This window comes from Ruegeria sp. AU67 (assembly GCF_900312795.1).
In the GTDB taxonomy this organism is placed as follows: domain Bacteria; phylum Pseudomonadota; class Alphaproteobacteria; order Rhodobacterales; family Rhodobacteraceae; genus Ruegeria; species Ruegeria atlantica.
The window spans coordinates 115344-169194 of record NZ_OMPH01000040.1 but is presented as its reverse complement, the minus strand read 5'-3'; the positions used below and the strand labels follow the sequence as shown (position 1 = coordinate 169194).

Genomic DNA, 53851 nt, shown 5'->3' with positions numbered 1-53851 from the left:
GGGTTGCTGGCGGCGCAGTGGATGATCGAGGGTGAGCCGCAATACGACATGTTCGCCTGGGATCTCGCCCGGTTTGGCGACTGGGCGGACAAGAAATTCACCAAGGCGCGGGTCGAGGACCAGTATACTCACCGGTTCGCCATCCACTTCCCCAACGAAGAACGCAGCGCTGGCCGCCCGGCTCGCGTGCGCCCGGCGTATGAGATACAAAAGAACATGGGCTGCGTCTTTGGTCTGAACTGCGGCTGGGAACACCCGCTCTGGTTTGCGGATCAACCTGGCACCACCGAAACAAACGGTTTCACGCGCCAGAACTGGTGGGAACCGGTTGGGCAAGAGGTCAAGATGCTGCGCGAAAACGTTGGCGTGATCGACATCTCGAACTTTGCCAATTACGTCGTTAAGGGCCCGGGCGCTTATGAGTGGCTGGACAAGCTGGTGGCCAACCGGGTGCCGACCGTGGTCGGGCGGTCCTGCCTGACGCCGCTGATCTCGGTGCGCGGGGGTGTGGCCGGCGACTTTACCATCACCAAGGTGGCCGAGGACGAATACATGATGATCGGCTCGGGCATGGCCGAGCGCTATCATCAGCGGTTCTTCAACATGATCGACCTGCCCGAAGGCACCACGTTCGAGGTGGCGACGGACCGGATTGCGGGCTTCAACGTCGCAGGGCCCAAATCGCGTGACCTGCTGCAGCGGCTGACCAATGCGGATTTGACGAACGAGGCGTTCCGCTTCATGCGCTCGGCCACGATCGAGGTTGCGGGCGTGACCTGCCTGGCGATCCGTGTCAGCTTTACCGGTGATTTGGGGTGGGAGTTGCACTGCGCAGAAGAAGACCAGATCAGGCTCTACTCAGCACTTCTTGAGGCTGCGAAGGAGTGCGACGGTGGTCCGGTGGGCGGCCGCGCGTTGGGGTCACTGCGGATCGAGAAGGGCTATGGCTCGTGGGGCCGCGAGTATTCTCAGGAATACTGGCCGCAGGAAGTCGGGCTGGCAGGTCTGATCAAGCTGGACAAGGACTTCTTGCACAAAGACGCCTATGTCCAGATCAAGGACAACGCCGCGCGCGAGGTTCTGTCGATTTTTGAGGTCGAGGCGACGGATGCCGACGCGTCCGGTGGCGAACCCATCTTTACACCAGATGGCGCACCGGTCGGACGTGTGACGTCAGGGGCCTATGGCTATTCAGTCGGCAAGTCCCTGGCCATCGGCTATGCAAATCCGGCAGTCGTAAAGCCGGGGGATATGGTGGAAATCTTCATCCTCGGCAAACCGCATAAAGCCAGAGTTTTGACCGAACCGCCCTTTGATCCATCGGGTCTCCGGCTGCGCGATGTCCAACCCAAGGTGATGGAGGCAGCCAAATGACCGGCACGCTTGATCGGGTCACGGATTTTGCCCTGAACCTTTCAGCGCACGAGATGCCTGACAGCGCGAAAGAGGCCGCTGCCCTGATGATGCTCGACACAATGGGCATCCTGATCGCCTCCGGCCCGATGGAGGCCGGCGTGATCGCCCGCGATACTGCCGCGCTGCTCTATGCAAGCACTGATGCGGCATTCAGCGTTCCGATGATGTTTGATGGCCGCCTCGTCAGCACGGCGGGCGCTGCCTACGCAGCAGCCACACAAACCGACAATTTGGACGGGCATGACGGCTACAACCCGACTAAGGGGCATATCGGTGTCGTCGTCCTGCCTGCGTTAGTTTCACTTGGTGCGCATTGCCCTGATTTGTCCGGCCCCGAAGCCCTAGCTGCCGTCGTCACGGGATATGAAATCGCGGGACGTGCCGGGCTGTCGCTGCACGCATCGGTCAGCGATTACCACACGTCCGGCGCCTGGAATGCCCTTGGCGTGGTCGCCATGGCCGCGCGCATGCGCGGGTACACGCCAGAGCAATTTCGACAAGCGTTGGGAATAGCAGAATACCACGGACCTCGAAGTCAGATGATGCGCGAGATTGCAAATCCGACGATGCTGCATGACGGATCGGGTTGGGGCGCGATGGTTGGCATATCATCTGCGATCCTGGCTGAACGTGGTTTCAAGGGCGCCCCGGCCATCACAATCGAAGATGCTGATGTTGCGTCGTTTTGGGATGATTTGGGTCAGTTCTGGCAGGTCGAACACCAATACGTAAAACCTTATCCGATTTGTCGCTGGGCTCATGCGGCAATTGATGGCGTTCGGGCTGTGATGATGGAGAATGACCTAGCCCACGACCAGATCCGATCCATCCATATCAACAGTTTTCAAGAAGCGGCCTGCCTGTATGGCGGGATGCCTAATACCACGTCTCAGGCCCAGTATTCTCTGCCTTTTGCTGTGGCGGTTCAGGCGATCCATGGTCGGATCGGAGTCGAACATATCTCGGGTGCGGGTCTGTCTGATCCGGCAGTGGCAGAGTTGGTGTCGCGTATTCACGTTCTGGAAGATGCGCGCCACAGTGCACGCTTCCCGCAGGGGCGGTGGGCCGATGTCACCTTGAAATCGACCGATGAGCGTGTGTTCAAATCCGGCGACACTCACGCGCGCGGCGGGCCGGAGGCCCCGCTCAGCAGGGGAGATGTGATCGCCAAGTATACCGAGTTTGCCGCGCCGGTTGTCGGTTCAGACCGCGCGGACGCGATCCGCGCGGCCATATTGGGTTGGGTTGAACCTACATCCAGATTGTCGGACCTGATGCCGTTGGTTTTTGAACCGTAAAAGCGGCCGGTGCGGGCTGCGGGCCGACGCTCAGTGGGCACCTAATGAAAGACAAACCGTGAATGCAGGTGGCGCCGACCTAATCCGCTATTGGTCCACTTTCGCAAGCAAATCCAGAATGTGCTGGCGTGTTTTTGCGCTGTCATCCAACAAGCCCTTCGCGTCAGCAAAGGGGTTGTCCTGCATTCGTATTGGCGGCACGGACAGGAGCCGCGTTGTTTGCTGAACTGCGAGGAACTTTGTGTCGCGTTCGTGCTCGACTGTTTCCGGATGATCGGCCAACCAAAAGAACCGATCGGCTTTTTCATCCTCACCCACAGTACGCAAAAGCTGACCAGCTGCCACGTAATCATCCGTCATCTGCAATGCTTGCCCTCGCAAAAGCTGGGCCGCGTCTGATGGATCGTCGACCAGTTCCAACATCGCTTGATGTGGTCGGCGTTGCAGTAAGGCGGCGCGCGCACGTAACCGTGCCCTTTCTGCGCGTCGGGCCTTGTCCTGTGACCGACTGGCCAGTTCCAGCGCCGCGTCCGCAAAACCTAGGGTGACCAAGCGCTCCGCCAATCCCACGCTTGTGTCTGTGAATAGAGCCAGTTTCTGCTCTGGTGTCAGGGTTACGACACGCCTTAGAAATGTCGCGTCGTCGGCGCGTTCGGTCAGGATCTGGGCGACGCGGTTCAGCGTCTCGACGGCTATGTCCTGCGCATTTTGGGCGCCCAGCAGATCCATCGCCTTATCGAATTCATGGCTAAGGCTCCAAGCGACGATCTGTGTTTGCAGCATGCGCGGCCCGATTTCAGACCGTCGAAACTCCACGACGTAAGAGGCCGCAAGATCAAGCTCTTGTGGGGATATTGCTCCACGTTCCGACCACCGCTTGTCGACCAGTCGCGCAAGCGCAAGCGGTGCCTCCAACTCTGCACCCGACGCGGCGATGACCTCGTTCAACAATGCTTCTGACTTCGGGCCGTCGCCTTCGGCAGCCGCGACTTTAGCCTTGGCTTGGGACGTATCGGCGCTGTCCTCAGTCGCAACGCGGTCGACCGCGCGCAACACGCGCCTTGCTGGTTCAAGTTTCCCAGCATCTGTCAGGATTTCCGCCAATGTTGGCCCAACTTGACGGCGAAGATGGTTGGGCAAGCGCGCAAATGACTGTTCGATCGACTGCAACTGGGCCTCTTCCTGCATCTCTCCTTCGATCAAAAGAACCCAAAGCGCGGCGTCGCTTTCACACCGCTGAAGACTGGTAAATGGGTTCGGATGGGGCGGCTGTCCGCCATCAAGGTACCGGGCGATAGAGGCAACCCGATCTGTGTCCGGCGCATGCTGCCCAAGCAATTCAAGCGTCCGAATAGCCTCTGCGCCGAACCCGGAATAGGCGTATAGCTGCGCCAGCTTCAGCGCCTTTTTTTTCGTCAAGATGATCGAATTCTTTGAACAAGGCGGCTCGCAACGAAGCCACCTGTTCTGGAAAGGGAGTTGCCCCAGACCAACGGTCAAACCCAAGCTCAGCGCTTGAGATGCAGGGTGGGCGTTGTTCAAGCTGCGGCAAGGATGGCCCTAAAAGTTCATTCAAGCCGTCCAGAACGGATGTCACATGAATATTGGCATTAAGGTCTGAGGGGCTAAAGGGATCGTTCTTTGGGTCCGACAGCCTTGGTCCTACCGGAGCAATCCTCAAATCAACGACTTCCCGGTCAGAGCCGCGCAGCAGCAGGGTAGAGAGCTGTTCTTCAAAGCGCTGTGCGTTCAGGTTTAGCAGTGGCAATTCGAGACTCTGCAAATATTGCGCAACCAACGAGTCTTTCTCTTTGGACGCTTTGGGCAAAACAGGCGACGGTATATCAGCGCTGATTTGGGGCAGCGCCGAGCCTGGTGCAATATCCACCACGATCATTGTGCCCTTGAACAGAAAGGCATTGGCAACACAGTCGCAGCCAAATTGCATATCCAGCGCCGAACCCGGCTCTGACTGAGAGATCGCGGCCAAGCGGTTTTGCGTCAGACGCCGGAACACGGCTGCTGTGTCAAAGTTCACCTTTTCCAGCTTGACACTCAGACGAGCACCATTTTTCTTGTGCGACAGCACCCATTTAGTGCCTGGCGGAACCTGTGCGACCAGTCGCGTATACCCATCATGTTCGCCCGAGCGCACCTGCACATCTTGTGTTTGAACTTGCGCTGCCGCGGCGGTTAGCGCCAAAGCAAGTAAAACTGTCCGGATCATGCCGCTGCCTGTTTGAGTTCCTTCAACGCATCTTCCAGCTCCGAAAATGCTGGGCGATTATGCGTCGGCGTGTTCTGGCGGCCAACTTCAATGCACATGGCTGCGTTGTGGTTGTGCAGGTTGGCGACCAGAACCTCTTTGATCAACTGGTAAAAATGGTTGTCCTCTTCGACTACCGCTTTCAGCTTGCCAGCGAACGGGCCAACCAGGCCATAGGCGAGAAACACGCCCAGGAACGTCCCGACCAAAGCGCCGCCGATCAGTTTGCCCAGTACTTCGGGCGGCTGGTCGATGGACCCCATCGTTTTGATTACGTCCAAAACGGCGGCCACGATCCCAAGTGCGGGCAAACCATCGGCGACGGTTTTTAACGCGTGACTGGAATGCATGGCGTGGTGAAAATTGGTCTCCATCCGTTTTTCCAGCACTTCTTCAACTTGATGTGGATCGTCGTAATTCATCGACGCGGATCGCATGGTGTCGCAGATCAGATCGACAGCTTCCTTGTCCTTTTGAATCTTCGGATAGGCCGAGAACAGGGTTGAGTTCCCAGGGTCTTCGATGTGCTGTTCCACTTCGACCGGATTGGTCTTGGCGATGCGGATCAGAGAAAACAAAAGGCACAGCAAATTGCGGTAGTCTTCGGGTTTCCATTTCGGGCGTTTAAAAACTTTACCCATGTCCTTGATCGTATGTTTGACCGCGCTCAAGTCGTTGCTGATCATGAAGGCGCCAACGGCCGCGCCGCCGATCATCATCATCTCGAAAGGGAGCGATTTCATAATGATCGTCATCTTGCCCCCGGCGGCAAGATAACCGCCAAACACCATGGCGAAGATGACGACGATTCCGATGATTCCGATCATGGGCGGTCTCCTGCAATGTCAGATGCGGGGGTAAAGTACATGTGCGCTACTCCTGCGGAGCCGCAGCATTGCGACCGGCCATGATCACACTGATCGTATAGGCGGCTTCGGGGCTGAGCCCGGTCAGAACACCTGCTGCTGCGTCAGGCGGCATCCGCGACAGAAAGCCAGCCGCAAAGCCGGGGTCCATGGTTTCGAACAGGGCGGCTGAGTCCTTGGGCTTCATGCCCTGATACACATCCGTCAGGCGCGTCAGATCGGTCTCGGCGGCTTTTTCGGCGAAGGCCAGTGTCTGTCGCAGCGACTCTTCGGCCTCCTGCAAGGCAGCCAGGCGCGTTTCAATCGCCTGATCCGCGATATCGAGCGCCTTTTCCTTGTCTTCCAAAGCGGCCTCTCGTTTTTTGAGTGCGTCTTCGCGGCGTTGCAATTCAGTCAACAATTCTTGCGCACCGGGCTGTTCGGGTTGGCTGCCCCTCGCCAGCGATGGGGCGGGATTGGATCCTTTAGCCAGCGCGGGACCGGCCTCGAATCCTATTCTGATCGCGGCGGAACCGATCATAAGCATCGCGATCACCGCAAGAACGCCGCCTTTGGGGCGATTTTCCGCCCGCTTCCGCCTCATGTCGTGGCCTCGCTGCGGCTGTGACGCAGGAACGTCAACCCACCTGGACGTTTGACCTGAGTCTCGGCTGGCGCGTCTTCTTCAATGATGGGCACTGAGGTGGCTTGGGATTGTTCTTCGGAAACAAATGTCTCAGGCTCTGGTATAGGGGACTCGGTCGCCTCTTCATCGTCCGGCACTACATCATGCATCGAGGCCATCATCAGCTCAAGCCGCTGCGCCACTGTTTCGGCGCGCTCGGTCAATTCCTTCAGCGCGACGCCAGATTGATCCGAGGCGTCGCGCGCTGAATCCAGTGACCGTTTCAACTCTTCCGCTTGCGATGACAGCACCCTCACGGCACCACCGACGCCTTTTTCAAGGTCGGTAAAGCGTTTCAACCGCCTGGACAGGACGAAACAATAAAGACCCGAACCCAAGGCGCCTGCCACCAGCAAAATATCTGCAATCAGCTCCAACTTCGCCTCCTAGTTCAGTACGAATTCCATGACAAGAACATCGCGAACGCGGCCTTCGCCGACGACGATTTCGATACGCCGCAACAGGTGTCCTCGGATGCGCATGAGCGCGAGCGAATCCTCAAGATCAGATACCTCAATCGCGCGTAGATATCCGTTCAGCACGTCCATGATTCGCGGTTTCATCTTTTCCACATCCGCCATGTACGGCGCGTTCACCTCGAGCTGGGCGTGAAACTTCAGATGTCGCGAATCGCTGGTGTTTACCGAAACGACGACCGGAGTTAGGTCAACGAATCCAACCTTTGGCAGAGCCTTGGCAGGCTTGCTTTTCTCTGTTTCTTCGGCGTTTTGCACGACGGGTTTTCCGCCTATCGGCAACAAGCCGGTAGTGGTCAGGAGATACCCGCCCGCAGCACCGGCTATCGCCAGAATCGCGCCCATTATCATTCCCTTTTTCCCAGATTTTTCTGGGACTTATGCCTGTTCTGCAGTCGCGTCGGTCATGACGTCCTCATTTCTACAATCTGCAATCGTCATAACCCGACAGGGACTAACCGATTGTTAAGGGTAATCGTCCAAACAAGGGATGCGTCGCACAGAATGTCGGCGAGTCGGAGGTGATCGTGCAGCAGATCGGAACTGTCTGGGCAAGTTTGGACAGGCGTAAACAAATCATTGCCGCGGGTGCAGTCGTGCTGGTGTTTCTGGGGATCTTGGCGATGTCGCGTCTGGTGATAACACCGTCGATGACCCTGCTTTACGTCGGTTTAGAAAGCGGCGCTGCAGGGGATATTGTCCGTTCATTGGATCAGCGCGGTGTGCAGTATGAGATTCGCGGCGGCTCGATCTATGTGCCGGGGTCACAACGGGATGAGCTGCGTTTGACGCTGGCCAGCGAAGGTCTGCCGGCAACCGGAAACCGGGGCTACGAGCTACTGGATTCGCTCAGCGGGTTTGGCACAACGTCGCAGATGTTCGACGCCGCCTATTGGCGCGCCAAAGAAGGAGAGTTGGCCAGAACCATTGTCGGCAGCGCCCATATCAGCCAGGCACGTGTGCATATTGCCAATGCTTCAGCCAACCCGTTCCAGCGCAGTGTTGCACCAACCGCATCGATCTATCTGGTCGCATCGGGCACGGACATCACGTCGGATCAGGCCAAGGCGATCCGGTTTCTTGTGTCGTCCGCAGTCAGCGGACTGGCGCCCGAGAACGTCACCGTCATCGATTCGAACGGCGCAGTGATCGGGGCACAGGACACCCCGGTGTCCGCGGATACCGCTGACGATAAATCGCGCCAGCTGCGCGAGCGGGTTCTGCGTCTGGTCGAAGCCCGGGTCGGAGCTGGAAATGCGGTGGTCGAGGTGAGTGTCGATACGGTTACCAAGACAGAATCAATCCGCGAACGGCGTTTCGATCCCAATGGCCGTGTGGCCATCAGCACCGATGTCGAAGAGCGTTCGGACAGTGCGCGCAACCAATCCGGGGATGTGACGGTTGCGTCGAACCTGCCAGATGGCGATGGCGCGGGCGGGGACGAATCCAATTCGAACGCAACCCAGACCCGAGAACGGGTCAACTACGAGGTTTCCGAAACCGAGCTAGAGGTTCACAACGGTCCCGGTGCGATCAAGCGACTGACGGTTGCTGTTTTGGTAAACGGAACGCGATCCGTGGACGCAAACGGCAGTGAAACATTCACGCCGATGCCGCAGGCCGAGATGGATGCACTGCAGGAGCTTGTGGCCTCGGCAGTGGGCTACGATACCGAGCGTGGCGACGTTATTACGCTGAAATCGCTGGATCTGCCGGCGGTCGAGCCGCAGGGCAGCCTCGCAACCGCCTCGCTGTGGCAGAAGGTGCATTTCGACGCGAAGTCGCTGATTCAGATGGCCGTGTTGGCACTGGTTTCCCTGGTACTTGGGGTGTTTGTCATCCGCCCTATTCTGACCCAACCCGCAACCGCTCCGGCACTGCTGCCCGCAGGTACAGCCCAGGAACCTGACGCATACCTGACCGGCGAAATTGCGACGGAAGAAGGCGGGCAATTCACCACCTTGCCGGGGCAGACCCGGTGGATCGGCTCAGGGCGATGATCGGCGACAAGCAGGAAGAAACGGTCGAAATCCTGCGCAGCTGGCTGGAAAAAGGTGAGGAGCGTGTGTGATGTCGATTGCCCATCTTCTCGAAGATTTCACTTTACAGGCCGGCGACGGACGGCTGCACGTTCTGGATGAGGATGCGTTAGAGGAACAAAGGCTGGCCTCGTTCGAGCAAGGCTATAGCGCCGGCTGGGAAGACGCGGTCCAGGCGCAAGAGCAGAGCCGGGGGCAGGTTTCGGCCGAATTGGCCAAATCGCTCGAAATTATGTCTTTTACCTACCATGAAGCGGTTAACCGGATGGCCCTGTCGCTGGAACCAATGTTTCAGAGCCTAACACAGCTGGTTTTGCCTGAAATGGTGGACCGAGGGTTTGCCGTTCGGCTTGTCGAGCAGCTCACCGATATGGCGCGTGGGCAGATCGGACAGCCCATGCAAATCTTCGTACCCTCTGGTCGTGTGAACGAGGTGGAGGACCTGATCCCCGCCGAGCTTTCATCGCCTGTGCAGGTGATCGAAGACTCGACGCTAGAGGTAGGGCAGGCGCGGCTCAAGGTCGGGGTTTCCCAGCGCGAGGTGGATTGCAGCGGTTTGCTTGCTGCAGTTTTCAGATCGGGTTTCTGGTCTTTCTGCCATTTCTGATCATCGACCTTGTGGTTGCGGCGGTGCTGATGTCGATGGGGCTGATGATGGTGCCGCCAGCCACAGTGTCCTTGCCGTTTAAACTGGCGTTTTTTGTCATCGCCGACGGGTGGTCCCTGATCGCCAGCGCGCTTGTGCGCAGTTATGCGACCTAGGTTTTTATTGCCGGGCGATTTGCAGACAGGCGCGCAGGCCGCAGTCGCCGGCCTCAAAGCGCATTTCTCCGCCATGCTGTTCGGCCACGGTGGCGGCAATTGTCAGGCCCAAACCATAGCCGTCAGAAGATCCGGTGTTGGACCCACGACGAAATGGGGCCATCAGGTTTTCGATGTCCTCCACCGACAGATCGGTGCCCTTATCTTCGACCGTGATCGTCGCGGTGGTCGCATCGGTCGCCAACTGCACTTCGGCGTGTCGACCATATTTCAACGCGTTGTCGATCAAATTGGTCAGCGCACGCCTAAGCGATATGGGCCGTGCCATGACCAGAACGCGGCGTGTTTCGGTCAGCTGCCCATGTCCGCGCCGGGACATGAAAACCGATGTAACCCCATCGACCGCGACGGGGTCGGTCTTTTTCAGCGTCACGGGCAGGTCCATATCCTGATAGTCGGCGACCAGAGCCTCGACCAAAGAGGTCAGAGAAATCTGGCGCGGTTCCTCAATATCCAGTTCGGATCGCGTATAGGTCAGGACACTTTCGATCATGCCCGTCATCTGATCCACGTCCGCCTCGAGCTTTTCGCGTAGTTCATCGTCGGGGATCAGAGCGGCACGCAGGCGAACGCGGGTCGCAGGGGTACCCAGATCGTGGCTGACACCGGACAAGACCGTCGCCCGCTTTTCAAGCTGCGCGCGCTCGGCCTCAAGATGGGCGTTCACTGCCGAGACGATATCGCGCAGTTCATCCGGGCCATCCGCCTCATAGCTTTCCGGCCCACCAAGACGCTGCCGTTCGCGCAACGCGCGGGCAAACCGGGTGAAGGTATCTGAGACGTTACTGACTGCGGATAAGATGACCGCCATTGCGACGATCCCCATAAGAATTGCGGGCAGACGTAAATCCATTGGGGCCGCCTGACAGCCCCAGATCGGGGTCCCGTCGACCTGATGCCAGGCCTCGCGTCCAAATTTCGCAATCAGGATCGGCTCACTGCAATATGTTGCCAGCAACCGGGTCAGGTTTCCCATCTTTTCAGGCCCGGTTTGATCACTGCCTGACACAATGTCCGACACCGGATAAACCAACCGGTCGGACAGGATCGCCACGGTTAATTCACGCCCGCTGAGCGGCGAGGAACTGTCGGTCAGGATCGAAAGGTTGGTGACGAAGCGGCGGTTTGAAAACCCGGGCAACCGCTGAAATTCACCATTATCGGCAAGGGCCGTATCCTGGGGCGGCAAGGGCGTAATCGACAACCCTTCGGAGGGGGCCATGCCTGTTCGCAACTCTTCGTAGACGGTGAACCCCGCCACAAAAGATTGAAGCAGGTAGTCGTTCCAGGCGCGCGCCGAAGCGAACCATAACCCTGCAGACAGCAAACCGGCAGCAAAGGCTGAAAGGGTCCAAAGCCACCCCAGATTGCGCAGGCGCAGTGTCATTCTTCGACCGAAATGTCGGCGGCAAAGATATACCCGACCCCACGTTCCGTGCGCAGCATTTGCGGATCTTTCGGGTTGGTCTCGATCTTGGATCGCAGGCGACCGACCAGCATGTCGATGGCGCGGCCCTGCGCTTCGGACTTGTCACTGTCCCCCGTGACATCCAGTGCCGTGACGATTTCATCGCGCGTAAGCGGAATATGTGGATTGGCCAGCAAGACCTTGAGCAGGGCGGTTTCCCGCTGTGACAACGCGACCAAATAGCCTTCTGGCGAATGCAAATCATCACGCTTTCCGTCAAAGACCCAGCCGTCAAAACGGAAGGTGCGGGTTCTTCGGCGATACGCCAGCGAAGACGACCGCCGAGCGCGCTGCATCACTGCCCTGACACGGGCCAGCATCAATTGGGGGTTGAACGGTTTGGCAATGTAGTCGTCTGCCCCAACTTCGTACCCTGCCATGCGCTGATGGTCGGCGGACAGGGCAGAGACCAGAATGATCGGGACGTCCTGTTCGCGCCGTAACCGGGCGCAGATATCAATCCCGTTCTCGTCCCCCAGCATGACGTCCAACAAAATCAGATCGATCCGGCCATTGGACAGGTGCGCCCGGATTTCCCGCTCGGAACTGGCGGGAAGGGCGATGAAGCTGTTTTGCTGCAATAGCTGCGTCATCATCGACCGCATTTCAGGGTCGTCATCCACCACCAGAAGCCGCGGAATGCTCACTCTGTCTTTCCTCCCGATCTTTTCCCTCTGTCGTTGTCCATTGTAACGAATGGAAACAGATTCAATGCCAACGTAACACGCTGTAACAGAAGTGGTGAAAATTTGGGCCGTTTCCGTGCTTTACTATGAATTCCGCTTTGCCAGACGGCGATCTGACCACAGTAATAGCGCCATCGCTGCTTTGGCAGTCACTGAGTTCTCAGGGAGGAGACAAAAAATGAAGCGTTTTGCATTTGCCACCGTTTCGACTTTGGCCGTTATGGCCGGATCGTCCGTTGTGGCCGAGCCGCAGGCAGAAGTACTGCACTGGTGGACCTCGGGTGGCGAGGCCAAGTCGGTTGCCGTTCTGCAGGAAGAATTCGCCTCGAACGGCGGCACCTGGACCGACATGCCCGTCGCGGGTGGCGGTGGTGATGCGGCAATGACCGCGCTGCGGGCCCGCGTTCTCTCCGGTAATGCGCCGACCGCCGTTCAGTTGAAAGGCCCTGCCATTCAGGAATGGTACGAAGAAGGCGTTCTGGCCGACATCTCGAACGTTGCCGAGGCCGAAGGCTGGGCGGATGTCCTGCCTGCGTCGATCGCGGGCCATATGATGTGCGAAGGCACTTGGTGCGCTGCACCCGTGAACGTGCACCGCATCGACTGGATCTGGGCGAATGCTGATGTTCTGGCGGCAAACGACATCGAAATGCCCGCCACATGGGAAGAGTTCAACGCAGCAGCCGAAAAACTGCAGGCCGCTGGTGTGATCCCGCTGGCCCACGGTGGTCAGGCCTGGCAGGACGCGACCGTGTTTGAGGCGGTTGTCATGGGTATTGGTGGACCAGAATTCTACCAGAAAGCCCTGGTCGATCTCGACCCCGAAGCGTTGACGTCCGACACAATGGTACAGGTCTTTGACCAGATGCGTACCATGCGTGGATATGTCGACGAGAACTTCTCGGGTCGCGACTGGAACCTGGCCACCGCCATGGTGATGAATGGCGAGGCCGCTTTCCAGATCATGGGTGACTGGGCCAAAGGTGAATTCCTGGCCGCTGGCAAGAAGCCCGGCGAAGATTTCCTGTGTGCCTCGACCCCCGGTGACGGTTATCTGTACAACGTCGACAGCTTTGCCATGTTCGAAGTCGAAGGTGACGACAACCGCGCCGGTCAGGAACTGCTGGCCAAACTGATCGTCGCACCGAACTTCCAGGAAGTGTTCAACCTGAACAAGGGTTCGATCCCTGCACGGACCGACGTAGCGCTGGATGCCTTTGATATCTGTGCGAAAATCTCGGCAGAAGACATGGGTACGACCTCGGCAGGTGGTTCCCTGCTGCCGTCTTACGCCCATGGCATGGCGCTGCGCGGGTCGCAGTCTGGTGCGATCACGGATGTTGTGACCGCACATTTCAACTCGGATATGTCCTCGGCTGATGCGGTTCAGCAACTGGCGGACGCAGTGGCCAACAGCTACTGATCCAAAACGCTCTGCCCCCTATACCGCGGGGCAGAGCACTTTTCCCCGGAGGAAAAAATGTCCGAATGGCTGGAAAACCACCTGCCCAAGGTGGTGCTGGCACCGTCGTTCATCGCCGTATTGATTTTTGTCTACGGATTTATCGGATGGACCGCATGGGTGTCGCTGACCCGATCGAAACTACTGCCGAAATACGAGATCCATGGCTTCATTCAGTATGAACGCCTGTTCGATTCCCCTCGCTGGGATACGGCAATCAACAACCTGTATATCTTTGGCGCGCTGTTCATCGTGATCGCGATGGTGCTGGGGCTGTTGCTGGCCATCCTGCTGGATCAGAAGATCCGCGTCGAAGGGGTTATTCGCACCATCTACCTGTACCCGATGGCACTGTCGATGATCGTGACCGGCACCGCATGGAAGTGGATCCTGAACCCAGGTCTGGGCATTGAATCCATGGTGCAGGGCTGGGGCTTTCCGAATTTCGAATTCGATTGGCTGGTGAACCCCGATTACGCCATCTACACCATCGTGATTGCCGCGATCTGGCAGAGCTCGGGCTTTGTCATGGCGCTGTTTCTGGCCGGGCTTCGTTCGGTGGATGGTGAAATCATCAAAGCCGCTCAAGTCGATGGTATCCCCACATGGCGCATCTATACGGCGATCATCATACCGTCGATGGCACCGATTTTCCTTTCTGCCTTCATCGTGCTGGCCCACCTAGCGATCAAGAGCTTTGACCTTGTCATCGCGCTGACAGGTGGCGGTCCGGGATACGCGACTGATCTGCCAGCCACATACATGTATGCCATGGCGTTTTCGCGCGGCGATATTGGTCAGGCGGCCTCGTCTGCGATGATCATGATGCTGGTCGTCTTTGCCATCGTGGTTCCATATCTTTATTCAGAGCTGAGGGCGAAAAATGACTGATCTGTCGATGCCCCAAACCCAAACCCGCTCGCAGAGCGCCACTGGCAAGATTGCCCTTCGTTGGCTGCTTTACGTCCTGCTGGGCCTGTTCGCGCTGTACTACCTGATGCCGCTGTTCGTGATGTTGACGACATCGTTGAAAAGCCTTGAGGAAATTCGCACTGGGTCCCTGATCTCACTGCCGCGCGAAGTCAGCTTCGATGCCTGGAAAACCGCGTGGTCCGGCGCTTGTACCGGTATCCAGTGTGAAGGTCTGCGGCCTTACTTCTGGAACTCTGTCCTGATCGCGGTGCCTGCGGTGTTTTTGTCCACCCTGATTGGTGCGCTGAACGGCTATGTCGTGGCGCAGTGGCGGTTCAAAGGCGCGAACATCATCTTCTCGCTGATGCTGTTTGGCTGCTTTATTCCGTTTCAGGTTGTTCTGCTGCCAATGGCGCGGCTGCTGGGCATGATGGGGATCGCCGGAACCATTCCGGGCCTGATCTTTGTCCACGTGATCTATGGCCTTGGCTTCACTACGCTGTTCTTCCGCAACTACTATGTCACCATTCCGGCCGAGCTGACCAAAGCCGCTCGGGTCGATGGGGCAGGCTTTCTGCGGATTTTCTGGTCGATCTTCCTGCCGCTGTCGCTGCCCATCATCGTGGTGACAGTGATCTGGCAGTTCACCCAGATCTGGAATGACTTCCTGTTCGGCGTGTCGTTCAGCCAGGCGGGCACGCAGCCCGTGACCGTGGCGCTCAACAACATTGTAAACTCCACCACCGGCGTCAAAGAGTACAACGTCGACATGGCCGCCGCGATCATCGCGGGGCTGCCGACGCTGCTCGTCTATGTCGTTGCCGGTAAGTATTTCATCCGCGGCCTGACCGCTGGCTCTGTGAAGGGATAACCCATGGCTCCCATCCTTGATATCAACAAACTCTACAAGAATTACGGCGCAACCGAAATTCTGAAGGACATCAACATCTCGATCGAACCGGGTGATTTCCTGGTGCTGGTCGGCCCCTCGGGCTGCGGTAAATCCACGCTGCTGAACTGCATTGCGGGATTGGAGGAAATCACCGACGGGACACTGGCGATTGGCGGCAAAGACATGACCCATGTCAGCCCCAAGGACCGCGACATCGCGATGGTGTTCCAATCCTACGCGCTGTATCCGACGATGAGCGTGGCCAAGAACATCACTTTCGGCATGAAGGTGCGCGGGGTTGATCAGGCAACGCAGGAGGCCAAGCTGAACGATGTGGCCTCGCTGTTGCAAATCGAGCCACTGCTGAACCGTCGTCCCAGCCAGCTATCCGGTGGTCAGCGTCAGCGTGTGGCGATGGGCCGGGCGCTGGTGCGCGATCCCAAGCTGTTCCTGTTTGATGAACCGCTGTCGAACCTCGATGCCAAGCTTCGGGTTGAGATGCGGACCGAGATCAAGAAGCTGCACCAGACATTGGACGCTTCCATCGTCTACGTGACCCACGATCAGATTGAGGCGATGACGCTGGCCACCAAGATCGTGGTCTTGAAGGGCGGTATCGTGCAGCAGATCGGCAGCCCGGCCGAAATTTATAACAACCCGGCCAATCTGTTTGTCGCTGATTTCATGGGCTCGCCGGCGATGAATCTGATCCCTGCGCAGGTCACCAAAAACGGGTCGGGTACACAAATCGTCATCTCGCGCGATGCCGGCGAAACGCTGGTTCTGAACGATGCGCGCGATCTGGCGTTGCCCGAGGATGTAATCCTGGGCCTGCGCCCCGAGGATATCGCCGAGGCAGGTTTCCGTGCGGGTGATGGCGTGCAGGAAGCGGCGTGCATGGTCGATATGGTCGAACCTGCAGGGGCCGACACCTATGTCGTATCAGAACTGGGCGGCAAGCAGGTGACCGCAAGGTTACATGCCGAAACCAGCGCGCAAGCGGGCAAGATGCTGAACTTGGCGTTTGATATGAGTAAAGTATCGTACTTCGCCAAAGAAACCGGCGAGCGCCTGAATTAAAAGAAATAGACGCCGCGCGATTGAGTTCGCGCGGCGTTTCTTTGCGTTTGAACTGGGTCAGCTGACCTTGTTCTAGCTCAAGTCCTTGATCAGGCGGTTCAGGTCGCCGCCACGGGCGTCCAGCATCGCGCCAACCTCGGTTCGTTCGGTCAGCAGCATATTCACCCCTTCGATGAACATGTTGAAGAACTTGTCGCGGCCTGATTTGTCCGAAACTAGGAATGTCACCTCGAACGGGGACGAGCCCTGCAGCTTAACCGAAGTGCGTACCTCGTAACCGGCCTTGATTTTCCGGGCCTTCCGGACGGTGACTTGCCCACCAATGAATTCGCGGAAACGTCGACCATATTTGTTCGAGATATAGCCCTGAAACGCTTTGGTGAACTGCTTCAACTGCGACGGGCTGGCCGAACGGGCGTCCGCACCCAGCACATAACGTGCCATGATCGGCACATCGGCATATTGCACAAAGACCTTTTCGAAATCGCGGATCATCGCCTTTTCGGACTTGCCCGAGGCGATAATGCGGTTGATGTCATCCACGACACTGACGACCAGAGCCTTGGCACTGGCTTCAGTCTGTGCCAAGGCGGAAAAAGGCAGGGCGGTCAGTGCCAGACCGGCAAGGCCAGTGGCGACAAAACCGCGTCGGTTCATATGGTTACTCGGCATAGGGGTCCTCATAGGGGTCCTCGTATGGGTCTAGGTAGGGATCTCTGACAGGGTCGGTCCCATTGTCTGCATAAGGGTCGTCGTAAAGACCCAGATAGGTTTCTTCGTCGTCTCTCGCCAGTTCGAAGCGGCGATTTTGTAGGTAAATGGTCCGCGCCTGCGCATAACTGTCGGCGCTTTCATACAGGATCGAGTCGACCGTGTCCGAAAAACGCCCCCGATCACCCATCCGGCGCACGACCTCGGCATAGACGCCGATATTGTCGACTGGACGGACCGGAGAGAAGTTGATCGGGTTCGAGAACAGGTTGACGACAACGCCAATTGAATCCCGCTGCGTTGACGGGCCATAGAGCGGCAGCTCGACATAAGCGCCCTCGCCAAAACCCCAGACGTGCAGCGTTTCACCGAAATCGGTATCCACAGGCGGAAGGTTCAACTCGTCGGCGGGGGCTGACAACCCCAGACCACCAACGGTCGTGTTGATCACAAACTGCAGCAGTGCGTTGCCCGACTGCTTAAGGTTGCCTTGCAGCAGGTAATCCACGGCTTGGCCCGGCATCGTCAGGTTTTCGGCAAAATGGTTGAAACTGGTCACCATCGGGTCGGGCACGATCTTTACGTACCCTTTCGAGGCCGGACGAAACAAAAACCGGTCGACGCCAAGGTTGAACTTGTGGATACCCCGGTTGTTGCGTTCATACGGATCAAATGCTTCACCCTGCTGAACACCCTCCGGAGGGCGTGTGGTGCAGGCGCTGAGAACTGCCAATACGGACACAACGATCAGGGGTTTTAGGCTGATTCTGCTCAACACGGTCTTTGCCACTCCAAAACGTTCGGACAGTCCGTGCCCGAACACTTAATCAATACTCTTTTTGGCCGTTGTGCCCGGCCTACCCAAAGTCACATAGGCGTTTCGCCACCAATATGAAACAGATAGCGTTTAACCCGCCGAATAGGTCAACGTAAAGTGACACGGGTTCAACAGTTCAGAATAAGAAAAGTTACGCCCACAACCGGTGCAGGTCACATCGCCGTTTTCGCACTTTTCGATCCTTGCCTTCCCGGTTAGCTTCGCCCCGACTCAAATTTGGGAGGAGACCTCATGAGCATCGCGGCGAAACTGGAAAGCTTGGGTGTCAACCTACCGGACGCGCCTGCGCCGGCGGCCAACTACGTGCCCTTCGTGCGCGTGGGCAATATCGTCTATGTCTCGGGGCAGATCTCGAAGGCGGATGATCTGATCACTGGCAAGCTGGGCGACAACATGGAAGTCGAAGCAGGTGCTGCTGCGGCCAAGGTATGTGCGATCAACCTTTTGGCGCAGGTCAAAGCGGCCTGCGGTGGCGATATCGAAAAGTTGGTGCGCGTCATCAAGCTGACCGGGTTTGTGAACTCGACGGCAGATTTTACCGCGCAGCCGCAAGTCATCAATGGTGCGTCAGACTTTCTGGTCGAAGCGCTGGGTGATGCAGGTCGCCATTCGCGTTCGGCCGTCAGTGCGGCGGCACTGCCCTTGGGCGTCGCGGTTGAGATCGAAGGTATCTTCGAAGTTCAATGACGCCCGCGCTGCCTGACGTATTCCTTCAAGTCCCGCTGGCGCATCGCGCGCTGCACGACAAACAGAACAACCGCCCGGAAAACAGCCGGGCGGCCATTCGCGCCGCCGTGGACGCCGGTTATGGGATCGAGATTGATCTGCAACGGACCTCGGACAACCGGGCTATGGTGTTTCATGACTATGACATGACTCGCCTGACCGGACAGCCCGGCCCAATCCAGCTGATCACGTCGGTTCAGGCATCAGGCACCACGCTGTTGCACGCGGACGATGGCATCCCGACGCTGGATGAGGTGCTGCAAATCGTGTCAGGCAAAGTACCGCTGCTGATCGAATTCAAGGATCAGGATGGCGCGATGGGCACATCCGTGGGCCCGCTGGAACAAGACGCCGTGCGTGCATTGTCAGGTTACGATGGGCCGGTGGCGTTGATGTCGTTCAACCCAAACTCGGTCGCTGGACTGGCGCGGCTGGCACCGCATCTGCCGCGTGGCATCGTGACGGGATCGTACCAGCCCAAGGTCGAACTTTTACCTCAGAGTGTTTGTGACTACCTGCGCGACATTCCGGATTTCGATCGTGTCGGGGCCAGTTTCATCAGCCATGAGGTCGAAGACCTTGACTGCCCCCGCGTGGCCGAACTGAAGGCACGCGGTGTACCGATCCTGTGCTGGACCGTGCGGTCGCCTGAACAAGAGGCAGAGGCCCGCGAAGTTGCGGACAATGTGACGTTCGAAGGGTATCTGGCTGTACAACCGGGTTGAACCAGCCCTGCAACGTCACAGATAAAGATCAGAGGCGGAGGGCAAATGGATCAGGCACAGATCGAGGTTCGGGTGCTGGGCTCACTGTCGCAGATATCTGCGGCGGAATGGGACAGCTGCGCGTGTCCCGAGGTTGCCGATGGCGGCCGTCCGCTTGATCCGTTCACCACCCACCGGTTCCTGCTTGCGCTTGAACACAGCGGCTCGGTCGGGCGCGGAACTGGCTGGCAACCGCAATACCTGACGGCCTATCTGGACGGGATGCTGATTGCGGCGGCGCCGATGTATGCCAAATCCCACAGTCAAGGCGAATACATCTTCGACCACAACTGGGCGCATGCCTATGAAGGTGCCGGGGGTCGTTATTATCCCAAGCTGCAGATCGCCGTGCCGTTCACACCCGCAACAGGTCGGCGTTTTCTGGTGCGCCCCGGCTATGACTCGGTTGGCATGTCTGCGCTGGTGCAGGGGGCGGTGCAATTGGCTGCGGATAATCAGGTGTCTTCGGTCCACGCAACCTTCTGCACCGAAGCGGAGGCGTTGGCGGGCGAACAGATGGGCCTTATGCTGCGTCAGTCGCAGCAGTTTCACTGGCTGAATGACGAATATCAAGATTTCGACGGATTTCTTGCGGCGTTGTCATCGCGCAAGCGCAAGAATATCCGCAAAGAACGCGCGCAGGCCATCGATTTTGGCGGCGAAATCCGCACTCTGACAGGGGATGACCTGCGCCCCGAACACTGGGATGCCTTCTGGCAGTTTTATCAGGACACCGGGTCCCGTAAATGGGGCGTGCCTTATCTGACCCGCCAATTCTTTGATATTGCACATGAAACCATGGCGGACGATATGGCCTTGGTGCTGGCTGAACGGGGCGGATACCCCATCGCAGGGGCTTTGAACTTCATCGGCCGCGAAACGCTTTTTGGCCGGTATTGGGGTTGCACTGAGCATCACGCCTGCCTGCATTTCGAACTGTGCTATTATAGGGCGATCGACTTTGCCATTGCGGAAGGTCTGGCACGGGTAGAAGCAGGCGCGCAGGGTGAACATAAGCTGGCGCGCGGTTACTTGCCCACGCGCACGCATAGCTTGCATTGGGTCAATGACCCCGGCTTTGCCGATGCGATCAAGAAATATCTGGACGCCGAGGCCCACGCAGTGGGAGAAGAGATCGAGATTCTGACGGATTACGGTCCGTTCAGAAAATCGAATCCGGAGGAACAGCAATGACGGAACTATTGTCGACCGAAACTCGCGGCCCTCTTCTTGATCCGCTGTTCGACAACGGCTGGACCATGGTCACGGACCGGGATGCAATCACCAAGACCTTCATATTCGAAGATTTTGTTCATGCTTTTGGCTGGATGACCCAGGTGGCGATCTTTGCCGAGAAATGGAACCACCATCCCGAATGGTCAAACGTGTACCGCACGGTCGAGGTCGTCCTGTCCACCCATGATGTGGGCGGATTGTCAGCGCTGGATGCCAAGTTGGCGCGTAAAATGGACAGCCTCGTTTAACGGTCTCCTCTGGATCCCATGCCGCCGGCCAGAGAAGCTATTTCACCCAGACGACGGAAATCGGCGGGTGTGACCGTGCCGTTGCTGACGTCGATGTCTCGTGGAATACCGGTTGTCCGATTCCCAACCGAACGAACGCTGCGCGCCGCCGGATTGATGTCCAAACAACGCGTATCATAGCACGTCAGGCCCGAAGTGCTGATCTGGATCTGGGGCTGTCCGTTCGGTCCGGTCACCACGGGGGCCTGCGGCGCATCACAGGCGGCAAGAAACCCCAGAATGCTGAGGGCTATCCACTTTTTCATACCACACTCCTATCGTTCAGCCCGGTCGTGCGATCAATCCAACTGGCCGTTTCCGTCCTGATCGGCGGCCAGGAAATCATCGCCCATCTGCTGGTCATACTCTGATCGTGAAATAAAGCTGTCGTTGTTGCGGTCAACGTTTTGAAACCGCTTTATGTCCAGAAACGGTTTGGCTTCTTCCAGACCCAGCGTTCCGTTCTTGTCTTCGTCCATGGCCTGAAAAGCATAATCCGAAAAGGCGTTGAACTCGTCCTTGGACAGGAAGCCATCGTTGTTGGAATCAATGGCGTTCAGTTCCTTTTCGTGCAGTTCAGCCACTGTTTCCGCCAAGGTTGCACTGGCCGCCAGAATGATCGTTGTCGTTAGAATAGCTGTTTTCATCATCATTCTCTCCTCAGCACGCGTAACGCTGGCCCGAGACACCGCCCGTGACGGCCCCGGCCGCGGTCAGGATGTCTTTGCCGGACCCGCCGCCGAATTGATTGCCAATCGCCCCGCCGATCAGTGCGCCGCCTAGTGTGCCGCCGAGGCAGGCGATCTCATGCTGTCGTGCTTGCTGCTGTTGAGGTGTCGGGGCCGGGCCACACGCTGCCAGCGCGCCTGCAGCACCCAGAATGACTGTGATGACTTTGAGCTTCATCAAAAAACTCCCTGAATGAATGGGGCAAGTATCGACCCATCAGGAAGTTGCATCAAGTGAAATAGGGTTAACGTGGCCCCGGCTGTACCGGTGCCCGAGTGACTTAGATAGCCTCAAGCAGACCTTCGCCCGCGGAAATCTCGCAGGCACCTGGGTTTTCTTCAAGATTCAATGCAACGACTTTGCCATCTTCGACCAACATCGCATAGCGCTTTGAGCGCGCAAGCAGGCCGACGGGCGGGGCGTCGAAATCCATTCCGATGGCCTTGGTGAATTCGGATGCGGGATCGGCCAGCATCGTCAGGCCCGCATCCGTCGCACCTGTAGAGTCGCCCCATGCTCCCATGACGAACGGATCATTGACCGAAATGCAGATGATTTCGTCCACTCCTTTGGCATCGAACTGATCTTTGGTGCGGATAAAGCTTGGCACATGGGCCGTCGTGCACGTGCCGGTAAATGCGCCAGGAACGGCAAAGATCACCACTTTGCGGCCCTTGGTCTTTGTTGAAACACGAACTTCTTCTGGACCCTCGGCGCCCATTTGAATCAACGTTGCGTCGGGAAGCGTATCACCGGTTGAAATCATCTTGTTCCTCCTGTCGATTGGATTTGCAGAGTCGGCCTCAGCCGCAATATAGGTGAGCCAGAGAATGAAACCACGGGAATTTGACAGGGCAGGACGAACATGAGCCATATTGTTGTGATCGGAGCCGGGCAGGCGGGATCATCTCTTGTTGCAAGACTGCGCAAGGACGGGTTTGAAGGCGATATCACGCTGATCGGTGCCGAGCAGCATCTGCCCTATCAGCGCCCGCCACTGTCCAAAGCTTATCTGCTGGGAGAGATGGAGCTTGAACGCCTGTTCCTACGCCCCGAAAGTTTCTACGCCGAAAACAACATCACCCTGCGTCTGGGTCAACGCGTGACCGCGATCGACCCCAAGGCCAAGACCGTGACCTTGGGCGATGAGGTGATTTCTTATGACGAACTGGCCCTGACCACTGGTTCCGACCCGCGTTACCTGCCTGCTGCCATTGGCGGTGATCTCGAAGGCGTCCATGTCGTGCGCGACCTGACCCATATCGACGAGATGGAGCCCCGCGTTAAAGAGGGCGCCCGCGCCCTGATCGTTGGTGGTGGCTATATCGGGCTTGAGGCGGCTGCCGTCTGTGCCAAGCGCGGGGTCAAGGTTACTCTGGTCGAGATGGCGGAACGGATTTTGCAACGCGTCGCAGCACCGGAAACCAGCGACTACTTCCGTGATCTGCATTCCGAATACGGTGCCGACATTCGTGAAGGCGTCGGGCTGGATCGTCTGGTCGGCGAAGACGGCAAGGTCACCGGGGCCATTCTGAGTGATGGCACCAAGCTTGAGGTTGATTTCGTCGTGGTAGGCGTGGGCATCGCACCCTCGACCCAATTGGCCGAGATGGCCGGGTTGGAATTGGACAACGGCATCAAAACGGATGCCCATGGCCGCACCTCTGATCTGGCTATCTGGGCGGCGGGCGATTGCGCGTCGTTCCCACATGATGGTGGCCGTATCCGGCTGGAAAGTGTACCGAATGCCATTGATCAGGCCGAGATCGTTGCTCAGAACATGCTGGGTGCCGCCAAAGACTATGTGGCGACGCCGTGGTTCTGGTCGGACCAGTATGACGTCAAACTACAGATCGCAGGTCTGAACACCGGCTATGACCGCGTGGTGACCCGCAAGGGCGACGGGCAGACGGTGTCCTTCTGGTATTACAAAGGCGACCAGCTGATCGCGGTCGACGCCATGAATGACCCACGTGCCTATATGGTGGGCAAACGCCTGATTGATGCAGGCAAAACAGCCGACCCGGCCGTCGTGGCCGACCCAGACGCGGACCTGAAACCGCTGCTCAAAGCGTGAGGATCATCGCCGGAGAGTTCCGGGGTCGCGCGCTGGCTTCGGTCGGCAAAGGCGATGCCGGGGCGCATCTGCGTCCCACCACTGACCGTGTGCGTGAAAGCCTGTTCAATGTGCTGAGCCATCAGATCGACTTTGATGGGCTGCGTGTTCTGGACCTTTTTGCCGGCACCGGAGCACTGGGGCTTGAGGCGCTGTCGCGCGGCGCGGCGCATGTGACTTTCGTTGATGACGGGCGTGTGGCGCAGGGACTGATCCGTAAGAACATTGATCTGACCCACAGCAAGGATCGTACCGATCTGATCCGCCGCGACGCGACACGGTTGGGTGACAATCCGGGCGCGCCTTGTGATCTGATTTTTCTCGATCCGCCTTACGGCAAAAGCCTGGGACAAAAGGCGCTTGCGACGGTCACTCAAGGGGGGTGGCTGGCAAAAGACGCCTTGATCGTCTGGGAAGAAAACGCCCCCATGGAGGCGCCAGAAGGGTTTGACCTGCACAATACGCGTAAATACGGCGACACGCATATTTCGCTGATGTGGCGGGCAGAGGTCTGACATGCACGATCTGGTCATTTTCGATTGCGATGGTGTGCTGGTCGATAGTGAGGTTCTGTCCAACCAGGTTTTGATCGACAGCTTTGCGAGATATGGGCTGAACCTGTCTTTGGCGGAATGCATGGCGCTTTTCGTCGGCGGTACGATGACCGGTGTCCGCGAAAAGGCCCGGGCGCTGGGCGCGGACCTGCCGAATAATTGGATCGAACAAATCTATTCGGAAACCTATGAGGTTTTGCGTGCCGGTACACCTTTGGTTGCGGGTGTTCCCGAGCTGTTGGCGCAGTTGGATTCATTGGGTATTCCGTATTGCGTCGCCTCGAATGGCCGCCCGGAAAAGATGCAGATCACCCTGGGCCAGAACGGGTTGTGGGACAGGTTCCGGGATGTGATGTTTTCGGCGCATGTTCTGGGGGTGGGTAAACCCGACCCTGCTTTGTTCATTGCAGCAGCGCAGCATTTCGGTGCCAAGTCCCCCGTCGTCATCGAAGACAGCGAAAACGGCGTCACCGCTGCCAAGCGCGCCGACATGCGGTGCCTGGGGTATGCGGCCCATGACGACGGTGCGCGGTTGGTTGCACTAGGTGCCGAGGTCTTTGACGACATGGCCCAAGTGCCAAAGCTTTTGGGCTTATAAATCAATTATGCTAGGATTGGCGGATGGACCGCACCGCCACTTCTCTGTTCTGGACCCATTCACAGGCCGCTGAATCCCACACCGGACCCGCGCCCAAGCCTTTGCGCGCGCCCGTGTTCATCCACGACGCGATTACGCCGTGGGGAACGGAAACATTGCTGCTGAAACTGCTGCGCGAGCAGGCCGCCGATCAGGACGAATAGGTCGGATGGAACTTGTTGCCCGGTGACAGGGTAAAGATATCGACGCCATCAGCCGTCACACCCACAGAGTGTTCGAACTGCGCTGACAGTGACTTGTCGCGGGTCACCGCAGTCCAGTCATCGGCAAGTGTTTTCGTCTCAGGACGGCCAAGGTTCACCATCGGTTCGATGGTGAAGAACATGCCCTCTTCCAGAACCGCGCCAGTGCCCGGACGGCCATAGTGCAGCACGTTTGGCGGCGCGTGGAACACTCGGCCCAGGCCGTGACCACAGAAATCGCGCACGACGCTCATCCGATGCGCCTCGACATAGGCCTGAATCGCGTGGCCGATATCACCGAAGGTGTTGCCCGGCTTGACCGCCTCGATGCCTTTGAACAGGGCATCATGTGTCACTTGGACCAGACGCTCAGCCTTGCGGGGCAGTTTGCCCGCAACATACATGCGCGAAGTATCGCCGAACCAGCCGTCTACGATGACCGTAACGTCGATGTTCAGAATGTCGCCATCCTTCAGCTTCTTGTCACCGGGAATGCCGTGGCAGACCACGTGATTCACGCTGATACAGCTGGCATGCTGATAGCCCTTGTAGCCAATTGTTGCCGATGTCGCGCCTGCATCCTCGACCATCTGCGTGATCATGCCATCAATCGCGCCAGTGGTCTGGCCCGGAAAGACATGTTCTGCAATATCGTCGAGTATCCGCGCGGCCAAGGCCCCTGCCGCATGCATGCCGGCAAAGTCACCCTGTTCGTAAATGCGGATGCCGTCCTTGGTCAGACGGCCACGATGTTCTTTCATCGACGCTAAGCTCCAAATGTTGCGCGCAGCCTGCCTTTTACGCTGCTTGTGCAGAAAGTTCCAGAGGGTGCGCGTTTGCGGGTGTTAAATGGCGCGGAATGCCCTCGGATCAAGGCTGCAAAGTCTATCAAATTCGCTCAAAATCATAATTTCAGATAGAATGTTGTTTTTTCGCAGTGAGATCGTTTTGGAGGATCGAAATGTCCAGCAGTTCTGCCAATTTTATCGGTGAAATTCCACACCATTACGATCAGGGTCTGGGACCGAACATTTTCGTAGACTATGCCGACAGGTTAACCGGGCTGTGTGGCGGCCTTGAAACGGGTCGCGTTCTGGAGCTTGCCGCAGGAACGGGAATTGTCAGCCGTAAGCTGCGCGACGCGTTAAACCCGTCTGTTTCACTGACGGTTACGGACCTTAATCCGCCCATGTTGGAGATTGCAAAAGCCAAGTTCTCCGGCAGTGAGAATGTCGAGTTTGCCCAAGCGAACGCAATGGAACTGCCCTTCGAAGACAACAGTTTTGACCTTATCGTTTGCCAGTTTGGCGTGATGTTCTTTCCGGACAAAACTGCGTCATATCGCGAAGTCGCCCGTGTTCTGAAGCCAGGTGGCCGGTACGTGTTCAATGTCTGGAGTGATATGTCCGAAAACCCGTTTTCCGAGACAGCCCACAAAGCGGCGATGACGTTCTTTCCCGAAAACCCACCCGGATTCTACAAGGTCCCGTTCCACTACGGCGACCCCGACATCGTACACGCGGACCTTGCAGCCGCAGGTTGGGGGACCGTTACGCACGAAACCACCAGGTTGAACAAAGCAATCGCCGATCTTGAGAAATTTGCGACAGCCCTGGTGTATGGAAATCCGTTAATTGACGAAATCAGAGCGCGCGGAGGTGTCGATCCGGATGCGGTTGTGGCCGAAATGCTGTCGGCGCTGCGGTCCAGATTTGAGGCCAGTGATATGGTGATGCCCCTTTCAGCAACCCAGTTCGAATGCCGAAACAAGGGGTGAACCGGACCTGAGGGGGGCAAGTGATATTACCCGGGCAGGTTAAAGTCCCCGAACCGTGTGGTATCCACCCAAACACCGTCGGGCGAAATTTGCGTACCATACACCAATCGCTCTACACCCTTCGCCTGTGCCGTCTCAAATGCCGCCGCATAGGCCGCGTCTATATCCGCCGCCAAACCAAACCGATCGCAATCCGTGCGCTGCACCAGATACAGCATGATCGCGCGATGTCCTTGGGTCACCATGGCCGTCAGCTCTCCTAGATGTTTGGTACCGCGTGCGGTGACGCTGTCGGGGAACTCTGCCAAACATGGTTCACGGGACAGGGTCACGCTTTTGACTTCGACATAGGCGTCGGGCAGGCCAGGTTGCGTCAGCAGAAAATCAATACGGCTGTTTTTACCGTACTTCACCTCGGGACGGACGGTTTCATAGGCCGCAAGCTCAGGTAATTCACCGGCCTCAAGAGACGCGCGCAGGGCTTTGTTGGGCACCGAGGTGTCAACACCGGTAAAATGCCCATTCTCATGATCGACCAGACGCCAGCCATATTTCAGCTTTTTCTTCGGGTCGTCATTGGGCTCCAGCCAGATCTTCTCACCCGGTTCGGCCAAACCCAGCATGGAACCCGGATTGGCGCAATGTGCGGTTACTTCGCGCCCGTCCTCCAACTGGCAATCGGCCAGAAAACGTTTGTAGCGTCGGATCAGGCGGGCGGGGATCAATGGGGTGGCAAACTTCATGCCACCCGGCTTAACGCGCGCCCGCCCGTATAGGAAGTGTCAGACGAGGCCTGCCATTACGCCACCATCCACATCCCAGACTGCCCCGGTGACCCAACCTGCATCATCGGACAGAAGATGGGTGACGGTATGCGCCACATCCTCGGGCAGACCGACGCGGCCGATCGGGTGGAAAGCGTCGAAGGCATCGGTCAAGGTCGCCTCGATCTGGTCCGGCGCGATGAAGGCACCATAGATGGGGGTCACCACCACCGCCGGAGAAACGGCGTTCACTCGGATCTTATGTTCCGCCAGTTCCATTGCCAGATGCTGCGTCAGGGAATGAAGCCCGGCTTTGGCCATCGAATAGGCCGAGGACGGTGTGGCGCGAACTGCCTGTTTTGCCCACATAGAGCCTATGTTGACGATATTTCCGCCTCCGTTGGCTATCATGTTTTCGACCACGGTCTGTGTGATGAAAAAGGTCGCGCGGTTCAGGTCCAGATAGCTGTCGTAATCCTCGGCCGTGTGTTCCATGAACGGTTTTGGCGCGAATGTCCCGGCTGCATTCACCAATCCCTGAATGTGACGCGTGTCCGATTTGATCTGGTTGATCAGTCTTTCGACGTCTGCCGCATCGCGCAGGTTCGCGCGGTGTATGTCCGCGGCGCCGCCGAGTTCCGCTTTCGCCGCGTCCAACTTGCCAGCGGATGACCCGACAAGGATCACGTGCCCGCCGCTTGCTATGATTTGGCGCGCTGTGGCCAGACCCATTCCGCTGGATCCGCCGACGATAAGTGTTGTTGTCTGTGTCATGATCAAATTCCCTATCTACTGATAGGTAGATATATTGAGCTTGGAAACTGAAATACAACCCCCTATCTAGTGGTAGGTAATTTTTAGATTGATGAGCAGATGCCCAAAACGGAAAAACCCCTGTCAGAAACTGCCAGCCATATTTTGGATGTGGCCGAGCGTATGGCGCGACAAGGCGGGTATTATGCCTTCAGTTTTCGCGACATCGCAGCAGAAATCGGCATCAAATCGGCCAGCATTCACTACCATTTTCCCACCAAGGAAGCTTTGGGTGAGGCGCTGGTTACCCGGTACACTGATCGGTTCCTGGGGGCGTTGGGACGGTTGGACGAAGCCACGCCTTTGGAATCTCTTGAACAATATGTGGCGGCATATCGACAAGCATTGATCGAACAGGACCTGATGTGCCTGTGCGGTATGTTCGGTGCTGAAATCGCAAGGTTGCCGGACCCGGTCGCCAGAAGAACGCGTGAGTTTTTCGAACGCAATCTCGTATGGCTGGAAACGGTTTTCCGGGCCGCAGGGGCCGCGAATCCCGAAGCCCGAGCAGGGAAAACGATTGCCCGCCTGGAAGGGGCGATGATTCTGGCGCGGTCGATGAACGATATGGACCTGTTCCAACGCGTCACTGCCGATTTGCCTGCCCAAGCGCTGCGAGAATGACAAACGGGCCTTGCGAGGTTCAGCAGGAACGATATCTTGCGGCCTGTGCCATATCAGGAAAGGACAGGTCATGCCGAACCCAACCGCAGCAATGCTTGTGATCGGGGATGAAATCCTGTCGGGACGCACCCGGGATGCGAACATGCATTACCTTGCGCAGGAACTGACCAAGCAGGGCATTGATCTTAAAGAGGTTCGTATGGTCAGCGATGACGTCACTGCCATCGAACAGGCCGTGCGCGCCCTGTCGGACCGCTTTGATCATGTGTTCACCAGTGGCGGAATAGGCCCGACCCATGACGATATCACGGCCGACTGCATTGCCCGCGCCTTTGGTGCATCGATTGACGTGCGCGCCGACGCCCGCGCACTGCTGGAGCGACACTATGAGAATTCAGGGCTAGAACTGAACGCCGCGCGCCTGCGGATGGCACGTATTCCGGAAGGTGCGAAATTGATAGACAACCCGGTCTCAACTGCGCCGGGATTCACCCTTGGCAATGTGCACGTCATGGCGGGAATCCCCACAATTTTTCAGGCTATGGTCGCCAGTGTTTTGCCTAAGCTGACCGGCGGCGATCCCCTGTTGTCGCAAACGCTGCGGGTCAACCGGGGTGAAGGTGATATCGCCTCGACCCTGTCGGCTTTGGCTGAGGATTACCCTGATCTCGCCATCGGCAGCTATCCGTTTCAGGTAAATGGTGTATTCGGCTCTAACGTGGTGGTTCGGGGCACGAATGGGTCACAGGTCGATGCGGCCACGACCCGGTTGGCGAAAGAGCTGGAGCTTTGAGCCCGAACTGGGCCGACGTTGTCGACGGCACATGGCCGGCGGCTCGGTTCGAGACAATTGGCCCTTTTCGCCTGCGGCAAGGGTTGGGTGGTGGCTCACGCGTTTCCGCAGGTAGCGCTATGGCATCGGCGACCGACGCGGATATTGAAGCCGCCGAACAGGCAATGCGCGCGATGGGTCAGCGGCCCATATTCTGCCTGCGACCGGGCGACGAACGGCTGGATCAGCAGCTTGCGGATCGTGGCTATGACATTCTTGATCCCGTCAACATCTACCAATGCCCGGTCGACCACCTGACCGATACGCCCATCCCTCGGGTCACCGCCTTTACCATCTGGAGTCCACTGGCGATCATGAACGAGATCTGGGCGCAAGGCGGTATCGGGCCAGAGCGGCTGGCTATCATGGACCGCGCCGAGGGGCCGAAAACGGGGATATTCCTACGTCATTCCGATCACCCGGCGGGGACCGGTTTTGTCGCCATTCACGACGACGTCGCCATGGTTCATGCGCTAGAAATGTTACCGGCCTATCGCCGTCAGGGCTTGGGAAAGTGGGCCATGCGCGCGGCTGCAATCTGGGCGCAGAAGAACGGCGCAAAAACGCTAAGTGTGATCTGCACCAAGGCCAATGACGGGGCAAATGGTCTCTACCATGCGCTCGGGATGGAGATAACCGGCGAATACCATTACCGTCAGCTTGTCCAAGGAGAGTGACCACCGTGACCGATCAAACCCTGCCCACCGCGCTGGACCTGCCGATGGTGGACCCGCTGCCGCCTGAGACGCAGAAGTACTTTGATATCTGTGTCGAAAAACTGGGCTTTGTGCCCAATGTTCTGAAGGCTTATGCGTTCGACATCGACAAGCTGAACGCGTTTACGGCGAATTATAACGACCTGATGTTGGGTGACAGCGGGTTGTCAATACTGGAACGCGAAATGATTGCGGTGGTCGTGTCCGCGATCAACAAATGCTTTTACTGTCTGGTGGCCCATGGTGCAGCTGTTCGGCAATTGTCGGGCAATCCGCAATTGGGCGAGATGCTGGTTATGAACTACCGCGTGGCCCCTCTGGTCGATCGTCAACGCGCCATGCTGGATTTTGCTGCCAAGATAACGACCGCCAGTACCGAGATCGAAGAACCTGATCGCCAACGTCTGCGCGATGTTGGTTTCAGCGATCGGGACATTTGGGACATTGCCAATGTGACCGGCTTTTTCAATATGTCGAACCGGGTGGCTAGCGCAACAGCGATGGCCCCGAACGACGAATACCATACGCAGGCCCGATGATACGAGCCGCAGCCCTTTTTCTGATGATGATGGCCAGTCAGGGTCTTGCACAGAACCTGACGTTGCCCTCTGGCGCACGGCTGGTCAGCGACCGGACGAGTGAATTGGACAGCTATGAGCTGCCAATCGGCCCTTTCGTCGACGGTGCAGTGCCCGCAAGAGAGGTTGAAGGAAAGGTCGAGCGGTTAACGTGGCGGTTGCAATCGGGCTCTAGCACAACGCTGCAATTGCTGGCGCCGCTGCGGGATCAGATCGCCGCGCAGGGGTACGAGATCCTGCTTGAGTGTCAGGCCAAAACGTGTGGCGGGTTTGATTTTCGATTTGGCACCGAAGTCGTGCCCACACCGGACATGTATGTGGCCATTCAGGACTATCGCTTTTTGTCCGCCATTCGGGGGGGCAATGTGGTCAGCCTGCTGGTCAGCCGCAATCCGCCTGACGGGTATGTGCAGATGATCCGCGTCACACCGGTAGGGGCAGAGGCTCCGCCGCCGCTTGTGATCGACGAGCCAGTCACGTCGTCCAGCGACCTGTTGGCCGAATTGGAGCAAAACGGCCATGCAATATTGGAAGATCTTCATTTCCGTACCGGAGAGATGACGTTGGGCGAAGGGCCTTTTGCGTCGCTAGAACTGGTTACGGAGTTTCTGACCAAAAACCCAAATACCCGGTTGGCACTTGTAGGCCACACCGATGATACTGGTGCGCTGGATGCCAATATTTCGATCAGTACCGGCCGGGCACAGGCCGTGCGCGCCCGTTTGATCCAAGCACATGGGATCGCGCCAGACCGGGTCGAGGCGCGTGGGATCGGCTATCTGGCCCCGCTCACGTCGAATGCCACACCGGAAGGCCGCGACCTGAATCGCCGGGTCGAGGCGGTCTTGCTAGTTAACTGAAGCCTAAAAGCAGCGCTCACTTTGAACTGAATGAGACTACACAAGCCTCCCATAATGGACCAAACCAACGACTTTTAGTTTTTTGATTCTCGGAGGAGGTAGTGGTGTGCCGCCTACACCTGCATCGGCCTATTCTCGAGCTTGATTTGATAATTGCCCGCGCCTTTTGCCATGGGCAGGTTTACCAGCCTGAGTTTGCGCACCGGTTGGCCAGAGAGCAGCACGCGCCAAGTTGACTGACGTCACTCAGCTTGAAATGAAGAGCTGTCTTTGTGCCTTGTTGTTAAGCGGCGATAAATGAACAGATCGCGATCCAATTGACCCTGAATAAGTGCATCTCTGCAATATTAACTTCGTTTGATGTTCTAAGTCCTCACAAGGCAGCGCTTTTTCTAGCAGTTTAGAATAGTGTTCGATCAGTTGCAAAGAAACACTAGCGAGTGTGAGGTTTGCGACGACCCGAAAGTATTCGCGCAAACAGGCCATTTACCTTAATCCACTCGGAATATTCACGATAGTCCGCATCCGCCATAAGGTGTTTTTCTTCAGTTTTGGCCCGGGCGTAGTAAACTGCGTTTACACCAAGTAGCAAAATACAGCTTTGAACAGCCGCCGCCGTTCCGAGGTTTGAAAGGAAGGGTACAGACATCAACCACCACATAGCGTTTTTTGACAGGTACGCCGGGTGCTTGGCATGGCGAAACGGCCCGGTCGTAATTATCCCGCGATGTGTCAGATTCGAGAATCTAATTCCGAATGCAACCGTGGCCCAAGCATAAATCACTGCAAGTACCACGATCGCCGACCCCCATAGTGTCAAAAGCAGTGGCATCCCTTCAAACCAATATGTCCAATCTTGAGTGCCGGATTTGTAATCAAGAGGGCCACCTGAAGTCATGAGAATGAAAGGCGGGTAACAGATCAACGCTGCAACCCAAGAAGAAAGGTAAGGGTTTGCTGTTCTGATGTGTGAGTCCAGCGCTTTAAAGGTGCAAAGATATCCAATCGTCCCGATGCAGACGTCCACGAAAAACGTCAATTGAATTACGAAAAAAACGGTCGGCAGCGGTTTAGAAAAAAAATTACTCAGATCAGCGTTGATCATGGAATGAATGTTCGTCGGCAGGATCGAGATCATAAATGCTAAGAAAAAACCTTTGACGAGCCATGCGCGACAATGATCTTTGACCTTTTGTCGGTCGACAGCCGAGTAGTTTAACGTGACCAGCTTTCCAAAATGCCAAAGCTCGTCGTGAGGATCCACCATGTGGCGAGTGGTAAATGCAATGTAAATTGGCGACAGGATCCAGAGCAATGGAAAAACGACAAGAGACAATGCCCGGGTCAACTCGTATTTCGATGCTTCATAGGTTGGGATGAGTTGATAAGCTAGGGCGATCACAAGAAAGGTAGCACCCAGACCTAAAGTTTTTGTAACTGTAATCTCCATGACATCAGACCGGTGTCTTGCCAGCCCATAATCCAAGCCTGTGGAAGCGCGCAAGTGTGCTTTGTCGAGCAAAATAGTCGATGCAATCATCGTTGCCGCAGGCAAACCCAACAACATCATAATGGATTGCAGCAAGGATACTTCGAAATACGCTGCTCCCATTGTGGCGCAGAACAAGGAAACGACACCGATCAATCCAGTGGCTTCGCTTACGGCCGATTTCGGAAGCTGCCTTGAACTGACAAAAGCCGCCGAGTGCGGTGCGCCTCCGGATCCTTTTTTCTCGCTGGCATTGGTCTCAATCGCCGTGCTCATTCCCTAACCCTTTTTCATCTCATTGCATGGTATTAAGGAAACCGGCACATGGATTCTGGCCCCCAAATTTCAGCAGCTTCTCAGAGTATCCTTGCGATGTAATCGCCTTAATGTCGCGCTGCTCCTGAGTTCACCAGTCCATCGGGCCTTTTTCGTGAAAGGCGTCGACGAGAAAATCTATGAATGCCCGCACCTTGGGCTGTGTAAAGCGTCCGGGTGGGTAAACGGCGTAGACGCCCTGTACCTCGTCCGGAAGCGATGGCATCGCATCCACAACGGCACCGGATTTCAGCGCTTCTGCGTATAGATAGCTGGGCAGATATGCGATCCCCAGACCAGAGATGGCGGCGTTTAAAAGGGATTGCCCATCGTTCACGCTCAGCCACCCTGCGGTGCGAACCTGTCTTTTTTCACCCGACGGCGCGGTCAGCCTCCACACGTTGCCAGAAGACTGGCTCGAGTAATGCAGCAGCTTGTGTTCGTTCAGGTCGTCAATTTTCTGCGGTCGACCGAATTTCTCGACATAGCTGGGCGCTGCGACCATCCGTTTGACAGTTTCTGTCAGTTTACGGGCGCGCAGGGTGCTGTCTTCCAATTCACCAATCCGGACGGCCACATCGAATCCTTCTGAAATCAACTCGACGTAGCGGTTGTTCAGAACCATGTTCACTGTGATATCAGGATAGGCCGCCAGAAAATCCGACAGAACCGGAGACAGATGATTGACGCCGAAATCTGTTGCAACGCTGATCCGAAGCAGACCCGAGGGGGCGGATTGCATCGAAGTCACAAGCGCATCAGCTTCGCCCGCATCATTTAGAACGCGCCGTGCGCGATCGTAATATGCTAGGCCAATTTCCGTCGGCGACACGCGCCGGGTCGTGCGGTTCAGCAGCCGTGCGCCCAGACGGGCCTCGAGGCTGGAAACATGCTTTGACACGGCCGATTTGGAGATGCCCATTTTCTTGGCCGCATCGGTGAAGCCACCTTGGTCCACCACATTGGCAAAGGCTTCCATTTCGGTCAGTCGGTCCATTCTCATTCCCCAGGTCTTAGTCCTTTTTTCCAACCTGACGTCCAATCTAGGCGGAAACAGGGCGGACATGGGATAATATCAGGGTTTCAATTCGGATCGTTTGCATATGGGAAACGCGGAAACGATGGTTTCCTAGATGGCCACAAAGCCTGTAAGCCAAGGGTTTTGGGTGATTTCGGCCAGATATGCTAGGGTGACAATGGCAAATTTGTGACCACGGAGGAGATCATGAAAGCCATTTATACCATCGCAGCCATATGTCTGTCCGCGACCCTTGTATGGGCGGGTGGCGAGACGCCGTCGAACCCAGACGCACGGGTCTATTTTGTAAACCTGTCGGACGGCGACACGGTTTCATCGCCGGTGACCGTGGTCTTTGGGCTAAGCGGGATGGGCGTGGCCCCCGCCGGAACCGAGGTGGAAAACACCGGGCACCACCATTTGCTGATCGACCGCCCGCCATTGGGTGAGGGCGGGGACGGTGTGGACGAGCTGGCCTATGGTCTGCCTGCGGACGACAACCATCTGCATTTCGGCGGGGGACAGACCGAAGTGACAACGGAATTGGCCCCTGGTGCACACACGCTGCAACTGGTGCTGGGCGATGCCGGGCATGTGCCACACTCCCCTCCTATTGTGTCCCAGGTGATCACGATAACGGTCGAGTAGCCGACGTGCCTTCGCGGCGCAGGCAACTATGCCACGTCGGGCAATAGGAAAATACGGCGCGCCAGCGCCGAATTCAGCCGTTCTTGTGGATACCATTGGCTGAGGGCGGTCTTGGCCATCAAATCGGGGTTTTCCGCAATGAATGCCTCGAAAGTACTGGATTGTGAACTGGCAAGACGCTCTGCGATCAGGCTCATGAATGCGTAAGTGATCGTCAGGTTGAACTTATCCGGGGCGCCGGCTTTGGCCGCAAGTGTTCGGATCCCTTTGGCGTAGATCGCTGCAGCATCGATGAAATCGTACTTTCGCAGCAGGTCATATGCGACCTGTACATGTTCGGCATGTCCGAACGTTGTGTTGTCGATGGCGTGTGCCTCAAACGCGCTGGTGATGTCGGTGCTCATTCTCCGTCCTCCTTGAAACGGTGGCTGTCCTCGGCTGTCCAGTCGAGGTCGTAGACATTTTTGAGCTGTTTGATCTTCTCCAGCGTTTCCTCGGAAAACGCTGGCTTGTTCTCAAAGCTATGCAGGGTAATCCCCTCGATCAGATCGCCAAGGGTCATGTCCAGCGACTCTGCCAGCCCCTTGAGGACTTTCAGCAGGCGTTTTTCGATACGAATTCCCGTTTGGGTGCGTTCTGTTTTCTGACTCATGGCGTACATATGTATATTAATACCAATAGAGTCAAGCCGCACAAAAAAAGCCGCCTCTTTCGAGACGACTTCCTGCAGTTCAATTGAGGTGTTGCTTTAGAACGTAGCCGCCAGCCGCGTCCCCTGATTGATCGCCCGTTTAGCATCCAACTCTGCCGCCACATCCGCACCGCCGATCACGTGCGGAGTGATACCCTGGTCGATCAACGCATCCGCCAGGCTGCGCTCGGATACCTGACCGGAACACAGAACGATTGTGTCCGCCGCGATCACGGTCGGATCAGCACGTTCTTCGCCAAAGCTGACATGCAGGCCGTCTTCGTCGATGTGCTCGTAATTCACGCCGCCCACAAAATTGACGTCCTTCATCTTTAGCGTAGCGCGGTGAATCCAGCCGGTTGTTTTACCCAAACCTTTCCCATGCGCCTGTTTCTTGCGCTGTAACAGAGTGACCTCACGCGCAGGTGCCGCAGGTTGCGGACCCTCAGGTGCCAGGCCCGAGCGGTGTTCGGCCGGGTCTGTGACGCCCCATTCCTTCATCCATGCGGGCAGGTCGGTGGTAACGCTGTGGCCGTCTTCCAGCAGGAATTCGGACACATCAAACCCGATGCCGCCGGCACCGATCACGGCGACTGACTTACCGACATCCGCCTTTTCGCGCAGCACGTCGATATAATTGATGACGTTGTCCCGATCCTGACCCGGGATTTGCGGATCGCGCGGAATGACACCAGTAGCGATAACCACCTCGTCAAAGCCGGTCAGGTCGTCAGCGCTGACTTCGCGGTTCAGCTCTACCTTCACACCCAGATCGGTCATCATGGTGCGGTACCAATCGACCAGTCCCCAGAACTCTTCTTTGCCCGGAACCTGCTTGGCCATGTTCAATTGGCCGCCAATCTCCGAGGCGCGATCGAACAGGGTCACGTCGTGTCCGCGCTGGGCTGCGGTCATCGCGGTGGACAATCCCGCGGGGCCGGCGCCGACAATGGCAATCGTCTTTGGCGCTTCAGTTGTGGTGATTTCCAATTCGGTCTCATGGCAGGCGCGCGGGTTCACAAGGCACGAGGTCAACTTGCCGCTAAAGGTGTGGTCCAGACACGCCTGGTTGCAGGCAATGCACGGCGCAATCTGTGCCGCTTCACCTGCAATTGCCTTGTTGACGAAATCTGCATCGGCGAGCATCGGACGGGCCAGAGACACCATGTCGGCGCAACCCGTCGACAGGACCTCTTCGGCGACCTCTGGCGTGTTGATCCGGTTCGAGGTGATGACGGGGATAGAAACCTTACCCATCAGCTTTTTCGTTACCCAGGCGAAGGCCGCGCGCGGAACGCTGGTGGCGATGGTCGGAATGCGTGCTTCGTGCCAGCCGATGCCGGTGTTGATGATCGTGGCACCGGCCTCTTCGATACGCTGGGCCAGTTCAACGACCTCTTCATGGGTCGAGCCATTGGGGATCAGGTCGATCATCGACAGGCGATAGATGATGATAAAATCAGTGCCTACGGCTTCACGCGTGCGGCGAACGACTTCGATCGGCAGGCGCATACGGTTCTCATAGGACCCGCCCCAATGGTCGGTACGCTTGTTGGTGTGTTTCACAATGAACTGGTTGAGGAAATATCCCTCGGACCCCATGATCTCGACCCCGTCATAACCCGCTTTCCGGGCCAGAACGGCAGCGTTCACGATGTCGCTGATCTGTTTCTCGATACCTTCCTCGTCCAGCTCATTCGGCGGGAAGGGCGAGATCGGGGATTTCACCGGGCTGGGGGCCACACATTTCGGACCATAGGCATAGCGACCCGCATGTAGGATCTGCATCGCGATCTTGCCCCCCGCGTCGTGCACCCGCTGTGTGACGATGGAATGGTTCGCGACTTCTTTGTCATTGGTCATCATCGACGCGCCGGGCAGCACCGATCCTTCAAGGTTCGGGCCAATCCCGCCTGTCACCATCAATGCGACACCGCCACGGGCGCGGTCGGCATAGAACTCGGCCACACGGTTCCAGTCGCCGGTTTCCTCAAGCCCTGTGTGCATCGACCCCATCAGGACGCGGTTCTTCAAAGTCGTAAAGCCCAGATCCAGCGGGGCCAGCATATTTGGGTACGCAGTCATGGCGAACTCTCCCTCCCGATTTGTCGACGCTAGATTGACCTTCACGTCAACGTTGTCACGCGAAACCTAACGTCACACCCTTTGCTGGCGCCTTGGGGCTTGATACAGACGTCTCAAAGCACATTCACGAGGCTGCACATGACCCCCGAAGAGATCGCCAAACTGCCCTATCGCCCTTGCGTGGGGCTTATGCTGATGAATGCCGAGGGCAGGATTTTCGTCGGTCAGCGCAATGATCGCCACAAGGATGCATGGCAAATGCCTCAGGGCGGCGTGGACAAGGGCGAAGATCCACGGGATGCAGCCCTGCGTGAGCTGTGGGAAGAAACCGGCGTAACCTCGGACTTGGTCGAGATCGTCGCCGAAACAGACGGCTGGCTGCCTTATGATCTGCCACACGACATCGTGCCGAAAATCTGGAAAGGCCGTTATCGCGGGCAGGAACAGAAATGGTTCTTTCTGCGGTTCACCGGCCGCGACGATCAGATCGACATCCAGACCGAGCACCCGGAATTCATCAAGTGGAAATGGCAGGAGCCCGGTCAGCTGATTGACGAGATCGTGCCGTTCAAACGTGAGGTTTACCGACAGGTGGTTGCCGCCTTTGCCGATTACTTGGGCTTTGGGCGCTAACCAAAGCCTTGGGGCTTGAAGCGAACGCGTGCGGCAGGTCCTTTGGGGTCCAGTTCGAACAAATCGTCGCGCGCGGTCAGGTATCCGCGCCAGTTCTTTTCGGGATACGTACTGATCTTGATATCGTGTAACCGACGCATACGCACGTTTAGATCGGCGATGGGTATGCCTTGCCCATTCTGGCTGCCCTGAGAAATTACAGTCTGGATTTTTCTGTCGAGGTCGGACGCCTCGGAGGCTCGGCTTTGCTGAAGCTCAACAAACACAGTGCAATTATCCCGAACGTGCTGTGGTGCTTTGGCTTCGCCAACGCCGACTGTCCTGACGCCGAATTCGCGTAGCCGCCGATGCAGGTGCGTAAAGTCGCCGTCCGAGCTGACGATCACCATGGCATCGATGCCCCGGTTCAAGGCGAACTCGATTGCGTCGATACACAATAGAATATCTGAGGCGTTCTTGCCCGTGCCGCTATGGATCAGGTGATATTCGCTGGCCTCATGCCACGCCGAAGAAACCTGAGCATTCATATAAACCCGTGCGACGTCGATACGCCCATATTTCTGAGCGATCCGGCCAACGTATTTTTTGTAAGTGGCGCTGATATTGTCGCCGTCCACCAAAACAGCTACGCGAAGTGTCATAAAAAATCCGGAATTAATTTAATTGGCGATGAGATACATCGACACTGAGGCAAATTTTTGGCGTTGTAGCTGGCAACCTCGCCTTGCCAAAAATCGCGCCGGCAGACCTGCAAAATCGGTTCCTACAAACGTGCGGAGTACGAGCAGGTGGTTGCCGCCTTTGCCGATCACCTGTCATAAAGCGGCATGCAGATTGAAGACATCTGGCCCAAGTACCGCGCGCGCCTGAAGGCGTTCTTGCACTCGCGTGTGTCCAACGCGGCGGATGTGGATGACCTGCTGCAAGAGATCTCGGTCAAGGTCTTCACCGGTCTGCCAAACCTGAAAGACCCTGCCAAACTGCAGCCGTGGTTGTTTCAAACGGCCGACCGCACGATCATCGACCATTACCGAAAATCCGGCCGTGTCGAGGCGCATCCGGATGATCTTTGGTATCACCGGGATGATCCGGAAACGCGTCAGGATCTTGAGGGATGCGTCGAACCTTTCATTCGCGGATTGCCGCAGGAAACCGCGGACATGCTGATTGCGATCGACATCAATGGCGTGTCCCAACAGGATTATGCACAGGCGCAAGGACTGGCGTATTCAACGCTTAAATCCCGGGTTCAAAAAGGCCGGGCAGAGCTGCGAAAAGCGTTCGAAGATTGCTGCAATATCTCGATGGATGTGCGGGGCAATATCTCGAAGGTTCAGGAAAAACCGAAATCCTGCAAAAAATGTTGATCTGATCGTCGTCTTTTTGGCGCGGGCTTCGTCTGACAGATGAAACCAGCAAAAGGAAAGACAAATGATCCGTATCATCAGTTTCAAAATCTGCCCCTTCGTTCAGCGTGTCACTGCGCTGTTGGAAGCCAAGCAGGTGCCCTATCAGATCGAATACATAAGCCTCAGCGACAAGCCGGATTGGTTTCTAGAGCTGTCGCCGACAGGCCAGGTACCGGTTCTGGTGACCGAGGGCGGCACCGCACTGTTCGAGTCGGACGCGATTGCCGAATACCTCGACGAAGTGACCGCCCCGCTGCAACCCGATCTGACGCCCGAGCAGCGCGCTCTGAACCGCGCGTGGAGCTATCAGGCCAGCAAGCACTACCTTGTTCAGTGCAGCGCAATGCAAAGCGCGGATCTGGTGATCTTTGCGGATCGGACGACCAAGTTGAACGCCTCGTTCGCGAAAGCCGAGAAGCAGCTTAGCTGTGGCCCATTCTTTGCGGGTGAGGCGCTGGGCAATGTCGATATGGCTTGGTTGCCGTTGCTTCACCGGGCAGCAATCGTGGCCGATCACAGCGGGCACGATATGTTGGCTGGCTATCCGAAGGTGAAGGCGTGGCAGCGAGCTTTGATGGCGACGGGTATCCCGCAGAAAACCGTGTCTGATGACTTTGTCAGCCGGTTCACCGATTTCTACCTAGCCGAGCGCACATGGCTGGGGCGGGGTGCGAACCTGAACGAAGCGCCTGCAACCGCTCCGTTGAAACAATCCGGCGGGTGCTGCGGGTAATTCACTCACTAAGCCGCACGTTGGCGTGAGGGGGCGTGGCCGCATCTGATCGACCTGTCTAGCTTGACGGGTATGAAGGACACGGCCCCAACTCTCTCTTCTGTAAAACCCGCCGGACGCAAGTTTACCGGCACCGACCGTCGCGCACCTTTGCGCGGCGGTCTGGAAAGGTGCGGGGAATATGGCGCAGGACAGACGGCAGGCCGGTTCTACCCCATCGCCTGCGTCGCGCTTGAGGTCACGCAACGCTGCAATTTGGATTGCACACTGTGTTATCTCTCGGACCGGGCCGAGATGACCTATGACCCACCGCTGTCGGTTCTGTTTGCGCGTCTTGCCACAATCCACAGCCATTATGGCCCCGGTGTCTCGGTCCAGCTGACGGGGGGTGATCCGACCCTGCGCAAGGTGGAAGACCTAGAGGCACTGTGCCGTGAAATTCGCCGCCTGGGCATGCGGTCGTGCCTGATGACCAACGGCATTCGCGCCAGCCGGGCGTTTCTGACGCGGCTTGCGGCGGCGGGGTTGGATGACGTGGCCTTTCACGTCGACATGACGCAGGAGCGCAAGGGGTTCAACAGCGAGACTGAGTTAAATGTGGTGCGCCGCGCCTATGTCCGCCACACGCGCGGACTGGGCTTGCGGGTATTGTTCAACACGACGGTCTTCGGCGGCAATATTGCTGAACTGTCTGCGCTGGCACGATTCATGCGAGACCGTCCCGAGGTGGCTTTTGTGTCCTTCCAGATGCAAGCCGATACCGGGCGCGGGGTCTTGCGCGAACGTCCCGACGCGATCACGCAGGACAGTGTCATGCGTGCCGTCGAGGTCGGATATGAAACGCCCCTGCATTTTGACACGGCCGCCGTGGGCCATGCAAAATGCAATCGCTACGCAAGTGTTGTGACTGCCGGCGGGCGTGCGGTTTCGGTTCTGTCCGCCAAACGCCTGACGCAGAAGGTGATCGCCGCGCTAAGCCGGGCCGACCAATCAACCGACGGCCATATCGACACCCGTGACAGCGTCCGGCGTATGGCGCGGCGCAACCCGTTTTTAGCGCTGCAGGCCGGGTTGCATCTGCTGAAATGCGTGCTGCGTTTGGGCCGCGGCTTGTTGCGGGGACCTGTCCGCCGGCAATCGGTCTTCATTCATAACTTCATGGCCGCCGACGCGTTGGAGGATGATCGCTGTGCCTCTTGCGTCTTTATGGTCGCAACCGCAAACGGGCCGTTGTCCATGTGCGTTCACAACGCGCAGCGTGACATGCATCTGGCCGCACCGGACCGGGTCGACAGGTCATCTGGCCCAAGGTGGTGGAACGCCGCCGTCCCCCACCTGTCCGCTGGACCCGATCTGCCGGACCTGAGCGATCCGGGTCTGGCCCCGCTCAAGCGGCTCAAGGGGCAGATGCGCGCCACGCACCGGAACCAAAAGGACGTCTCATGAGAAAACTTCTGATCCTGCTTCTGCTTCCGGTTTTGACCGCTTGCGCAAGTGTCGAGCGTCTGGCCTTGCCCGCCCCCGAGGCATTGCCAGGACAGACCCTGACCAGATTTGCGTCCCCGCCGGGCGAAAAGGTCGATCACCGCGATTGGACAGCCTTTCTGCACCGCTATGTCGTGACCGACGGGCAGGGCGTGAACCGGGTAACTTACGGGCAGGTGACACAGGCAGATCGCGGGCGCCTGGACGAATATCTGGTCGATCTGCAAGCCATTGACCCCGCGCGGATGACACGTGATCAGCAACTGGCCTATTGGATAAACTTGTACAATGCGCTGACGGTGGATGTGGTTCTCGAAAACTATCCCGTTGCTTCGATCCGCGACATCAAGGATGGGCCATTATCGATTGGGCCGTGGAATCAACCTCTGGCGCGGGTGGCCGGGCAGGAGTTGACCCTCAATGACATCGAACACCGCATTATTCGGCCCACATTCGGCGAACCGCGCATCCACTATGCGCTGAACTGCGCCGCTGTGGGCTGCCCTAACCTGATGGACCGCGCCTGGCAGGCCGAGACATTGGAGCGCGATTTCGCCGCTGCCGAGCACGCCTATATCAACGATCCGCGTGGCGTGCAGTTCGACCAACGCGGCGGATTGATCCTGTCAAAGATCTTTATCTGGTTCCGAGAGGATTTCGGACCAAACGAAAAATCCGTGCTGGCCTACATCGCGACCGCAGCGGAACCCGAGCTGCGCGCCCGTCTTCAGCAGACGCCGCGCGTCAAAGCGTATCAGTATAACTGGGCTTTGAACGACGCGGCGGCTGGATCTTAATCAGCGGATTACAGCAACCCTTCGGCGCGCAGCAGGTCCTGCATGTTCGCCTCGGGGCGCGGGCCGATGTGGCTGATGACCTCGCGGGCGCAGATATTGCCGATCTTGGCGCAGGTTTCGTGATCGCGGCCCGTGGCCATGCCAAACAGGAACCCGGCGGCAAACTGATCGCCCGCGCCGGTTGCGTCCACGGGCACGACTTTCTCGACCGGTACGTCGACGCGTTGCCCGTCGCTTAGGACAGTCACGCCGTCGCCGGAGCGGGTGCATACGACAAGCGGGCAGATCGCGGCGGTTTTGGCCAGCGCCTCTTCCAGATCGTCGGTTTCGAACAGGGATTTGATCTCGGCCTCGTTGCCGATGACGAAATCAAGTTCGTTTTCGATCAGCAGCAGGAAATCGACACGGTGGCGTTCCACACAGAAGGGGTCGGAAATGGCGATACCAGCCTTGCCGAAACCTTTGTGGCACGCGCGCGCGGCCTCTAGAAACGCAGCTTTGCCCTTTTCCTTGTCGAACAGATAGCCCTCAAGGAACATGATCTGGCTGTTGCCTGCGACGTCATCCGATACGTCCTGCGACGACAGTTCCGAGGAAATCCCCAGATAGGTATTCATTGACCGTTCCCCATCGGGCGAGACAAAGATCATCGAGCGCGAGGTCGGCAGTTCGCCACCCGGAACCGGAGGGTTCACGAAATCAACGCCGTCTTCGTTCATCGCATCCGCGTAAAACCGGCCCAGAGCGTCATCATGAACCCGCCCGATAAACGCTGAATCCAGCCCCAGCGCACCTGCGCCGGCGATCGTATTGGCAACCGAACCGCCCGGCGTCTGCACCCGACCTTCCATCGAGGCATAAAGCACTTCGCCGCGCTCCTGCTCGATCAGTTGCATGATGCCTTTTTCAATGCCCATCAGCTCTAGGAAACTGTCGTCGGCTTGGGAGATCACGTCCACAACGGCGTTTCCGATGCCGGTCAGTTGGTAAGTTTTCATAGGTTCTTGTCCTCAAATTCGCAGAGATCGCGGATGATGCAGGTGCCGCACATGGGTTTGCGCGCTTTGCAATGATAGCGGCCATGCAGGATCAGCCAGTGATGCGCATGCAGCTGAAAGTCTGTGGGGATATTGTCTTCGATGGCGCGCTCGACGACGTCGACATTTTTACCGGGGCAAATGCCTGTGCGATTGCCGACACGGAAAATATGGGTGTCCACGGCCTGTGCCGGGTATCGCCACCACATGTTCAGAACCACATTGGCCGTCTTGCGACCGACACCCGGTAGCGATTGCAATGCTGCACGGGAATTGGGTACCTCGCCGCCATATTCGTCGACCAGAATACGGCTGAGTTTAATGACGTTCTTCGCCTTTTGCCGAAATAGGCCAATGGTCTTGATGTGTTCGATCAGACCTTTTTCGCCCAGATCCAGCATCTTTTGCGGTGTGTCGGCGATCTTGAACAACGCACGGGTGGCCTTGTTCACACCGACATCGGTTGCCTGCGCAGACAGCGCCACGGCGACGACCAGAGTATAGACGTTGACATGCTCAAGCTCGCCCTTGGGTTCGGGGTCGGCTTCCTGAAAGCGCGTAAAGATCTCGCGGATCCGGTGATATCCGAGTTGTTTTGCCATCCGCGTCTTAATGCCGTTCGGGGCGCGTCGATACAAGTCCAAAGCCAATGCGCAAGTTCCGGGTCGCGAGGGCGTAACCTGCGCGCTATGGTTTGGTCAAGAGTATGAGGTAATAACCATGAACGTCCAGACTCCAGAAAGCGGATACCACTACAACGTCATGCGCCGCGCGATCGACCTGATTGATCGAGGCGGCGAAGGCCTGAGCCTGGAAGAGCTAGCCCGCCAGATGGATATGAGCCCGGCGCATTTCCAGCGCCTGTTCTCGCGTTGGACCGGGGTGTCGCCGAAACGCTACCAGCAATATCTGACCCTGGGCCACGCCAAGGCATTGTTGCGGGAACGGTTCACCACGTTGGAAACCGCACACAACGTCGGCCTGTCCGGCAGTGGCCGTCTGCACGATTTGTTCCTGAAATGGGAATCCATGAGCCCCGGCGAATACGCGCGCAGAGGCGTGGGGCTGACGATCTATTGGGGCTGGTTCGAATGCCCCTTTGGCCCGGCACTGGTCATGGGAACCGATAAGGGCATTTGCGGCATTGCCTTCGGGGCCGAAACTGGCGAAGAGGCCGCGATGGAGGATATGATCTCACGCTGGCCCAAGGCCGAGTTCATAGAAGATCCGATGCGTCTGCGCCCCTGGGTGCTGAGTGCTTTTGGCGCGGCAAGCGACCGGTTGGAACCTACGCCGCTGTACCTCATTGGCTCGCCCCTGCAAATCAAGGTTTGGGAGGCGTTGATGCACATCCCGTCGGGTCAGGTCACCACCTATTCTGAGATTGCGCAACGTGTGGGATCGCCACAAGCAGTGCGCGCCGTGGGTACTGCGGTTGGCCGCAACCCGGTCAGCTGGCTGATCCCTTGCCACCGGGCGCTCCGCAAATCCGGTGGGCTGGGTGGCTATCACTGGGGCTTGCCGGTCAAACGCGCAATGCTGGCATTCGAGGCCGCTCAGGCCGACGCATAGTCACGTCAAAAACAAACTTTGCGCTGCTGCATCCTGTGATAGTGAGATTCTATGAAGCAGGACAGCAGGCAGATCACACAGACATTCGCGGCGTGGGCCATTCCGGTTTCAGTGGCGGTTTTGCTGCTGAAACTGCTGGCCTGGTGGGTGACGGGCTCGGTTGCCCTGCTCTCGGACGCCTTGGAAACGGTGGTGAATGTGGCGGCCGCTCTGCTTGCATTTTTTGCGGTGCGGATATCTGGCATGCCGCCAGACAAAAAGCACCCGTTCGGGCATAAGAAGGCCGAGCACCTGTCGGCCGTGGTCGAGGGAACACTGATTGTTCTGGCCGCACTGCTGATCATTCGTGAAGCTGTTTTCGCATTACCTGATCCGCATCTGGCCGGGGAACCGTTCCTGGGCATTGCCATAAATGTGGGCGCGACGTGCCTGAATGGTATCTGGGCGTTTCTGCTGTTGCGGGTTGGGCGACGAGAATCCTCACCGGCGTTGGAGGCGAGCGGAAGGCACATATTAACCGACATTATGACCTCGGTCGGTGTTGTTGTCGGGTTGCTGATAGCGATGGCGACAGGTTGGTTGGTCCTTGATCCGATCATCGCGATTCTGGTGGCGTTGAACATTCTGTGGGAGGGGTGGAAGGTCATCCGCAGCTCGGTCGACGGATTGATGGATGCTTCGCTGGTCGATGGGGAATTGACGTCTGTGCGCGAAACAATCGAAGCCAATTTGGGCCCGGCGTTGGAGTATCATGATCTGCGCGGTCGCAGGTCAGCCAACATGATTTTCGTTGAGTTTCACCTTGTCGTTGACGGTGCCATGTCGGTCGCGGCCGCGCATGACATCTGCGACGATATCGAGACGGCCCTGAACAGGAAGTTTCCCGGGTCAGTCTTTGTCATCCATCTGGAACCGGACAGCGAGTTAAAAAGTACCAGAGCCTGATTGACAGACACATCCGCCAGTGCGAAATGTCGCCCTCAGGTTCGGGTCCCCTGCCGTTCGCAGCCATTTGGCATTGGTGAAACCCGGTTGATGAACATCTGTTGCCCTTTCCTGGCGCGCGGATGGCAATGCGATCCCCGTCCTGACTTGGCGCCCGTTTAAGGAAACGAGGCAAGAAATGACACGTTCAAACAGTATTGCTCCACTTGAGGAGCTAAAAGCGCAGGCAAAACGACTGCGCGACAGGCTGCGCGGTGCGGGGGTCACGCTCTCGCATAGTGAATCGCTGGAATTGTTGGCGCATCAACATGGGGTGCGCGATTGGAATACGTTGCACGCAATGGCCGGAAATCGTATGCATTTGCGTGTTGGTGACCGGGTTGAAGGGTTCTATCTGGGGCAGCCGTTCAGGGCGGAAATCCGTGGTATGACACTGTTGGGTGATGGGTCGCATCGGCGCGTTACCTTACACTTTGAAACGCCCGTGGATGTCGTTCAGTTCAACAGCTTCTCGGCCTATCGGCAGCGCGTAACCGGTGAGATTGGCTGGGATGGTCGATCCACGCGGCATACCTCGGACGGCCAACCGCAACTGATCGTGCGACCCACGTAAAGAAAAGGACGCGGCGGGTAACCACCGTCGCGCCCTTTTGTTAAGTTCTGGTCTGGCGTCACTCTGCCGCCCAGCCACCAACGGCTTTGACCTCAAGGAAGTCCTCCAACCCCCACAAGCCGCCTTCGCGCCCGTTTCCGGACTGTTTCATGCCGCCAAACGGTGACCCTGCGCTGCGCGACTGGCCATTCATTTCGACCATGCCGGACCGCAGTACCCGTGCCATTCGGTTGGCCCGCGCGCCGTCTTGTGTCTGAACGTAATTGGTCAGGCCGTATGGCGTGTCGTTGGCAATCTCGACCGCCTCTTCTTCGGTGTCGAAGGGGATCATGGTCAGGACCGGGCCAAAGATCTCTTCGCGCGCGATGTTCATCTGGTTATTGGCGTCGGCAAAGACGGTCGGACGTACATAATAGCCCTTGTTCAGCCCCTCGGGCCGACCGGTGCCGCCTGTTACCAGCCGGGCGCCTTCATCGATGCCCTTCTGTATCAAGTCCTGGATTTTGTTCCACTGCACCTCGTTCACGACGGGGCCGATATGGCGGCCTTCTTCTTGCGCGCTGCCCACGGAAATCATGCTGGCCACTTCAGCCGCCGTTTCCACGGCCTGATCGTAGATCGGGCGCTGCACCAGCATGCGGCTGGGCGCATTACAGCTTTGGCCGGTGTTGTTCATCATGTGCAGAACACCACGTTTGACGGCCTTTTCATCGGCATCGGCAAAGACCACGTTTGCGCCCTTACCGCCCAGCTCCAGATGTACCTTCTTCAATGTGTCTGCGGCACTTTTTGAGATCGCTGTGCCAGCGCGGGTCGAGCCGGTAAAGCTGACCATATCCACATCCGGATGCGCCGAAAGCTGGGAACCGACGCCCACGCCATCGCCGTTCACCAGATTGAATACACCGGCGGGGAAGCCGGCCTCATCCATCATCTCCGCAAAAATCATTGCGTTCAGCGGGCTTTGTTCGGAGGGTTTCAGAACCATGGTGCAGCCTGCAATCGCCGCCGCGCCAACCTTGAGCGTGACTTGGTTCATCGGCCAGTTCCATGGTGTGATCAGGGCGGCAACACCGACGGCCTCATAGATGATCCTGTCATTGGGCGCGTGATCGCCCAGCGGGCGGTCGAATTGGAACGCTTTGGCTGCGCGCACAAAGTTCGCAAGGTGATACATGCCCGCGCCAGATTGCTGGGTGCGCGCCATGTCGATTGGCGCGCCCATCTCAAGTGACATCGCCTGTGCCAAATCCTCGGACCGGGATTGGTAAATCTCGATCAGTTTCTCGACCAGCGCGATGCGATCTTCGACCGGTGTGGCCATCCAGCCGGGCAGGGCGGCCTTTGCGGCAGCAACTGCGGCGTCGGTATCAGCTTGCGTGCCCAGTGAGATCACCGCGCAGGGTTCCTCGGTCGAGGGGTTGATCACCTCGAAATCATTCGCTGCAGATGGGGCGACCCATGTTCCGTCAATGTAGAAATTGCGTTTCTCGATCATCACGTATCCTCCTGATCCCGTGGCCCGGATGGCGGGAATTTGCGCCACTCTGGCACCGGCGTATCTGTGTGGCAAGGCGCAATTTGATCAAATTAATTTCCTCAAAAATGAATACCCTTTCACGCAGCGAATGGTTTAACAATGACGCAGAGTTATTAGGTTTCCAGCGACCGACTCGGTTTGTTTCACAAAAAAGGAGATGCCCCATGGGTTTGCGCATCAATGACACTGTTCCGAATTTCACTGCAGAGACGGATCAGGGTACTGTTCAGTTCCATGACTGGATCGGTGACAGCTGGGCGATCCTGTTCTCACACCCCAAGGATTTCACGCCGGTCTGTACCACTGAGTTTTCGGCCGTTGCACAGCTGAACGACGAATGGGCAGCCCGCAATACCAAGGTGATGGGCGTCTCCGTCGATGGTGTCGAGGACCACAAAAAGTGGAAGAAGGACATCGAGGCGTATGGCAACGCTAACCCCGGTTTTCCGATCATTGCCGATGACGGCCTGGCCGTGTCCAAGGCATTCGACATGCTGCCCGCCGAGGCGTACCTGCCCGATGGCCGCACCCCTGCCGACAGTGCAACCGTGCGTTCGGTCTTTATTATCGGCCCGGACAAACAGCTGAAACTATCAATGACCTACCCGATGACCGTGGGCCGGAACTTTGCCGAAATCCTGCGCGCGCTGGACGGTCTGCAGATGAGCGCCAAGGGTGTGGCCACCCCCGCAAACTGGGTGCCAGGTGAAGATGTGATCATCCCGCCTGCCGTGTCGAACGACGAAGCAAAAGAAAAGTTTGGTGAGTTCAAAACGATCTTCCCGTACCTGCGTAAAACGAAAGCGCCCAGCTAAATTAGTTCGGGCGGAGCGCTAAACTCTGCCCGAATCCAATATGCCATCAAGGGTGACTAGGCTGCGGATCGTTGAGGGTGCTGGTACAGTTTCCGACGGTAGGCAGCACGCTTGAATTCACGAGTCAGCTTGTCGGCCAGCGGCGGGCTTGCCTGTATTGTTGAACCGCCGATTTCTTGTGCGACTTCCTGATTGCCGCTGCCCTGCAAGGATAGGATCGGTTGTCCTGTCACCCAGTGCATTTGCAGGAACGTGTCCACCGGCCGGTCGATTTTGTTGGTTATGGCAAGCAACCTTTCAGCTGCACGCCGCCCCACCATTTGACAGACGCATTGCAGACCAATGATCTTTGGCAGGATCAGACGCATTCCGTTTTGCTTTGCGAGCGTTCGCGCGGCATCCTCACGCTGCTTCACCGGAATTCGGATATAATGATCCGGCGTTGCAAGCGGTTCCAGCATTTCCAACGCAGCGGCCATGCGGCATGGATCTATGCGCAGATCATCCTCTGTAATGATGGCGCGGTCGATCTTTTCATCGACCAGCTTGCGCCAGATTCGGCGGTGGCTTTCGAAAACCCCGATCTCGGCCGGGCGCAGCGGAAATGGATATCTGGGGCGATACAGGTCGCCTGGAAACAACTGAACATCCGCGATCTGTGCGGGATCCATCCCGTTGACGGCCTCGAACAGTTCCGCATTGGGCAGACTGGCACACAGCCGTTCGGCATTAGGGAGCCGCTCTGTGCTTGTCGTCATATGGATGACAAAAGTCTTCATGCCACAGTGCATAGAACACAGGGGCGGGAGGGGGAAGAGAAACCCGAAAGAAACACTTCCCCGTGATCCATCAGAAACCGTAACGCAGGCCGACATTGACGCTGAAGGCGTCGATGTCATCCTCGACAGTCCCCGTGGACGCGCCGTTCGGTGCCAAACGCGCCGAGGAAACGTCGAATGCGCGGGCATATCGGGTGTCCAGGGTCAGAGAAGTATTTGGGCTGATCTCATAGGCTACTCCGGCAATTATTTGCGCAGCAAAGGTGGTGTCGGTGTCGTTCAGTTCGACGCCTGGTCCGTAGACAAAGTCCAGATCAGAATAGGTGGCACCAAGACCCAGGCCGACATAGGGCGTGAAGGCCCCTGCCTGTTTAAAATCAACCAGCACATTGGCGAACAGCGATGTCTGCGACACGTCACCCGAAATGTTGCCTTCCGCGCCGGGACCATTGCCCGAGAAATTGACGCCGTCTACGTCGCTATCACGATAGGACAGCTCCAGCTCGATGCGGGTGCCAAACTGATCGTTCGACCACTGCGGGATCTCTTTGCCGGCCGCGATACCCAGCCCATAGCCACCATCGAAATCGGTATCTACTGACTGCGACGATCCATTGATCGTGCCGCTAAAGTCGCTGTCCTGTAGCTGGCTGTACCCAGCAAAACCCTGAATATAGAGACCATCCGACAGGCTCTGTGCGGCCAGCGCGGACGCGCTGATCGTCAAAGCTGTCGAGGCGAGAAGAAGACGCGTAACCATGACCATGTCCTTTGTTCCACAATTGGTATGGCGCACATGTGGGCAGTAGAGGCAGGAATGAAAGGCGCCAGCCCTTCACTTCAATTCACAGGATATTGGGCGTGTGTGAGTGAATAAGATCAGTACCGAGCTAACACTTTGATTCACGGTCTATGTGGTCGAATTCGACCTTTCAGAACTGTTTGTCAGCAAAGGTTCGGAAAGCAACTCATCGATGAAGTAGCTCAGCAATTGCACGCGTCCCGTAACTCCAGCCTTGCGATACACCGCCGCGCATTGCGCTTTGACCGTGCCTTCCTTGGTTTGCCGCAATGTCGCGATGTCCGCGATTGACAGACCCTTGATAGAAAGCAGGGCAACGTCGCGCTCAGCATCACTCAAGTTCCACTCAGTGAATTGAGAGGCAATGAGTTGAGCAAACGCGCCCTGCGCGACGCTCAGCTGTCGCTGCATGTCGCGCACACGCCTGTTCTGGGACCGGATCAATGCAATCGTCGCGGCAAGACCGCCGATCAATGCCAGGGCCAGAACCAGTTCGAAACTATGCAGGTGGCGAAAGCCCGCGCTTTCCCCGCCGGTCCAGTCCAGCATCGCGTCCGTCACGAAAAAGGCGGCGCAGACGGCCTGCACCACCAGAAGGAGCCAAAGCAATGACGTTTGTGAAAGCTTCATGAGGATCCTGTGATTTTATCCGATCAATCGTCGTCCTCTTCGAGTTCGATGGCAGTTACCATGCCGTCCGTCTCGGACAGGACGAGTTCAGTTTCCACGCCATCCTTAATGAGTTCAACCTCGATCTCGCCATCTTCGAATTCGATCTCTTCGATTTCGTATCCCTGCGCCTCCAGGGCCGTGCGGATATCGGACTCGGTGGTGCCCAGTTTGTCGCCCAGCCCGACATTGGCCAGTGCAAGAACCGGTGCTGTTGCAATCAATCCGGTCAGTGTCAGCAGTTTCAAGGTTTCCATTTTGCATCTCCTTTTTGCGTTGTGGCGATGTTGTGAAACTGGGAACAGGGCGGGTGCGCTGCGATTGGCTTTTGGTTGAAACGCAAGGAATTGGACCAAGGTTTATCCCGAAAAAATGCCGTTTCAGGCCGCCTGGTTCTGCATTTGCCCGAATTGTGTTAGGTTTAGAGGGGGGAATTCTACAGGCATGTAACCAAGACGTCGGGCGTTCAGACTGTGTAAAACAGGAGAAGACGATGGCATTCACAGATTGGTACGTTGAAGGCGATGCATTCGGAAACTGCAATTGCGGCTATGCCTGCCCTTGCCAGTTTGAAGAGCTACCAACCCACGGAAATTGTCGCGGCTTTGAGGTGCTTGAGGTTTCCAAAGGACATTTTGGCGACACCGACCTTGCCGGAACAAAGGCTGCGCTGATCTATGCCTGGCCCGGCCCGATCTTTGAGGGCGGCGGTCAGATGCAGGTGATCATCGACCCAAGCGCCTCGGAGGCCCAACGGGCCGCATTGGAAAAGGTCTTTCACGGGGAAGAGACCGAGGAAATGGCAACCCATTGGCATGTCTTCCGCACGATGTGCGACACCGTTCACGAGACCCTGTATGTACCGATTGATTTTGAGATGGACATGGAGGGGCGCACTGCCAAAGTCTCAATCGGTGAGGTGCTGAACTCAACCGGCCGTCCGATCGAGGCCCCACATGGCGGTGGTCCGCATCGCGTACGGATCGACATTCCCGGTGGTATCGAATTTACCCTGGCCGAGATAGGCAGTGCCTCAACCAAGGCAGATGCGGCGATCCAACTGGATTTGAACGACAGTTATGGGCAGTGGCATGTGATGAAACACGGGCCGTCTGGCGTGGCGAATTGACAAATACGACAATCGGGCATGCCTAAACCAAACCCGAACTTATAGGCTCATAGAAAACCCGAAAGTGGACTTAGGCAGAGTGTTCCGCTGCATAGGTGGTGTCACCTTTTTTCGGAAAAATCATTGGGACCGACAGGTCTGACTGAAGAAGGCGGACTTCGTAGGGTTTGAGGACTGGCAGAGCGGTCTCGCCATAACCCGTTTTGCTGCACATAAGTTCAGGGAACAGTTCAAACAGCTCACGTTTGGTGGCCGTGGCCATTGCGCTCATTGTGGTGTCGCCGGGGAAAAAGGACTCGGACCAGACGCCTTCGACATTCACCAGCTCATGTTTGTCGAACAATATATGGATGTATTCGACCCCTTGTTCCGGAGGGAGTTGTTCGATGCCCTGACCGTCGACCATGCCTTTGGCTGGGGCCAGCATTACAGTATCAAAGTAGTACAGCTCCATAACAGCAGAAGTTACAGCAATCCGATGTTGGGGAGAGACCAGAAGATCCCGACTGGGACAACCTTCGGTAAAGCGGCCGGC

Annotated in this window: 63 protein-coding genes and 2 pseudogenes (2 of these 65 only partly in view); 34 read left to right on the top strand and 31 right to left on the bottom strand. The window is 57.3% G+C overall.

What is annotated here, in order from left to right; genetic code table 11:
• Positions 1 to 1374, top strand: the 3' portion of a protein-coding gene (locus tag DK510_RS20285) for an FAD-dependent oxidoreductase (RefSeq protein WP_109313855.1). 1071 nt of this gene lie to the left of the window's left edge; only the last 1374 of its 2445 coding nucleotides appear in the window; the start codon falls outside the window, past its left edge; the stop codon is at positions 1372 to 1374.
• Positions 1371 to 2714: an MmgE/PrpD family protein gene (locus DK510_RS20280; protein WP_109313646.1), complete on the top strand. Its 1344-nt coding sequence runs from the start codon at positions 1371 to 1373 to the stop codon at positions 2712 to 2714. Before DK510_RS20285 ends, DK510_RS20280 begins: the two co-directional genes overlap by 4 nt.
• A gap of 87 nt (positions 2715 to 2801) precedes the next feature.
• Here DK510_RS20280 and DK510_RS20275 read toward each other — a convergent pair whose 3' ends face one another.
• Genes DK510_RS20275 through fliL form a run of 6 tightly spaced genes read right to left on the bottom strand, consistent with a single transcriptional unit; the run spans position 2802 to position 7331 of the window.
• Positions 2802 to 4133, bottom strand: a complete 1332-nt coding sequence (locus tag DK510_RS20275) for a hypothetical protein (RefSeq protein ID WP_160116577.1) — start codon at positions 4131 to 4133, stop codon at positions 2802 to 2804.
• Positions 4054 to 4941: a hypothetical protein gene (locus tag DK510_RS20270; protein WP_109313644.1), complete on the bottom strand. Its 888-nt coding sequence runs from the start codon at positions 4939 to 4941 to the stop codon at positions 4054 to 4056. Before DK510_RS20270 ends, DK510_RS20275 begins: the two co-directional genes overlap by 80 nt.
• Complete coding sequence (gene motA, locus DK510_RS20265; protein WP_109313643.1) at positions 4938 to 5807, bottom strand: flagellar motor stator protein MotA; 870 nt, start codon at positions 5805 to 5807, stop codon at positions 4938 to 4940. The genes DK510_RS20270 and motA overlap by 4 nt, the downstream gene beginning before the upstream one ends.
• Positions 5808 to 5853: 46 nt before the next feature.
• Positions 5854 to 6429: a MotE family protein gene (locus tag DK510_RS20260; protein ID WP_109313642.1), complete on the bottom strand. Its 576-nt coding sequence runs from the start codon at positions 6427 to 6429 to the stop codon at positions 5854 to 5856.
• Positions 6426 to 6887, bottom strand: coding sequence for a hypothetical protein (locus tag DK510_RS20255; RefSeq protein ID WP_109313641.1), 462 nt, complete (start codon positions 6885 to 6887; stop codon positions 6426 to 6428). Before DK510_RS20255 ends, DK510_RS20260 begins: the two co-directional genes overlap by 4 nt.
• 9 nt (positions 6888 to 6896) lie before the next feature.
• Positions 6897 to 7331: a flagellar basal body-associated protein FliL gene (gene fliL / locus DK510_RS20250; protein ID WP_234999175.1), complete on the bottom strand. Its 435-nt coding sequence runs from the start codon at positions 7329 to 7331 to the stop codon at positions 6897 to 6899.
• A gap of 182 nt (positions 7332 to 7513) precedes the next feature.
• Between fliL and fliF the strand changes: the two are divergent.
• The 3 genes and pseudogenes from fliF to DK510_RS20235 form a co-directional block, all read left to right on the top strand.
• A pseudogene (fliF, locus tag DK510_RS20245) lies at positions 7514 to 9057 on the top strand (flagellar basal-body MS-ring/collar protein FliF).
• Complete coding sequence (locus DK510_RS20240; RefSeq protein ID WP_109313640.1) at positions 9057 to 9632, top strand: ABC transporter ATP-binding protein; 576 nt, start codon at positions 9057 to 9059, stop codon at positions 9630 to 9632. The pseudogene fliF and the gene DK510_RS20240 overlap by 1 nt, the downstream one beginning before the upstream one ends.
• Positions 9593 to 9787, top strand: a pseudogene (locus DK510_RS20235) (flagellar biosynthetic protein FliP); the annotation flags it as partial. The gene DK510_RS20240 and the pseudogene DK510_RS20235, both read left to right, overlap by 40 nt.
• Positions 9788 to 9791: 4 nt before the next feature.
• Here the strand turns inward: DK510_RS20235 and DK510_RS20230 are convergent.
• Together DK510_RS20230 and DK510_RS20225 are read right to left on the bottom strand one after the other, a co-directional pair.
• Positions 9792 to 11234 carry a HAMP domain-containing sensor histidine kinase gene (locus DK510_RS20230; protein WP_109313639.1) on the bottom strand — a complete coding sequence of 481 codons (1443 nt, stop codon included), beginning with the start codon at positions 11232 to 11234 and terminating at the stop codon, positions 9792 to 9794.
• On the bottom strand, positions 11231 to 11962 hold the full coding sequence (locus DK510_RS20225) for a response regulator transcription factor (RefSeq protein ID WP_058275016.1): 732 nt from the start codon (positions 11960 to 11962) through the stop codon (positions 11231 to 11233). Before DK510_RS20225 ends, DK510_RS20230 begins: the two co-directional genes overlap by 4 nt.
• A gap of 217 nt (positions 11963 to 12179) precedes the next feature.
• Between DK510_RS20225 and DK510_RS20220 the strand changes: the two genes are divergently transcribed.
• The 4 genes from DK510_RS20220 to DK510_RS20205 are packed head-to-tail and all read left to right on the top strand — an operon-like array spanning position 12180 to position 16347.
• Positions 12180 to 13424 carry an ABC transporter substrate-binding protein gene (locus DK510_RS20220; protein ID WP_109313638.1) on the top strand — a complete coding sequence of 415 codons (1245 nt, stop codon included), beginning with the start codon at positions 12180 to 12182 and terminating at the stop codon, positions 13422 to 13424.
• Positions 13425 to 13481: 57 nt separating this feature from the next.
• The gene (locus DK510_RS20215; protein WP_058275014.1) at positions 13482 to 14354 is read left to right on the top strand and encodes a carbohydrate ABC transporter permease; all 873 of its coding nucleotides are present in this window, start codon (positions 13482 to 13484) and stop codon (positions 14352 to 14354) included.
• Positions 14347 to 15246 (top strand): carbohydrate ABC transporter permease, encoded by a 900-nt coding sequence (locus tag DK510_RS20210; RefSeq protein ID WP_058279072.1) that lies wholly within the window; start codon positions 14347 to 14349, stop codon positions 15244 to 15246. Before DK510_RS20215 ends, DK510_RS20210 begins: the two co-directional genes overlap by 8 nt.
• 3 nt (positions 15247 to 15249) lie before the next feature.
• Entirely contained in the window at positions 15250 to 16347 is a 1098-nt protein-coding gene (locus DK510_RS20205; RefSeq protein WP_058275012.1) for an ABC transporter ATP-binding protein, read from the top strand.
• Positions 16348 to 16419: 72 nt separating this feature from the next.
• Here DK510_RS20205 and DK510_RS20200 read toward each other — a convergent pair whose 3' ends face one another.
• Together DK510_RS20200 and DK510_RS20195 are read right to left on the bottom strand one after the other, a co-directional pair.
• Positions 16420 to 17019 (bottom strand): phospholipid-binding protein MlaC, encoded by a 600-nt coding sequence (locus tag DK510_RS20200; protein WP_109313637.1) that lies wholly within the window; start codon positions 17017 to 17019, stop codon positions 16420 to 16422.
• A complete protein-coding gene (locus DK510_RS20195; protein WP_109313854.1) occupies positions 17009 to 17836 on the bottom strand; it encodes a VacJ family lipoprotein in 828 nt (275 codons plus the stop codon). The genes DK510_RS20200 and DK510_RS20195 overlap by 11 nt, the downstream gene beginning before the upstream one ends.
• A gap of 291 nt (positions 17837 to 18127) precedes the next feature.
• Here DK510_RS20195 and DK510_RS20190 point away from each other — a divergent pair, with 291 nt between their 5' ends.
• The 4 genes from DK510_RS20190 to DK510_RS20175 are packed head-to-tail and all read left to right on the top strand — an operon-like array spanning position 18128 to position 20870.
• Complete coding sequence (locus DK510_RS20190) at positions 18128 to 18583, top strand: RidA family protein (protein WP_058275010.1); 456 nt, start codon at positions 18128 to 18130, stop codon at positions 18581 to 18583.
• Positions 18580 to 19347: a glycerophosphodiester phosphodiesterase family protein gene (locus DK510_RS20185; protein ID WP_109313636.1), complete on the top strand. Its 768-nt coding sequence runs from the start codon at positions 18580 to 18582 to the stop codon at positions 19345 to 19347. Before DK510_RS20190 ends, DK510_RS20185 begins: the two co-directional genes overlap by 4 nt.
• A gap of 45 nt (positions 19348 to 19392) precedes the next feature.
• Entirely contained in the window at positions 19393 to 20580 is a 1188-nt protein-coding gene (locus DK510_RS20180) for a GNAT family N-acetyltransferase (RefSeq protein WP_109313635.1), read from the top strand.
• On the top strand, positions 20577 to 20870 hold the full coding sequence (locus tag DK510_RS20175; protein WP_058275007.1) for a 4a-hydroxytetrahydrobiopterin dehydratase: 294 nt from the start codon (positions 20577 to 20579) through the stop codon (positions 20868 to 20870). Before DK510_RS20180 ends, DK510_RS20175 begins: the two co-directional genes overlap by 4 nt.
• On the opposite strand, the gene DK510_RS20170 is transcribed toward DK510_RS20175, so the two are convergent.
• The 4 genes from DK510_RS20170 to DK510_RS20155 all read right to left on the bottom strand — a co-directional run bounded on the left by DK510_RS20170 (position 20867) and on the right by DK510_RS20155 (position 22404).
• Entirely contained in the window at positions 20867 to 21175 is a 309-nt protein-coding gene (locus tag DK510_RS20170) for a hypothetical protein (RefSeq protein WP_109313634.1), read from the bottom strand. The two genes, DK510_RS20175 and DK510_RS20170, sit on opposite strands and share 4 nt — an antisense overlap.
• Before the next feature lie 33 nt (positions 21176 to 21208).
• Positions 21209 to 21559: a hypothetical protein gene (locus tag DK510_RS20165; protein ID WP_234999173.1), complete on the bottom strand. Its 351-nt coding sequence runs from the start codon at positions 21557 to 21559 to the stop codon at positions 21209 to 21211.
• 10 nt (positions 21560 to 21569) lie between these two features.
• Complete coding sequence (locus DK510_RS20160; protein ID WP_109313633.1) at positions 21570 to 21815, bottom strand: glycine zipper 2TM domain-containing protein; 246 nt, start codon at positions 21813 to 21815, stop codon at positions 21570 to 21572.
• Positions 21816 to 21918: 103 nt separating this feature from the next.
• On the bottom strand, positions 21919 to 22404 hold the full coding sequence (locus DK510_RS20155; RefSeq protein WP_109313632.1) for a peroxiredoxin: 486 nt from the start codon (positions 22402 to 22404) through the stop codon (positions 21919 to 21921).
• Positions 22405 to 22503: 99 nt separating this feature from the next.
• On the opposite strand from DK510_RS20155, the gene DK510_RS20150 reads away from it, so the two are divergent.
• Genes DK510_RS20150 through DK510_RS20135 form a run of 4 tightly spaced genes read left to right on the top strand, consistent with a single transcriptional unit; the run spans position 22504 to position 25109 of the window.
• Positions 22504 to 23715 (top strand): NAD(P)/FAD-dependent oxidoreductase, encoded by a 1212-nt coding sequence (locus tag DK510_RS20150; protein ID WP_109313631.1) that lies wholly within the window; start codon positions 22504 to 22506, stop codon positions 23713 to 23715.
• Complete coding sequence (rsmD, locus tag DK510_RS20145; RefSeq protein ID WP_109313630.1) at positions 23712 to 24269, top strand: 16S rRNA (guanine(966)-N(2))-methyltransferase RsmD; 558 nt, start codon at positions 23712 to 23714, stop codon at positions 24267 to 24269. Before DK510_RS20150 ends, rsmD begins: the two co-directional genes overlap by 4 nt.
• Before the next feature lies 1 nt (position 24270).
• Complete coding sequence (locus tag DK510_RS20140; protein ID WP_109313629.1) at positions 24271 to 24906, top strand: HAD family phosphatase; 636 nt, start codon at positions 24271 to 24273, stop codon at positions 24904 to 24906.
• 23 nt (positions 24907 to 24929) lie between these two features.
• Positions 24930 to 25109, top strand: coding sequence for a hypothetical protein (locus DK510_RS20135; protein WP_109313628.1), 180 nt, complete (start codon positions 24930 to 24932; stop codon positions 25107 to 25109).
• Here DK510_RS20135 and map read toward each other — a convergent pair.
• On the bottom strand, positions 25097 to 25909 hold the full coding sequence (gene map / locus DK510_RS20130; protein ID WP_058274999.1) for a type I methionyl aminopeptidase: 813 nt from the start codon (positions 25907 to 25909) through the stop codon (positions 25097 to 25099). The genes DK510_RS20135 and map overlap by 13 nt on opposite strands.
• A gap of 200 nt (positions 25910 to 26109) precedes the next feature.
• Here map and DK510_RS20125 point away from each other — a divergent pair, with 200 nt between their 5' ends.
• Entirely contained in the window at positions 26110 to 26925 is an 816-nt protein-coding gene (locus DK510_RS20125) for a class I SAM-dependent methyltransferase (protein ID WP_109313627.1), read from the top strand.
• Between the two features lie 26 nt (positions 26926 to 26951).
• Here the strand turns inward: DK510_RS20125 and sfsA are convergent, their stop codons facing one another.
• On the bottom strand, positions 26952 to 27668 hold the full coding sequence (gene sfsA / locus DK510_RS20120) for a DNA/RNA nuclease SfsA (RefSeq protein ID WP_109313626.1): 717 nt from the start codon (positions 27666 to 27668) through the stop codon (positions 26952 to 26954).
• Between the two features lie 39 nt (positions 27669 to 27707).
• Complete coding sequence (locus DK510_RS20115; RefSeq protein ID WP_109313625.1) at positions 27708 to 28463, bottom strand: SDR family NAD(P)-dependent oxidoreductase; 756 nt, start codon at positions 28461 to 28463, stop codon at positions 27708 to 27710.
• A gap of 99 nt (positions 28464 to 28562) precedes the next feature.
• Between DK510_RS20115 and DK510_RS20110 the strand changes: the two genes are divergently transcribed.
• From DK510_RS20110 to DK510_RS20090, 5 genes are all read left to right on the top strand, one after another.
• Positions 28563 to 29126 (top strand): TetR/AcrR family transcriptional regulator, encoded by a 564-nt coding sequence (locus tag DK510_RS20110; protein ID WP_109313624.1) that lies wholly within the window; start codon positions 28563 to 28565, stop codon positions 29124 to 29126.
• Between the two features lie 70 nt (positions 29127 to 29196).
• Entirely contained in the window at positions 29197 to 29919 is a 723-nt protein-coding gene (locus DK510_RS20105; RefSeq protein ID WP_109313623.1) for a molybdopterin-binding protein, read from the top strand.
• Complete coding sequence (locus DK510_RS20100; protein WP_109313622.1) at positions 29916 to 30635, top strand: GNAT family N-acetyltransferase; 720 nt, start codon at positions 29916 to 29918, stop codon at positions 30633 to 30635. Before DK510_RS20105 ends, DK510_RS20100 begins: the two co-directional genes overlap by 4 nt.
• A gap of 44 nt (positions 30636 to 30679) precedes the next feature.
• A complete protein-coding gene (locus DK510_RS20095; RefSeq protein WP_370247417.1) occupies positions 30680 to 31213 on the top strand; it encodes a peroxidase-related enzyme in 534 nt (177 codons plus the stop codon).
• Complete coding sequence (locus DK510_RS20090) at positions 31210 to 32112, top strand: OmpA family protein (protein ID WP_109313621.1); 903 nt, start codon at positions 31210 to 31212, stop codon at positions 32110 to 32112. Before DK510_RS20095 ends, DK510_RS20090 begins: the two co-directional genes overlap by 4 nt.
• A gap of 433 nt (positions 32113 to 32545) precedes the next feature.
• Here DK510_RS20090 and DK510_RS20085 read toward each other — a convergent pair whose 3' ends face one another.
• Positions 32546 to 33877: an isoprenylcysteine carboxylmethyltransferase family protein gene (locus DK510_RS20085; RefSeq protein ID WP_109313620.1), complete on the bottom strand. Its 1332-nt coding sequence runs from the start codon at positions 33875 to 33877 to the stop codon at positions 32546 to 32548.
• Positions 33878 to 34007: 130 nt separating this feature from the next.
• Positions 34008 to 34913, bottom strand: coding sequence for a LysR family transcriptional regulator (locus DK510_RS20080; protein WP_058275233.1), 906 nt, complete (start codon positions 34911 to 34913; stop codon positions 34008 to 34010).
• Positions 34914 to 35141: 228 nt separating this feature from the next.
• Between DK510_RS20080 and DK510_RS20075 the strand changes: the two genes are divergently transcribed.
• On the top strand, positions 35142 to 35582 hold the full coding sequence (locus DK510_RS20075; RefSeq protein WP_109313619.1) for a DUF4399 domain-containing protein: 441 nt from the start codon (positions 35142 to 35144) through the stop codon (positions 35580 to 35582).
• Positions 35583 to 35608: 26 nt separating this feature from the next.
• On the opposite strand, the gene DK510_RS20070 is transcribed toward DK510_RS20075, so the two are convergent.
• The 3 genes from DK510_RS20070 to DK510_RS20060 form a co-directional block, all read right to left on the bottom strand.
• On the bottom strand, positions 35609 to 35986 hold the full coding sequence (locus tag DK510_RS20070) for a hypothetical protein (protein WP_109313618.1): 378 nt from the start codon (positions 35984 to 35986) through the stop codon (positions 35609 to 35611).
• Entirely contained in the window at positions 35983 to 36234 is a 252-nt protein-coding gene (locus DK510_RS20065; RefSeq protein WP_234999171.1) for a hypothetical protein, read from the bottom strand. The genes DK510_RS20070 and DK510_RS20065 overlap by 4 nt, the downstream gene beginning before the upstream one ends.
• Positions 36235 to 36330: 96 nt before the next feature.
• Positions 36331 to 38358 carry an NADPH-dependent 2,4-dienoyl-CoA reductase gene (locus DK510_RS20060; RefSeq protein ID WP_109313616.1) on the bottom strand — a complete coding sequence of 676 codons (2028 nt, stop codon included), beginning with the start codon at positions 38356 to 38358 and terminating at the stop codon, positions 36331 to 36333.
• A gap of 138 nt (positions 38359 to 38496) precedes the next feature.
• On the opposite strand from DK510_RS20060, the gene DK510_RS20055 reads away from it, so the two are divergent.
• Positions 38497 to 38991: an RNA pyrophosphohydrolase gene (locus DK510_RS20055; RefSeq protein WP_109313615.1), complete on the top strand. Its 495-nt coding sequence runs from the start codon at positions 38497 to 38499 to the stop codon at positions 38989 to 38991.
• On the opposite strand, the gene DK510_RS20050 is transcribed toward DK510_RS20055, so the two are convergent.
• Positions 38988 to 39632, bottom strand: a complete 645-nt coding sequence (locus DK510_RS20050) for an NYN domain-containing protein (RefSeq protein ID WP_109313614.1) — start codon at positions 39630 to 39632, stop codon at positions 38988 to 38990. The genes DK510_RS20055 and DK510_RS20050 overlap by 4 nt on opposite strands.
• 186 nt (positions 39633 to 39818) lie before the next feature.
• On the opposite strand from DK510_RS20050, the gene sigZ reads away from it, so the two are divergent.
• The 4 genes from sigZ (at position 39819) to DK510_RS20030 (ending at position 43415) form a co-directional block, all read left to right on the top strand.
• Positions 39819 to 40358: an RNA polymerase sigma factor SigZ gene (gene sigZ, locus DK510_RS20045; RefSeq protein WP_109313613.1), complete on the top strand. Its 540-nt coding sequence runs from the start codon at positions 39819 to 39821 to the stop codon at positions 40356 to 40358.
• Between the two features lie 64 nt (positions 40359 to 40422).
• A complete protein-coding gene (locus DK510_RS20040) occupies positions 40423 to 41133 on the top strand; it encodes a glutathione S-transferase family protein (RefSeq protein ID WP_109313612.1) in 711 nt (236 codons plus the stop codon).
• A 72-nt stretch (positions 41134 to 41205) separates the two neighbouring features.
• Complete coding sequence (locus DK510_RS20035; protein WP_109313611.1) at positions 41206 to 42579, top strand: radical SAM protein; 1374 nt, start codon at positions 41206 to 41208, stop codon at positions 42577 to 42579.
• Complete coding sequence (locus DK510_RS20030) at positions 42576 to 43415, top strand: DUF547 domain-containing protein (RefSeq protein WP_109313610.1); 840 nt, start codon at positions 42576 to 42578, stop codon at positions 43413 to 43415. Before DK510_RS20035 ends, DK510_RS20030 begins: the two co-directional genes overlap by 4 nt.
• Positions 43416 to 43423: 8 nt before the next feature.
• Here DK510_RS20030 and DK510_RS20025 read toward each other — a convergent pair whose 3' ends face one another.
• Positions 43424 to 44413: an adenosine kinase gene (locus DK510_RS20025; RefSeq protein ID WP_109313609.1), complete on the bottom strand. Its 990-nt coding sequence runs from the start codon at positions 44411 to 44413 to the stop codon at positions 43424 to 43426.
• Positions 44410 to 45054 carry an endonuclease III gene (nth, locus tag DK510_RS20020; RefSeq protein ID WP_109313608.1) on the bottom strand — a complete coding sequence of 215 codons (645 nt, stop codon included), beginning with the start codon at positions 45052 to 45054 and terminating at the stop codon, positions 44410 to 44412. The genes DK510_RS20025 and nth overlap by 4 nt, the downstream gene beginning before the upstream one ends.
• 118 nt (positions 45055 to 45172) lie before the next feature.
• Here nth and DK510_RS20015 point away from each other — a divergent pair, with 118 nt between their 5' ends.
• From DK510_RS20015 to DK510_RS20005, 3 genes are all read left to right on the top strand, one after another.
• Positions 45173 to 46024 carry a bifunctional helix-turn-helix domain-containing protein/methylated-DNA--[protein]-cysteine S-methyltransferase gene (locus tag DK510_RS20015; protein WP_058275230.1) on the top strand — a complete coding sequence of 284 codons (852 nt, stop codon included), beginning with the start codon at positions 45173 to 45175 and terminating at the stop codon, positions 46022 to 46024.
• A 51-nt stretch (positions 46025 to 46075) separates the two neighbouring features.
• Entirely contained in the window at positions 46076 to 46969 is an 894-nt protein-coding gene (locus DK510_RS20010; protein WP_109313607.1) for a cation diffusion facilitator family transporter, read from the top strand.
• 178 nt (positions 46970 to 47147) lie between these two features.
• Complete coding sequence (locus tag DK510_RS20005; RefSeq protein ID WP_109313606.1) at positions 47148 to 47582, top strand: glyoxalase superfamily protein; 435 nt, start codon at positions 47148 to 47150, stop codon at positions 47580 to 47582.
• Positions 47583 to 47640: 58 nt separating this feature from the next.
• On the opposite strand, the gene DK510_RS20000 is transcribed toward DK510_RS20005, so the two are convergent.
• The gene (locus DK510_RS20000) at positions 47641 to 49080 is read right to left on the bottom strand and encodes an aldehyde dehydrogenase family protein (RefSeq protein WP_109313605.1); all 1440 of its coding nucleotides are present in this window, start codon (positions 49078 to 49080) and stop codon (positions 47641 to 47643) included.
• A gap of 206 nt (positions 49081 to 49286) precedes the next feature.
• Between DK510_RS20000 and DK510_RS19995 the strand changes: the two genes are divergently transcribed.
• Positions 49287 to 49937, top strand: a complete 651-nt coding sequence (locus DK510_RS19995) for a peroxiredoxin (protein ID WP_109313604.1) — start codon at positions 49287 to 49289, stop codon at positions 49935 to 49937.
• A 56-nt stretch (positions 49938 to 49993) separates the two neighbouring features.
• On the opposite strand, the gene DK510_RS19990 is transcribed toward DK510_RS19995, so the two are convergent.
• The 4 genes from DK510_RS19990 to DK510_RS19975 form a co-directional block, all read right to left on the bottom strand.
• Entirely contained in the window at positions 49994 to 50716 is a 723-nt protein-coding gene (locus tag DK510_RS19990; protein WP_109313603.1) for a glycosyltransferase family 25 protein, read from the bottom strand.
• Between the two features lie 70 nt (positions 50717 to 50786).
• Complete coding sequence (locus DK510_RS19985) at positions 50787 to 51476, bottom strand: outer membrane protein (protein WP_160116576.1); 690 nt, start codon at positions 51474 to 51476, stop codon at positions 50787 to 50789.
• 150 nt (positions 51477 to 51626) lie between these two features.
• A complete protein-coding gene (locus DK510_RS19980) occupies positions 51627 to 52148 on the bottom strand; it encodes a LuxR C-terminal-related transcriptional regulator (RefSeq protein ID WP_109313601.1) in 522 nt (173 codons plus the stop codon).
• Between the two features lie 23 nt (positions 52149 to 52171).
• Positions 52172 to 52444 (bottom strand): PepSY domain-containing protein, encoded by a 273-nt coding sequence (locus DK510_RS19975; RefSeq protein WP_058274978.1) that lies wholly within the window; start codon positions 52442 to 52444, stop codon positions 52172 to 52174.
• A 236-nt stretch (positions 52445 to 52680) separates the two neighbouring features.
• Between DK510_RS19975 and DK510_RS19970 the strand changes: the two genes are divergently transcribed.
• Positions 52681 to 53316 carry a DUF1326 domain-containing protein gene (locus tag DK510_RS19970; protein ID WP_109313600.1) on the top strand — a complete coding sequence of 212 codons (636 nt, stop codon included), beginning with the start codon at positions 52681 to 52683 and terminating at the stop codon, positions 53314 to 53316.
• A gap of 70 nt (positions 53317 to 53386) precedes the next feature.
• On the opposite strand, the gene DK510_RS19965 is transcribed toward DK510_RS19970, so the two are convergent.
• Positions 53387 to 53851: the end of a Hint domain-containing protein gene (locus tag DK510_RS19965; RefSeq protein WP_109313599.1), read on the bottom strand. It continues 555 nt past the right edge of the window; only the last 465 of its 1020 coding nucleotides appear in the window; the start codon falls outside the window, past its right edge; it ends in the stop codon at positions 53387 to 53389.

What these genes read in the sequence shown, in the direction of transcription:
- DK510_RS20065 (WP_234999171.1), bottom strand. Translation starts at nt 36,234, where the DNA reads ATGAGTCAGAAAACAGAACGCACCCAAACGGGAATTCGTATCGAAAAA.
- DK510_RS20115 (WP_109313625.1), bottom strand. Translation starts at nt 28,463, where the DNA reads ATGACACAGACAACAACACTTATCGTCGGCGGATCCAGCGGAATGGGT.
- DK510_RS20060 (WP_109313616.1), bottom strand. Translation starts at nt 38,358, where the DNA reads ATGACTGCGTACCCAAATATGCTGGCCCCGCTGGATCTGGGCTTTACG.
- DK510_RS20005 (WP_109313606.1), top strand. Translation starts at nt 47,148, where the DNA reads ATGACACGTTCAAACAGTATTGCTCCACTTGAGGAGCTAAAAGCGCAG.
- DK510_RS19995 (WP_109313604.1), top strand. Translation starts at nt 49,287, where the DNA reads ATGGGTTTGCGCATCAATGACACTGTTCCGAATTTCACTGCAGAGACG.
- DK510_RS20010 (WP_109313607.1), top strand. Translation starts at nt 46,076, where the DNA reads ATGAAGCAGGACAGCAGGCAGATCACACAGACATTCGCGGCGTGGGCC.
- DK510_RS19970 (WP_109313600.1), top strand. Translation starts at nt 52,681, where the DNA reads ATGGCATTCACAGATTGGTACGTTGAAGGCGATGCATTCGGAAACTGC.
- DK510_RS20140 (WP_109313629.1), top strand. Translation starts at nt 24,271, where the DNA reads ATGCACGATCTGGTCATTTTCGATTGCGATGGTGTGCTGGTCGATAGT.
- DK510_RS20070 (WP_109313618.1), bottom strand. Translation starts at nt 35,986, where the DNA reads ATGAGCACCGACATCACCAGCGCGTTTGAGGCACACGCCATCGACAAC.
- fliL (WP_234999175.1), bottom strand. Translation starts at nt 7,331, where the DNA reads ATGGGCGCGATTCTGGCGATAGCCGGTGCTGCGGGCGGGTATCTCCTG.
- DK510_RS20190 (WP_058275010.1), top strand. Translation starts at nt 18,128, where the DNA reads ATGAGCATCGCGGCGAAACTGGAAAGCTTGGGTGTCAACCTACCGGAC.
- DK510_RS20040 (WP_109313612.1), top strand. Translation starts at nt 40,423, where the DNA reads ATGATCCGTATCATCAGTTTCAAAATCTGCCCCTTCGTTCAGCGTGTC.
- nth (WP_109313608.1), bottom strand. Translation starts at nt 45,054, where the DNA reads ATGGCAAAACAACTCGGATATCACCGGATCCGCGAGATCTTTACGCGC.
- DK510_RS20015 (WP_058275230.1), top strand. Translation starts at nt 45,173, where the DNA reads ATGAACGTCCAGACTCCAGAAAGCGGATACCACTACAACGTCATGCGC.
- sfsA (WP_109313626.1), bottom strand. Translation starts at nt 27,668, where the DNA reads ATGAAGTTTGCCACCCCATTGATCCCCGCCCGCCTGATCCGACGCTAC.
- DK510_RS20105 (WP_109313623.1), top strand. Translation starts at nt 29,197, where the DNA reads ATGCCGAACCCAACCGCAGCAATGCTTGTGATCGGGGATGAAATCCTG.
- DK510_RS20135 (WP_109313628.1), top strand. Translation starts at nt 24,930, where the DNA reads ATGGACCGCACCGCCACTTCTCTGTTCTGGACCCATTCACAGGCCGCT.
- DK510_RS20200 (WP_109313637.1), bottom strand. Translation starts at nt 17,019, where the DNA reads ATGCCGAGTAACCATATGAACCGACGCGGTTTTGTCGCCACTGGCCTT.
- DK510_RS20280 (WP_109313646.1), top strand. Translation starts at nt 1,371, where the DNA reads ATGACCGGCACGCTTGATCGGGTCACGGATTTTGCCCTGAACCTTTCA.
- map (WP_058274999.1), bottom strand. Translation starts at nt 25,909, where the DNA reads ATGAAAGAACATCGTGGCCGTCTGACCAAGGACGGCATCCGCATTTAC.
- DK510_RS20205 (WP_058275012.1), top strand. Translation starts at nt 15,250, where the DNA reads ATGGCTCCCATCCTTGATATCAACAAACTCTACAAGAATTACGGCGCA.
- DK510_RS20030 (WP_109313610.1), top strand. Translation starts at nt 42,576, where the DNA reads ATGAGAAAACTTCTGATCCTGCTTCTGCTTCCGGTTTTGACCGCTTGC.
- DK510_RS20165 (WP_234999173.1), bottom strand. Translation starts at nt 21,559, where the DNA reads ATGATGAAAACAGCTATTCTAACGACAACGATCATTCTGGCGGCCAGT.
- DK510_RS20090 (WP_109313621.1), top strand. Translation starts at nt 31,210, where the DNA reads ATGATACGAGCCGCAGCCCTTTTTCTGATGATGATGGCCAGTCAGGGT.
- DK510_RS20075 (WP_109313619.1), top strand. Translation starts at nt 35,142, where the DNA reads ATGAAAGCCATTTATACCATCGCAGCCATATGTCTGTCCGCGACCCTT.
- DK510_RS20210 (WP_058279072.1), top strand. Translation starts at nt 14,347, where the DNA reads ATGACTGATCTGTCGATGCCCCAAACCCAAACCCGCTCGCAGAGCGCC.
- DK510_RS20180 (WP_109313635.1), top strand. Translation starts at nt 19,393, where the DNA reads ATGGATCAGGCACAGATCGAGGTTCGGGTGCTGGGCTCACTGTCGCAG.
- DK510_RS19985 (WP_160116576.1), bottom strand. Translation starts at nt 51,476, where the DNA reads ATGGTTACGCGTCTTCTTCTCGCCTCGACAGCTTTGACGATCAGCGCG.
- DK510_RS20260 (WP_109313642.1), bottom strand. Translation starts at nt 6,429, where the DNA reads ATGAGGCGGAAGCGGGCGGAAAATCGCCCCAAAGGCGGCGTTCTTGCG.
- DK510_RS20110 (WP_109313624.1), top strand. Translation starts at nt 28,563, where the DNA reads ATGCCCAAAACGGAAAAACCCCTGTCAGAAACTGCCAGCCATATTTTG.
- DK510_RS19980 (WP_109313601.1), bottom strand. Translation starts at nt 52,148, where the DNA reads ATGAAGCTTTCACAAACGTCATTGCTTTGGCTCCTTCTGGTGGTGCAG.
- motA (WP_109313643.1), bottom strand. Translation starts at nt 5,807, where the DNA reads ATGATCGGAATCATCGGAATCGTCGTCATCTTCGCCATGGTGTTTGGC.
- DK510_RS19975 (WP_058274978.1), bottom strand. Translation starts at nt 52,444, where the DNA reads ATGGAAACCTTGAAACTGCTGACACTGACCGGATTGATTGCAACAGCA.
- sigZ (WP_109313613.1), top strand. Translation starts at nt 39,819, where the DNA reads ATGCAGATTGAAGACATCTGGCCCAAGTACCGCGCGCGCCTGAAGGCG.
- DK510_RS20025 (WP_109313609.1), bottom strand. Translation starts at nt 44,413, where the DNA reads ATGAAAACTTACCAACTGACCGGCATCGGAAACGCCGTTGTGGACGTG.
- DK510_RS20220 (WP_109313638.1), top strand. Translation starts at nt 12,180, where the DNA reads ATGAAGCGTTTTGCATTTGCCACCGTTTCGACTTTGGCCGTTATGGCC.
- DK510_RS20185 (WP_109313636.1), top strand. Translation starts at nt 18,580, where the DNA reads ATGACGCCCGCGCTGCCTGACGTATTCCTTCAAGTCCCGCTGGCGCAT.
- DK510_RS20000 (WP_109313605.1), bottom strand. Translation starts at nt 49,080, where the DNA reads ATGATCGAGAAACGCAATTTCTACATTGACGGAACATGGGTCGCCCCA.
- DK510_RS20270 (WP_109313644.1), bottom strand. Translation starts at nt 4,941, where the DNA reads ATGATCCGGACAGTTTTACTTGCTTTGGCGCTAACCGCCGCGGCAGCG.
- DK510_RS20175 (WP_058275007.1), top strand. Translation starts at nt 20,577, where the DNA reads ATGACGGAACTATTGTCGACCGAAACTCGCGGCCCTCTTCTTGATCCG.
- DK510_RS20215 (WP_058275014.1), top strand. Translation starts at nt 13,482, where the DNA reads ATGTCCGAATGGCTGGAAAACCACCTGCCCAAGGTGGTGCTGGCACCG.
- DK510_RS20240 (WP_109313640.1), top strand. Translation starts at nt 9,057, where the DNA reads ATGTCGATTGCCCATCTTCTCGAAGATTTCACTTTACAGGCCGGCGAC.
- DK510_RS19990 (WP_109313603.1), bottom strand. Translation starts at nt 50,716, where the DNA reads ATGAAGACTTTTGTCATCCATATGACGACAAGCACAGAGCGGCTCCCT.
- DK510_RS20125 (WP_109313627.1), top strand. Translation starts at nt 26,110, where the DNA reads ATGTCCAGCAGTTCTGCCAATTTTATCGGTGAAATTCCACACCATTAC.
- DK510_RS20055 (WP_109313615.1), top strand. Translation starts at nt 38,497, where the DNA reads ATGACCCCCGAAGAGATCGCCAAACTGCCCTATCGCCCTTGCGTGGGG.
- DK510_RS20095 (WP_370247417.1), top strand. Translation starts at nt 30,680, where the DNA reads ATGGTGGACCCGCTGCCGCCTGAGACGCAGAAGTACTTTGATATCTGT.
- DK510_RS20035 (WP_109313611.1), top strand. Translation starts at nt 41,206, where the DNA reads ATGAAGGACACGGCCCCAACTCTCTCTTCTGTAAAACCCGCCGGACGC.
- DK510_RS20085 (WP_109313620.1), bottom strand. Translation starts at nt 33,877, where the DNA reads ATGAGCACGGCGATTGAGACCAATGCCAGCGAGAAAAAAGGATCCGGA.
- DK510_RS20155 (WP_109313632.1), bottom strand. Translation starts at nt 22,404, where the DNA reads ATGATTTCAACCGGTGATACGCTTCCCGACGCAACGTTGATTCAAATG.
- DK510_RS20230 (WP_109313639.1), bottom strand. Translation starts at nt 11,234, where the DNA reads ATGACACTGCGCCTGCGCAATCTGGGGTGGCTTTGGACCCTTTCAGCC.
- DK510_RS20160 (WP_109313633.1), bottom strand. Translation starts at nt 21,815, where the DNA reads ATGAAGCTCAAAGTCATCACAGTCATTCTGGGTGCTGCAGGCGCGCTG.
- DK510_RS20170 (WP_109313634.1), bottom strand. Translation starts at nt 21,175, where the DNA reads ATGAAAAAGTGGATAGCCCTCAGCATTCTGGGGTTTCTTGCCGCCTGT.
- DK510_RS20150 (WP_109313631.1), top strand. Translation starts at nt 22,504, where the DNA reads ATGAGCCATATTGTTGTGATCGGAGCCGGGCAGGCGGGATCATCTCTT.
- DK510_RS20050 (WP_109313614.1), bottom strand. Translation starts at nt 39,632, where the DNA reads ATGACACTTCGCGTAGCTGTTTTGGTGGACGGCGACAATATCAGCGCC.
- DK510_RS20080 (WP_058275233.1), bottom strand. Translation starts at nt 34,913, where the DNA reads ATGGACCGACTGACCGAAATGGAAGCCTTTGCCAATGTGGTGGACCAA.